Below are 57,671 nucleotides of genomic sequence, written 5' to 3' on the forward strand. Positions count from 1 at the left end.
GAGGTTTCTTTTCATAATTTTTTCTCCGAAGTCCTGAAAAGAGAGACCACACATGAAGAAGCTGTAATTCTGTTACTGGCTTTGGTTCCCCATGTTTTGCCTCATTTTTTCGATGACATTATAAAAGAGCTTCATCCTGAAGGAGGAGAATTCCCCGAACTGGGCGGAGTACGGCTGGAAAATCACAGAGGTATGCTGCCTACCGGGGAAACGACACAGTATGTCCTTGCCCGGGAAAATATTGAAGCCCGTTTGAAAATTCAGCAATTATTTGAAGCCTCACACTGGTTTTTCAAAGAACAGATCATTACAATAGACTCTGTAAAAGAAGGAGAGCCTTTGATGAGCGGGCGGCTTATCCTGAAGCCGGAAACCATCCATCTGCTGCTCTATGGCGAAAAATTAAAACCGAAATTCAGTCCTGATTTCCCTGCCAAAGAAGTTTTTACCCAGTTGGAGTGGGAAGACCTGGTGGTAAGTTTTGTTGTTCAGGATCAGATCAGCCAGATAAAACTTTGGGTAAAGCATCACGAGGCCTTACGGGAAAATTGGGGGATGGGAAAACATATTCTCCCCGGATACAGGGCGTTATTTTATGGGCCCTCAGGTACAGGAAAAACCCTTACGGCCACCTTACTGGGCAAAGAATTCAAACGGGAGGTTTACCGTATAGATTTGTCGCAGGTGGTGTCCAAATACATTGGGGAGACAGAAAAAAACCTGGAAAAAATATTTACCCAGGCAGAAAACAAAAACTGGATCCTGATCTTTGACGAGGCCGATGCCTTATTCGGAAAAAGAACCCAAACCAAGTCATCCAACGACCGGTATGCCAATCAGGAAGTAAGCTATTTATTGCAGAGGGTAGAAAATTTTAACGGATTGATTATTCTCACCACCAACTTTAAAAATAATATTGATGATGCCTTTCTGCGGCGTTTCAATTGCCTGATCGGGTATAGTAAACCCAATTCCGGAGAAAGGCTGCTGCTGTGGCAAAAAATAGTTCCGGCAAATATTACCCTGGAAGATCCTGATATCCTACATAAACTGGCATTGCATTATGAGCTGACCGGAGCCCAGATTGTTTCTGCAATGGCTTATGCCTGTCTGCAGGCCATAGAGGAAGATGTGAGAGTACTTAGAAATGCATTTCTGCTGAAAGGAGTAGAGGCTGAATACATGAAAGAAGAAAAAGCGTATAATTCTTTAATGTAAACTATCCGATTTTACCAATATTTATATAAGGATCAGGACATCTCTTTTTCTATATATTCCTGGGGGGCTCCTTCCCACGAAATAGATGTTGCGATAAAAAACCTCCACAAATTGGGAAGGCCTTTATTAATAAGCTTTGATAATATAAGTTATTACCATCAGTCTGTACGAATTTATGTACATAATGGTAATAAAAAATAGAGTTTCAGGATTGAATAAAAGTTGAAATTTTGTATTTTTATTCAATTCAAAAAGAAAAAAGCTCTTTGACTTTGACACTTCGGCAAGCTCAGTACAGACTAAAAATGGAAATTTAGAAAAGAGAAATATAAACCATCCCTGAACCGGTATTTTTCTCATGAAAGTCCTATGCTGTTTTACAACAAGAGTTACGATTATTTTGTAATCGTTGTTTGTTTATTCGTTCTAATTTTGGTTTAATGTGGAATCAAATGAATTTCATCAGGAGTGTAAGTCCAGTGCCAGTAATGAGGTCTTATGGAGTTATAATCTTTCACAAAGAACTCAATGATTTTGTGAAAGTCCCGTGAATGTATTTCACCCTGATATCGAAGAAATTTCTTGAGGATTTGGAAATGTCCTTCAATGACAGAATTAGAGAAATGAACATCTTTGAGAGCAATTTTCTTATGAATAGTTACTTGACAATGTTGGATAAAATTTCTGATTCGAAAGTTATTATTTTCCGGACCCCCTCTACAATGAGATCGAGTTCAGCAGGAGAAGGAATTTTACCGAATTGAAAAAGGATTGCTTGTTTCAAACTTATGAGTCTTGTTTTAGCAGTTTTATCACGAGAAGTAGTATAAAGTTGATAGTTGTACGCAAGCTTAATTTAGGACATCAGTCCTGCTATTGCAAAACCGATGTTAGCAGAAGTTTTTTAATACGGAATTGTAATTACTTCTCCTTGCTTATTCAATAATTTTAGTTGAGGATTATTGTCATTAATCGTGATTTTATCTTTTTGTCCAATATGATAAATTGCAAACATTTTACTGATTTTTGTCAAATCCGTTCCCTTAGCTTTTGCGTCTGTTAAAATCCAAACGGGAACAAAAGCCCAATCAATATCTTTTTGAGAAGCAATTGTGTCAGAGTTTTCTGTGTCGCCGGAAATGTAAATGTTTTTCCCGTGCCAAGTAATTAAATAGGAGAAATGTTTAAAAGAAATTCCAAATACTTTATGTTGTGTTTCAAAGGATTTAATTTGGAAATTCGGAACAACTTTTTCTATCGTTCCTAATTCAGTAACATTGAAAGGATCAAATTTTTGCCCACTCATTTTCTTCAACAACTTTTCAGAATAATGGTCAGCGTGTCGATGTGTGAAAATGAAAATTGAATTATCTTTCACAGCATCAATTTCAGATTTATCGTATTCCATATAATTATGTGCACCAGATTTATATGGAAAGTCAATATAAAAATTGGTTGCTCCATCAGTCATATAAAGTCCGCAATTTCCGATAAATTTTATTTTAATTTCGTTTGCCTGGCTGTATACTACATTATTGAAGCTGATTATTGTAATGACCAATAAAACTCTGAGAAAGATTTTTTTCATTCTGTAATTTATTAAAGTGCTTTGTTTTAAAATTTCTGCTAACTTAATTATATACGATACAAACTTTCGTATATACAGTAAATTTTGGGTAGATTAGCGAAGGTTTGTTTCGAATTTTTAATTAATTCAAATATATTATTTTTTTCCTACAAATTATCAAATAGACTTTTAATCTGTTGGATACTTTTGTGTGTAAATTTCAGTTGTTTTGCTAATGACTCCCTCTCAGGAAATAGCTGTTGTAGATAAAAAAACATTTATAAATGATTAAAGTCTTTATTAATAGGCTTTGATAATATAATTTACTTACCATCAATCTGTACGAATTTATATACATGATGGTAATAAAAAATGGAGTTTCAGGATTGAATGAAAGTTGAAATTTTGTATTTTTATTCAATTCAAAAAGAAAAACGTTCTTTGATTTTGACACTTCGGCAAGCTCAGTACAGACTAAACATGGAAATTTAGAAAAGAGAAATAGAAACCATCCCTGAACCGGCATTTTTCTCATGAAAGTCCTATGCTGTTTTACAACAAGAGTTACGATTATTTTGTAATCGTTGTTTATTGATTCGTTCTAATGTTGGTTTTATGTTCGCCAATTCCGGACTCAAATGAATTTCATCAGGAGTGTAAGTCCATTGTTAATAATGAGGTCTTGAGGTTATAATCTTTCACAAAGAACTCAATTATTTTGTGAAAGTCCCGTGAATGTATTTCACCCTGATATCGAAGAAATTTTTTCAAGATTTGAAAATGCCCTTCAATTATGGAATTAGAAAAGTGAACATCTTTGAGTGCAATTTTCTTGTGAATGGTTACCTGGCAATGTTGGATAAAATTTCGTATTCTGAAATTATTATTTTCAGAACTACCATCTACAATAAGATTCAAATCAGTAGGAGAAAGAATTTTTCCGAATTGAAAAAGTATTGCTTCTTTCAAACTGATGAGTCTTGTTTTGGCAGTTTTATCACGAGAGATCGTATAAGCAATAACTTTCCTTGAAAAATTATCCAACACTGTGTGAATATAAAATTTAACATTGTCAGAAGTTACAAACTCTGTAACATCTGCATGCCAGATTTCATTGTGATGTGATGCTTTTACAGAACCCCGTTTCTTTGGTTTTTTACCGGTTTTTCTCGTTTGAGAAATATCTAGCCTAAGACAATACCTGTACCATGAAGTCCTAGACACCTTTCTTAATGGCATATCCCCAAATGGAAGCAATACCCCAGAAGGAAAACCCTTTTCTTGACATTAGACTCTTCAACGTATTAATTTCTTTTTGAGAGATTTGATTAGGAAATCGTTTTTTACAATACTCAATGATAGAAAATGGACATTTATACAAACGATTGTTTTTCCAGATATTGAATTGATGGGGAGTAATTTGCAAAAACTTGCAAACGAGATTTTGATGAACTCCATGGGAAGATTAGAAACAAGATCAATGACTAATTCTTTGTTTTGTAGAATAATTTTCTCGAAATTCTTTTTGCCGGTGAATTCAATAATAGTTATATATAAACGGCAGAAAGCATAAATGGCTACTCTAATTTTACAAAGACGTTCATCAAGAATGAGTTTGACTTGTTCCAAGTCAGTTTCCACTCCGGAAGCAAATTCATTACCCACAAATTTTTCAGGATCAGGTTCTTTCCAGTTTTGTGAAATAGAACGAGGAATAGAAGAAGTAAAAGAGTGGGGAAGTACTTGCTCATGAATCCCTAAGGCATAAGAAGTTTTAATAGTAGAATGGTATCGGCTATATCTTTTTCATCAGGTACAAAATTATTAAAAAACAAGTTCCATTTTAAAAGTCAAAACATCAAACAAAGTCAAATAGAAATTAAAAATACTTGTGACGAATTTTCGTCAGTCAATTATACAAAATAGGTTCGGGTCTCGTAAGGTTGTGTAAATTAGAATAATGTGTTGATTTTCAATGCTAAGTGGTTCGGGATTATGTCAGTAGGGTTGCCTTAGCAAAATCAAAGAAGATTTGAATTAATCCATAAGAATTAATGAATTCAACTATATTTTGAATATTATTAACCTCTCAACAATCTTTTTCAGTTTGAAGAGTTTTGATAAAATATGAAGGAGTTACTTCATTTATTTTTTTAAAAGCAATTACGAATACTTGAGGTGAAGCAAATCCGCATTCTTCAGCCAGATAGCTTACTTTATATTCTCTGTATATGGGTTCATTATATAGCTTATGAACAATATAGTTTATCCGCAATTCGTTGATGTAATTTGAGAAGTTTTTATCTCTATAGATTTTAATAAGTTCTGATAGATATTTAGTGTTTGTATTGAGTTTATTTGCTAACCAGGTCAGAGTAATCTCTTTCGAGAGGTATTTTTCTGACTTTTCAAATTTTTCCAATTTCTGGAACAAAATTTTTAGGGTTTCATCCGGTATACTAGGAGATGATATGCCTTTAAAGTTTTCCAGACTGTCCGAGGATTTTACCGAAGTGTTATTTTCTTGCTCTTTCTTTAATTTAGTAATTAGTTCCTTGCTTTTTTCGTAAAGTATTTTGTTTTTCATTCTCCAGTAAAGCATCAGACATGATAAAAGTATAAGAAATATTATTGATATTATAATAATTTTTATCAATGATTTTTTTTCTGTTTTTTTTCTGAATCGGAGAGTAACACGTTAAAAGATTGATCAGCATTATTTTTTTCTGTAATTCTGATACTGTCTTTAAGGTAAGAGTATTTATCCATATATAACTTTGAATTCTCAGTATCACCTAATGCAGAATATGCACTGGCAAGAAATTCAAAAGATTCAACTCTATTAAACGGATCGGGATATTTTTTTTCAAGATCCCGAGCCTGATTGGCATATTCTATTACCTTTCTATACTCTTTTTTTTCTAAATACAGCCAACTAAGCTGATTCATCAACACTACTTTATCCTCATTATCTAAATTATATTTTTTGTAAATGTCTAAACCTTCTACAAGATATTTCTCAGCTAATTTAATATTTCCTGGCTTATCAGCCTCTTCCAGATAAAGAATTGCTAAACGGACATAATTAAAGGAAATTAAACCGTATTTTATCTCAGCTGTGATTTCTTGATGCTCGTCCTTAATAAGTTTGGCTGCTTCAATACTTTTATTTTGATAATTAAAAACTGAATCTTTATAGCTCTTATTCTCAAGTCTTTTGTTGAAAAAGTAAAGGGTGAGTTGTCCGTAAGAAAGTGCCAAAGTATAATTTCTGATGTCAGGGTCATCAATTTTCTTTGCATATATGATTGCCGTTTTGAAATCTTTTAAACTGGCTTCATCAAAACCCAAATATCCCAAAGCCAAAGCATTAGACCGGTAAAGATTTGCCATGATTCTATCTGCTTGCGGTCCAGCATTAATTTTTTTTAATTCGGTGGCTAGTTTAATAATTTCATTATTTTTATTTTGTTTTTCATATATTTCTATTATACGACGTCCACTTTTTAAAATCCCCCATTTATATCCTATTTTTTCAGATTCAGATTTCAGATTGAATAAAGCTTTTTCTGTATCAGAAATTTCAGAATTAAAACTTACATCTATATCTTCTAATTTTTTATCAATGGCTTTCGTTTGCATTGTAGAAGCAGAATTCTTTAAGCTCTGGGCAAAAGCACAATAAAAAGAAAATAAAATAAGATATAAGAAATATATTTTTTGATACATAATAAATTTATATTGTTTTTAAATTCATCATTGTGGATTATTTTATTAGTAACAAAATAATGATAAAATTATTTTGTTGTAAATTTACTAAATATTAACTTAAACAATGTTTACAAATACAAATGTTGTCAATCATAAAAAAATATGAATGTCATAATTTTGATAGAAGTGCGTAGAAGAAAGTAACGGTGTCGAGTACCATTTATGTGTCTGATGTTTCTCTTACAATATCATTCTTATGATCAGGATATAATTATTCTGATTCTGGATCAGAGTATTTTTATTGACAATATTTCCGGATGAGGTATTTAAAAAAACACTCATGCATTCAAAGTATAATTTAGCTGCTTTCATATCCCCATTCAGCAGCAAACCTGAATAGAGGTAACATGGATCTTGGGTTATATATAAATGTTAGCAGCTCCTAAAACTCTGAATTGAAAGAATTGTTTTTATAGTCTTTCAGATAATAGATCATTATGATCAATAATTGAGTTTTGTAGCATAGATAAACTCCCAAACAACTTTATGATAAACAAGCCGGTTAATAAAAATATTTTTTCCATTTTGCTATGGTATTGCGGCTCAATTTAAAATGTTTGGCCAATTGGGAATTGTTTAATTTGTATTTTCTTTGATAATCTAAGATGTATAAAATAGTAGACTTATTATAAGAACGGAGTTTTTGATTTTCTTTGGCCTGTAGACCGAAAATTTTTGTATTAAGATTTATTATATCCAGATTTGAGAGTTGTTTTTTCTCAAGAATAGAGGAACAAAGCTCTTTTTTATGAGGATATTTCTTATTGATAATATCCGTGTATATAACTCTATAATCTGGACTTTTAGACTTTTCCATAAATAGGCATTAATATGTTTGTTAATATTTTGTTACCATTGTTAACCATTATATAATATTTTAGTTTTCTTACAAATTCTGCCGGCCTTATTAGATAAAGCAGCATATTTACTATATACCGGTTAATTTATTCACTGTTAAATTATTGTATTTTGATATCGCAGGTAACTTCCCGTGTCTCTTTAATCTTCTCCCGATAATCTGAATTTCCTCTTGATCTCATTTCATTTTGCAATATTATTTAGTATCATCTTATATGCTTATTATTAATGATTTCTGAAATCATTAAATATTACAAATCTTCAATCTGCGGATATAGATGAAATAATGTTTACAAATAAATATTTTGATTTGACGCTATCAATAAAATTACTGAAAGATCCAGCCAGACTGCACTATGGTCTGGTTGCTTATCCCTGAGACAGTATCTGCAAATCGGTAATCGGAAGGATTATTAATGACTAAAATACCATTCAGAGTTCCTATTTGTTCCGACAGAGAAAGGCCTGTAGAGGCTAATTTTGGGGCTATTGCATCAGCGGAAAATGTATTAGTTATAGGATTAAGATCTCTTGTGTTGTCTCCAAGTCTAAGTCTCACAAAATCACTTCCTACTGTAGAAATCGGATTAGCTGTTAAATTCATTTCTATTACAAGATTAATGACCCATTTTTCCAGAGGCAGATCAATATACTGACCGGCATATTTTGCTACAGTGGTATTGGTGGGCAGAATATAAGAACCTGAAAAGGCCAGTCTTGTAAATAGTAGTCTTACAGTATTCCAGCTTCCTGTATCATTTGTATCGGAGGTTAATACTTTTCCTGAGGCCTGTGTTTCATCTGCCAATTCGAAGCCCGATACGAGTGATGCAGGGGTCCCACCGGTCTGTATTTCCGGTTTCTGGTCAGGTGCTGTAGTTCCTATCCCGATATTTCCGATTGAGGTAACTATAAAATCATTTGCTTGCTGTGCTACTGCAGGCACTCCTGTTGTGGCATTGTCTTTTCCTCCATCAGCATGGAAAATACCTTGCGGGCTGGAAGTGTTTATGCCTACTTGTACTAAAGATAGCACTGAAATAAATAACGTACTATGTGTAATAAGATTTTTTTTCATCTGTTAATGTTAAATTTATTTGAAACATTAATTTTGACCTTATATTCAGAACCTTTAATAATAGTGTTGAATAAAAATTAAAGTCATCTTCTTAAAAAGAAAAGGGGTTAGGACTAGGCTGCCTAATCTGTTTTTTATTTTTTCAGTTTCCATTAGTGTTTTTAGAAATGCCTGTTTATTTATAATGTATTACTTGGAAGGAATTGAAGGATCAAAATTTTTCGAATTTTATATTTAAATGTAAAATCAATAAATTACGGTACAAATATGAAACTTTGCATATTAAAAAATAAGTATATGAAAGAACGAATTATGAATTAATTCATATGTTTTTTCGGTGATATATCATTGTAATTCATAACTTAACTACTGTGTGCTATTTATTAACTAAAGTGCTTTGAATTACGTCTGTGAAGATAAAAAATACTTCTTCTGCTATTTTTTTTGATTTAAACTTCAAGCAAAAGCCTGGGCAAATATTGTAAGGAAATTTATCTTCTATGAAAGGAAAGTGATCGTTGAAATCTTAGAAAAAGAAATATAAAATCGTTATTTTCATCATTTTCAATGCTGTTTTCTATCAATATCTATTTCAGGAGAGGGGGTGTCCCTTACAGATCAGTCTGGACAAAAATGAATCTTAGTTACCGATCTGTTTCTTTATATTTTTTAATCCATTTATACAAGGTAGTTTTAGGGATTCCATATTCATCAATAATCTGATATATGGTTTTTTCTCCGGATCCGACTAATTCCAGAATAAAATCTATGACCTCTTTTGTATAAATATTTTTTCTGAATCGGGGAAGTATTGATGTTTTTGTATCCTTGTTATAAGCTGCGGGCGGAGCATATAATATTAAATGTTGAGAATATAACCTGAAGAAATCATAGTGCAAAAGCTTGCACCATCGTAAGAGAAGATATGTGCAAAGGCTCTTCTGTGAATACATTTCGTTGACCTCTTTCTCTGTACATTTCATAAAGTTACAGATGCGGGATATGTCTATCCCGCTTTCTGTAACTCTCTGGTTGATCAAAAATCCGATATGAATATCTTTAAAGTTCATGGAGTATAATTTTTGAAACTTTTACCTCTGACCACAGATCATAAATTATTGTAATAATTCCATGAATAAAGTGATGGAAGAAGTTTCTGCGGTTATATAGAGAAGTTAAACTGTCATTGTTTTTTATCTTCCCGTTACCATGAACGTGAAGGATCTGTTAGCAAGCTCTCCTGCGCTGTTCCCTGTCTTTACTCTTATTACCGTATTAGAGATAAATGCTACCTGGGTGTTATCATTTGTGAAAAGCGGATTACCCGGGTTCGAAGGGTCAGGGTTGGTGATGGTGCCACTACCTGTGCCATATGCATCTACGATATTGGTGGATATACCGTATATTTGGGTCAGAGGGGTATCGAACCTTATATCAAATATCCCGGGAGAAGGATTGGAGATTGTATAACCATTCCCGATCACTGAATTAATTCCTCCTTTAGAAGAGGTAGCAGAAACACCTCCTACTGCGTAGCTTGTTCCTGGTGTACCACCAATCACTTTTGCATTGGCCAATGTGCCGCCGGATGTAGTATCGAATCTCACATATGCTGTTCCTCCCAAAAATCGTGTTGCATCTGTGCTATTTGATACGGGTACTCCCGGTATATATCCCAATACTCCGTTAGCATCAGCCACTACCGTTCTTGTTGCTGTAAAAGTTTGATCTTGGGTAGCGGATTCTGTTCCCGCCCCTGTTGTGTAAATAGCATTTGTAGAACCGTTCAATGGTAAACTGTTAAACCTGACATTACCCGTTACCTGAAGTTTTTCAGTAGGAGAGCTGGTGTTAATACCCATATTCCCTATTGGAGTAATGCGCGCTTTTTCGGTCCCAAGTGTATTGCTTCCTGCACTTGTATGGAACACTAGCGGTGCGGCCTGTGTAGTGGCTGATGTACCTATAATCAAGCCACGGGAATCATTAGCGGCTTTTATCTGTCCGAAATTCTCCGGATCCTGGTATAAGAATATAGTCGAAATGATACCATTGCTATCATTGTCATCTGATTGCAAGGTCACACTTGCCCTTTTACTTGATGCCAGACCTCTCTGGGTGAAATCTCCCCCGGATGAAAAAGTTGAGGATTGTGTCATTCCCCGGAAGGTAAGGCCAAAACCGTTATTGGTCAATGTACGATCACTAGTAAGAGATCCGTTGGTATTGTAGATGTTGCTGCTGGCAGCAGGAGCAGTTGGAACCCAAGATGTTCCATTCCATGCCATTACTTGCCCACTTGCAGTCCCGCTTATCAGTCCTAATGAGTAAGGGGCTGCACTGGTCCCTGATCCTGTTCTTATTAATCCGCCATTTGCAGTTGCATTCAGTATTTCATTACCAATAACCCCGTCTGTTTCTGTAAATGTACCCCCTGAAGAATTCTTTATCCAGACATTTCCATCAAAATAATATATCCCTTCGCCTGTTACATTAACCACCTGCCCTGACGGCGCGACAGCTGCTGCGGTCGCATAGACAATAGCTCCTTTCTGATCTGCTGTATACATTTTTGCAGCCAGTTCATCCCCTGTCAGCCGGGGTGGAATGATACCATCCAATGATGATACGTTTGATGGTTCCCCTACAATATCCAATGTAGCTTTAGGAGAGGAAGTATTAATCCCCACTTGTCCATAAACTGCTACACTTGTGAAGAGAACAGTGATTAAAACTGTACATTTTTTCATCTTAATTACATTTTTTTTCATCTTAATTTTATATTTAATTATATTAGAATATTCTATCAGATATGACAACCACATATAATCCAGATATATTATTTTTTGATGCAAAGCTAGCAGGACCGTACAACTTTGCCAATGATTCCTAACCATAATTTCGGAAATCATTCTATATGCCAATCTGATTTTTATAAAAATATAATATTGATAATTAGATAATTACTCACATTTCTTAAAACTAATAAAACCGAAAATCATGCTTCCAAAATGTTTGCCGCTATTGTAGATGAATATTGTATTTTTAAGTCAAGTTTTGATCAAATGCCAAGGTGAGCATGATAAGGATTCATTCTTTCTTTATGTTCTTCGCTGATCTTATATTATTGCTTATTCCAAAAATAGATTGCCAATACTACCACGCCCGGCTCCGTCCCAAGAAATAGGTGTTGAGAGAAAAAAAATCTCTGAAAAATGATGAAAGCATTTATTAGCAGGCATTAAGAATATAATTTATTCATCAGTATGTACGAATATTCATACATGCTGATGGTAATAAAAAATACAATTCCGGGATTATAAAAAATCAGAAAAGGTATATTTTTGTACCATCAAAAAAGAAAATCGTTCTTTGACTTTTAAATAAAATGGAGATATGGAAAAAGTTGTTGGAACGGTAGTTTCTTGTAAAATACTATGTGACTTTACAACAAGGAGTAATAGCATAATAATGATACCTTTTGTATTTGTTTATAGGACAGAAATGGTGAAACCAAAACCTATTTTAAAGTCCTATAAAAATATCTGAGACGGATTTTCGTCAAACAAGCATAGAAAAGGAAACGGTTCGGGTCCCGTAAGGTTCTGTGAATTAGTGTGATTAAGTGGTTCGAGATTATGTAAGTAGGGGTCGCCAAGCTGTCTCATATAAGGCAGCTTATTTTTATATTTGTTTCTAACCAGGCTCTCTCATGAATAAGAACGCGGAGAGAAAGGTTTGAAAAGTATAACAAACTTGTATATCTCGGAAAATTATAAACAATGGGAAATCAGCCTGTACGCATATTCTTGCAGACCGATAGTAATATAAAACGAAGTTTTAGGAGTGAAGAATTAAGAGCGGGTAATGTTTTAATGTTTTTTGCTGCTTGCTGCATTTAAGTACAACACAATCTTATTTATTTCATTAATGATTATTCTTTTCCAATTGCTGAATGTAATATAATGGTGTCATTTTTACCCTGCTCTTAAAGGCATTGGTAAATGTAGTGGGACTTTTATAACCCAGCTCTTCAGACATTGCCTGAATAGTATATTTTCGAAATTTAGCATTGCTATTTAATTCTTTTAATACATAATTTATTCTCAGATTATTTACATATTCTGAAAATGTCATGCCTTTATGCTGATTTATGATTTGGGATAGGTAGGTTGTATTGGTGTTAAGCTGTTTTGCAATTTGTGCAAGTTTGAAATTATTGGATAAGAATTTCTTATCCGACTCCATTAAGTCTATTTTTTTGAGGATCTGATTAACTAATTCATCTTCTATTATTATAGGATTTTCGATCTTTTCGGTAGTTACAGGATAAATATTGAAATTATGAATTTCATCAATCTTTTTTTGAAATTCCAGGAATGTCTTCTTTTTTCTTTTATTATTCCTATAAACAATGAAAAAAATAATTACGGAAAATGTTAGTACAAGCAAAACTATTAACAAGAAAGTAAATCTTCTATTTTTCTTTATCATTTCTTTAGACACAGATTTTATTTCCTGCTGCTCATACATTCCTAAAAAAGCATTTCCCGAAGTATCCCGGACTCTTTTCTTTTCCATTTCAGACAGGCTGAGTTTCGCATATCTATATGCACTTTTACTTTCTCCCGTGTTTTCATAATTAATGCTTAACAGGTGATATATTTTCAGCTTAGTGTCATAGGCACATTTTGCCTCAGTCTTTTTGTTATATACTTTATTAATATAATAAAAAGCGGAATCAGTTTTTTTGAGAAATGTATATATTTCGGCTTTTCCCAGCCAGACTGTCTCACGGGAAAAGTTTTTTTCCATGAGTACAGAATTTTTTTCACACTTGTTGTAAAGTGATAACGAATAATTATACTGTTTTTTCAGTAAAGCGATATGGGCCAGCCTGTGGGTGAGTAGTGTTTTAGAATGTTGAGCATGGATAGAAGAGTGTTTCATTATCTGATAAGCTCTTTCATAATTAAGTTTAGAAGAATCCAGAAATTGCTTTTGACCGGTATCTTTATACCACTTAATAAATGCATCTCCTTTTGTGTTATAAGTTGTGGCAATTTCTTCTGATTTCAGGAAGCTATTGTAAAGAACATTTTCTTTATCCTGATAAATATCATTTATTCGGAGATCCAATACCTGAATACCTTTTTTATAATTCCCTAATTCTATATACGCAACGGCAAAAAATATTCTTTGCTTTTTCTGATATATCGGGCTTAATCCCTGAGAGAAAAACTTCAAATATTTTAATCCCTGTGAAACATTTCCCATCCTTTTTTCAATATAGAATAATCTTGATATCCCAATATGCTTTAGACTTTCATAATATGCCAGTGTGAGTTTATCTTTATTATTTTCAACCTCCCTTAATGTAGATAAAACAGCTTTTTCTGCATTCAGGTATTCTCTATTTCTATATAATGTGGTAGCGGAATCAAACTTAATATATAAATGATCACTCAGGTCATATTTAGAGAGTCTTTTAAATTTTATATTTTCCTGATTCAATTTAAAATACGCTAATTCTTTTTGGCCTTTTTTTAATAAGCTGTCTATTTCTAATGAAGCTTTTTGATCCGATGTATTTTGAGAAAATACTTTTATACAGATAAAAAAAATATATAAGACCTTTACCTTTTTCATTAAAATTATTATATGTGGTTATGTTTTTTCAAAAGTATTCAAAATTTAAAATACAAACCAAGTTGTAGTATCATTAAAACAATTCTTAGTTAGAAACAAGAAAATTATCTGTTTGATTTCTATAAAAAATTAGGTAACAATATTGTTACCTAATTTAATTTCTAATCCGGAGATCAAAGAGAGAGAATTTTATTCTCAAAATGGATTAAGAAAAGTGGGTTTTTCTAAGAAAGGAAAAAATTAAACCTATACTGGGAATATAGCTTAATTTGATATATTGATTTACTTTTTTTAACATTATAAAAAAGTAACTTTTTCTTATCTTTAGATTTCTTCCAATATTGTATAATAATGTCTGGAAACTGGGAGGAATTGTAGAGACAAATAATTACTATCCTTTTGGCTCGTTACATGGTTATACGAAGAATACCCAGAATGCTTATCAGTACAAGTACAACGGGAAAGAACTCCAACAGATGGGGATGTATGATTATGGAGCGCGAATGTATATGTCTGATTTAGGTAGATGGGGTGTTCAAGACCCCAACCAAGAATCGTATACTAATGATTCTTCATATAATTATGTTGGGAATAACCCAATTATGAGAATTGATCCAGATGGAAGAGACTGGTATTATACGGGTATCTTTACAATAAGGATTTAAACAGCAATAATGTTGCTCAATTCTTTATAGATAATAATATAGAAGGTGTCCAATATGCTTTTGCAAGTAATACAATGGGAACTATGAACTATGCAGCAGATGGGTATATATATGATGACTCTGAAGATGGAGGAGGAAAACCTGTTGAAAATGGGAGAATAAATAATATTGAGGGAGTTACGATTACTAAAATCAATTGGTGGAACAGCCCTTTAGCAAAGTTTTTTAGTGCCTGGCAGATTTGGAGTTACTACTAGTACATCCGCAGGAGGGGGGAGAAGTTGGGACTAGTATGGGACTTGAAGTAATTACAAGAGGAAAAGATACAGGAATTTATTTTGACCCAGGAAACACTTTAAGTCTTGGTTTAGCTTTCGGAGCGGGAGGTGAAGGTGATTTATCTTTCTTTAGTAGTACTTTTACGGGTAAAGTTTCTGATATGAACTTAAATACGGTTGTAGGAACAGAAGCATATGTAAGTGGATCTCTTGTTGATATAGTGGGGGTTGTTGGTAAAGTTGCAGTTTCTTTTGATCCAAATCCTAACAATGGTCCAGTATCAGGAAGATGGGTTACACGCTCTGTTGGAGTTGCCGCAGGAGCTAAAGGCTATGTCGGAGTTGGTGTAACTCTTACTAATACAAGAGTTGGTGTTGGTTTTGATGGAAAAATAAGAGTAGCTGATTATACAGGTGCCGTAACTGGAAAAGGATCATATTAATATGGAGCTAAACAAAAGAAATATTATTATCGTTATAATAATTATTTGTACAGGTGTATTATTTGTATTTTTTTGGAATTTAAATAAATACAATAAATTTTATAGTTCAGAACTAACAGGTGTAATTCAAGAGATAAAATCTAATAGAAAATTTGAAAACTCTAAAGTAGCTAAATTTGTTAGAGATAGTAATTTTAATTATACTTTTTGGATTTATGCTCCTGATAAGAACGATTTAAAAATAAGCGATTCCATTTATAAATCGAAAAATTCCGAGGATTATCAGATTTACCGAAAAGACAGTTCAGGAAACTACCAATTTTACAAAACATTAAAAAGTAAACCATAATAGAAACCGCTACTCTTTCGAGTGGCGGCTTTATTAATTAGGATTTATATAATATCCCCCAATTTTAATAGAATCATTTTCTTTATGTAGGGTGAATTTTTCTTGAGTATTTTTAATTATAAATTTGTAAACACAAAATAAAACTATGAATTCAAAAATAATTTTTTTCTCAATAATTTTAGCTTGCTGTTCGGGTAAAAAAACGGATGAAAACGTTAATACAAAAAACAATTCAAAAGCTGAAATAAAACAGAAAAGCAATGTAACAACTGAAATCTCAACGGATATAAATCAACTTGAAAAATTGATCAACTTATCCGAGGTTAGACCTGAAAAAGTAAAGTTTAAGTATACATTTATAGACAATTCAAAAGGAAGAGTCCCGGGACCTTCTGATTCTTTTTTGGAAGCGGTTTTATATTTTGACGATGCAACGATGGAAAAGATAAAAAGTTTTGATAAAAATGCAGACTTTCCAAATACGGGTTTTCAAAAAAAAGATTTTAAATTCAATTGGCTGGATAAAGAGATACTTACCGAGTTGGAAAATTCCGGCCCTGAAAAAACTGCCCGTCCTGATTTTGTTTTTGGAACTGAAAATGGAATGTGCTGGTATTTAAAAAATAAAATTCTATTCATAAAACGGACAACATAAAAATATGATCCTGTTATCACTTAGAATAAATGAAGTTGCAAAAACAAAGCGCTGCCCTTAATAAGGACAGCACTTCCCGTTCAAAAACCAAAATTATTACTGCTTATTACTTTACCTTAACCTTTCCACCCTTTAAGATCATATTTTGTAATTGGATACTACAAATTTATTCTCTGGGAAGAGAAATAACAATCCCCGGAAAACAGTATTTATTTCTACCGGAAATCAGGTATTGGATCCGGGAATAATAAGCATTATATTATCTGTGAGTATATTGATGGATCAGAAAAAAAATAATTTATTATAATGAAAATACAGATCATCAGTGATTTGCATCAGGAATTTGGTTATACCGATTTATGTTTTGATCATTCGGATGTAGTGGTATTGGCAGGAGACGTAAATCTGGGAACAAAAGGAATAGAATGGATAAAGGGTGCAATACCGAACAAACCTGTGATCTATGTCCTGGGCAATCATGAATATTATAAAGGTTCCTATCCGAAAACACTGAATAAAATAAAAGATGCGGCCAGAAACTCTGATGTTTTTGTGCTTGAAGATTCCTTCGTGGATGTAGGAGACGTAAGATTTCACGGAGCAACTCTATGGACGGATTTCTCCATATTTGGAGACCCGAAATATCATGGAATGATCTGCCAGCCGGTAATGAACGATTACAGGAAGATAAGACGCGATCCGTCCTATTCCAAAATGAGGACGATCGATACATTCAAAATCCATCAGTTTTCTAAATTATGGCTGCAGGAAAGCCTTCAAAACTCAAAGGGGCTCAAAAATATTGTGGTCACACATCATGCACCCAGTATAAGATCCGTCCCGGAGCAGTATAAAAATGATCCGGTGACTTCTGCTTATGCATCCGATCTTGAGGACTTCATCCGGGAACATCAGCCATTATACTGGATCCACGGGCATATTCATACTCCCTGCAGATATGAAATAGGCAATACGGAAGTCATCTGCAACCCTCACGGCTACATTATCGAAAAATATAACGGTTACGAAAAAGAACTGATCATCGAAGTTTAGAACACAAAAGCTGCCTCGAAAGTCAGAAAAATGACCATTGTTATTCTGAGCCTGTCGAAGAATCTATGAAAATCAATCGTTCAAGATTCTTCACTGTATGTATGAATTTTGTTTGCAGACCTTCAGTCTGTATTCAGAATGATACTTTTGAGATCACTTCTTTCCGGATAATTAAACTAATACCATTTTTGCATTGAAAATACCATAAAGGATTTCGGCGCGGCGGCAAAGCCGCCGCGCCGAAATCCTCAACAAGCAAATTTTTCATAAAAGTAATTTCAAAGGTAAAATGGTATAATTTATTCAAAATATGCTTTTCCATTGCAATAACCAATGATCATTCATCATTCATCATTCATCATTCATCATTCATTCTCCTAAACCTCCTTATCCATAGTACGCAACTCAAAACTTATAACTTTAAACTCATAACTCCTACCATCCCTTCACCGCACCTCCTTTAAATATCTCTTCCGCCTTCCTGACCACCTCATCAGACTGGTAAGCTTTCACAAAATTTTTCACTTTTTTCAGTATTCTTATTATCTTCCCTTGATACCACAACATTCACATAAGGAGAATCTTTGTCTTCCTTCAAAATTCCGTATTGAGCAGTATCCAGGCCTGCCTGTGCAGCAAAATTATTGTTGATCACAGCAACGATCACTTCTTTATCATCTAAAACCCGGGGAAGCTGTGGGGCTTCAATTTCCAGGATCTTCAGCTGTTTCGGATTAGAGGCAATATCTGTGACTTTCGGTAATAACCCGACACCGTCTTTTAATTTGAGTAAACCGTTTTTCTGAAGCAGTAATAATGAACGCCCACCGTTGGTAGGATCATTGGGAATAGCCACCGTGCTTCCGTTTTGCAGCTGGCTGATGCTCTTGATCTTTTTCGAATATGCGATAATAGGATAAACGAAAGTATTACCTGCAACAGCCAGTTTATATCCTCTCTGTTTAGATTGTTCGTTCAGGTATGGGACGTGCTGAAAAGCATTGGCGTCGATATCTCCGTTATTTAAAGCTTCATTGGGAACTACATAATCATTAAAGGTAACCAGCTCTACATCAAGATTATATTTTTCCTTAGCAACTTTTTTTGCAGTCTCGGCGATCTGCTGTTCAGGCCCTGAAGTAATTCCTACTTTAATATAATGGGGATCATCCTTCTTTGAAGAATTACATGCATTGGACAAGAATAAACCCACGGTCAATAAACCTAAAATCTTTATTTTTTTCATTGTAAATTGTTTAATTATTTTTTGTTGAATGGCGAAAAAGTAAAAGGGTAAAAGGGCGGAATTGCAAAATCGTAAAATTGCAGAATTGTGCTAATTCTTCTTTCAAACTCTCACACCCTCAAAATCATTATACTTAAATTTTTAGAAGATATTATTGAAGAGAAAAGGCTAAAAAACGATTTTACAGTTTCGCGATTTTGCGATTCCACCCTTTTACAATTTCACCTATCTATGATCAAATCTCTTTGCCAATCGGTCACCCGTAAACTGGATCATAAACACCAAAACCACCAATAATCCCAGTACAAGATTCATGATCACAACATCATATCCGATATACCCGTATTGGTACCCAATTTGCCCCAGCCCGCCCGCACCTACGGCACCGCCCATTGCAGAATATCCTACCAATGTGATCAGTGTTATTGTGGCATTATTGATCAGTGACGGAAGTGCTTCCGGAAGCAGGACTTTCTTGATGATCTGAAATGGAGAAGCTCCCAAAGCTCTTGCCGTTTCAATTAATCCGTGAGGAACTTCCAGCAGGCTGTTTTCAACCAGTCTTGCGATAAAAGGTGCAGCTCCGATGCTTAATGGAACCAGTGCAGCATTCACGCCAATGGAAGTACCCACCAATGCCCGGGTGAATGGGATCATCCATACGATGAGAATGATGAAGGGGATAGAGCGGAAGATACTTACCAGAACCGATAAGACCCTATTATAAAAAATATTTTCCAAAAGCTGGCCTTTTCTTGTGAGGAATAGTAGAATTCCTATAGGCAGTCCCAGAACAAAACCAAAAAATCCCGAAACAAAAGTCATAAAAACCGTTTCCCAAACCCCTTTCGACAAAAGCGAAATCACAGTATCGTTAAGCATAGCCTCTTACCGTATTTTGAATATTGTTCTGGTTGAAAAAATAAATTGCTTTCTGATTCTCATCAGCTTCACCCTGCAGCTGAAGCAGCAGTTTTCCGAAACTGGAGCTGCCGAGATATTCCACATCTGCTTTCAGAAGCTTGTAGGGAATCTTATATTCATCGTAGATCTTTGAAAGCAGCTTTTCAACGGAGATATTTTCATTAAGCTCTATTTCAACAAGTGGAAACAGGCCTTCCCGCGGCTCTTTCTCTATTTTTTTATTCAATTCCTGAGGTATAGTCATGATGTCTGTATTTATAAATTGTCGGATGACCGGATTTTCCTTATCCGAAATGATCTCGCTCAACGTTCCTTTGGTTAATAGTTTTCCCTTATCAATCACTGCAACATGATGGCAGATGGCTTTAATGACCTCCATTTCATGAGTAATTAAGAGAATAGTGATTCCTAAACGCTGGTTGATGTCTCTCAATAATTGCAGAATAGATTGCGTGGTTGCAGGATCCAGCGCGCTTGTTGCCTCATCACAGAGCAGGAGATAAGGGTCGTTGGCCAGTGCCCTTGCAATGGCAACCCTTTGCTTCTGGCCACCTGAAAGGCTTTTAGGATAATCATGGGCTTTATCTTCCAGCCCTACGATCTTCAGCAGTTCATTCACTTTTTCCCTGATCTTATCCTTATTCACATGATCCAGTTCCAAAGGAAGCGCCACATTTTCAAAAACCGTTCTGGAAGAAAGTAAGTTAAAATGCTGGAAGATCATCCCGATCTTTTTACGTTCTTTAGCCAGTTGTTTTGAGTTCAGGGCCGTAAAATCCTTCCCATTGATCACAATTTTTCCCTGGTCAGGCCTTTCCAATAAGTTTACAGTCCGGATCAGGGTACTTTTCCCTGCGCCGGAAAACCCGATGATCCCTACAATGTCACCCTGCATTACCTCTAAGCTTATATTGTCAAGAGCCTTAAAAGACTGCTTTTTCTGATGAAATGTTTTTGAAATATTCCTGATATCTATCATTTTAATCTTTTATTACAATTATATAGGTTGATAAGGCCTGTTGATACGGTTAAAATATCTGATCACCCGTCTTACCTTTACTTTTGACCGTTTGGAAAGTTTGAAATACTTCGTAATATTGGTAAGAAGCACCCCGATCAGGATGATCGATAATCCGTATAGCTGATTCCCGTTAATAGCCTGATTGGTAATCATCCATCCTGCAATAACTGTTACGATAGGATTGATATAGGTATGGGTACTTACCAAAGCGGCAGGTTTTACCGATAAAAGCCATATATAGGACAAATAGGCTATAATAGATCCGAATAGAACCAGGAACAATAATCCGAGCCATGCCGATAAAGGAACCCTAATGATGGAAAAAGAGCTCCATTCATTTCTGAAGAACGCAATAACGAAAGATATTATTCCTGCAATAATAAGCTGCTGGGCGATATTCATAAAAGTAGAGTGGCTGGCAGGATTTTTCTTGGAATATAAAGAACCTAAGACCCATGCCACGGAACTTAATGCCAATACAATAAAAGCCGTTATTCTAAGGGAACCGTTGGCTACAGCATGGTTTGACTCTGAGCTGATGCTCCCGTTAAGGAACAGGATGAGCCCGATAAAACCCATGACAATCCCTATGGGGATAAACTTATCTGAAAAATAATATTTCCAGTTCTTTTTATCGATGGCAATGAACCAGAATGGCCCTGTGGCAATGGCAATAGCCGCTTCGGAAGCCGTTACATACTGCTCACCCCAGGCTACAAGCCCGGTTCCGCCGGTAAGGATCAGGATTCCTGTAATACCGTTTTTCTTCCAATTAGCTATAGAATCTGCTTTTTCTCCTTTGATCAGTAAATAAACCAGGATCAGTATTCCCGCAATAAAAAACCTGAACCCGGAAAGAATAAAAGGAGGGAAGCCCTGTAATCCGAACGAAATTGCCAGAAATGTAATTCCCCATATCACATAAATATTGGTGAATGCTATCGGGATCAGCCATTTGTTTTTAGAAGTGTTCATTTTTGTATTCTTTAATGTTGTTAAAAAAAAGGCCCTACAACGTGGTAGGGCCTTGAAATATGTCATAAAAAAATAAGGTCAACCACAATAATGTCTAAGTACAGGCATGCAGCAATGCATCATCATTTTGATGATATATTCTCTAACAGAATTGTTTGTAGATACTGCTTTCATTGTTTTCTTTCCTGAATACGGTTGCAAATATAGGACATATATTTTTATTAGTCTACTAAAAATGTAGACTTTTTGAAAATTAATGTAAAATTAATATCTAAATATTTGATTTATAGCAGATAAAAAATACTAAGTCTGTTTAAACTTCAAACTAAATCACGAAAGTCACAAAAGTTTCGATGCCTTAGTTTCCCCGGATCTTTGATTTCCGCTTATGTGAACTTTAAAACGGTATCATCGTAAACTTAATTAACTAAAGTGTTTATAAAATCTATATATTCTAAAAAACTTTTGTGACTTTTATGGTGATAGATAAAAATTTAAACTTCCTTGTCCTGTTTCCCTATATCAAATTCTTTTAAAAATTCCTTCTGGAAAAAGTCAAAAAAAATCCTGAAATTTGCATCCCTTTCCATAATTGAGGATATTCATGAAACTTTGTATTGCCGAAAAACCCAGTGTTGCCAGAGATATAGCCAAAGTGTTGGGTGCTACCACGCCGAAGCAGGGCTATATGGAAGGAAACGGATATTGTGTGACCTGGACCTTCGGGCATCTTTGTACCCTGAAAGAACCTCACGATTATGGTCCGGAACTCAAATCGTGGAACCTTATTTTTCTTCCTATCATCCCTAAAAACTTCGGAATAAAACTGATCCCGAACAAAGGTGTGGAAAACCAGTTTAAAGTGATCGAAAGATTGATAGAAGAATGTGATGAGGTCATCAATTGCGGGGATGCCGGGCAGGAAGGGGAGCTCATACAAAGATGGGTATTGCAGAAGGCAAAGTGTAATAAACCGGTTCATCGTTTATGGATCTCATCCCTTACTGAAGAAGCCATCAAAGAAGGCTTTGCAAGCTTAAAGCCGGCTGAAGATTACAAAAACCTTTATCTGGCAGGAAATGCAAGAGCAATCGGGGACTGGCTGTTGGGAATCAATGCGACCAGGCTGTTTACCAAGAAATTTGGAGGAAATAAAGCCGTCCTTTCCATCGGAAGGGTACAGACGCCTACTTTGGCTATGCTGGTTCAGCGCCAGAAAGAAATTGACGTCTTTACCGTAGAAGAATATTGGGAGCTCAAAACCAAATACCGTGAAGTGATCTTCAATGCAGCTATTGACAGACTGAAAACCTTAGATCGTGCAGAAAAAGGCTTGGAATACCTTAAGCAGAATCCTTTTGAAATTGTTTCCTTTGAAATTAAGGAAGGAAAAGAAAGAAATCCGAGGCTGTTCGATCTTACCGGGCTTCAGGTGGAAGCCAATAAAAAGTATGGCTATTCTGCAGAAAGCACGTTGAATTACATCCAGAGTCTTTATGAAAAGAAACATGTAACCTATCCGCGTGTAGATACCACTTATTTATCAGAAAGCTTATATCCGAAAGTAGGAGGGATCCTCCAAAGCATGGCCTTTTATCAGGAACTTGTTGCTCCCTTACTGGAACAGCCGGTCCCGAAATCCAAAGCTGTCTTTGATGATACCAAAGTAACGGACCATCACGCGATTATTCCCACGGAAGTTCCGCCGTCAAGAAATCTGAGCAAAGAAGAAAAACTGATCTATGACCTTGTGGCCAAACGTTTCATTTCCGTTTTCTATCCGGAATGTAAGATTTCAAATACACTCGTAGAAGCCAAAGTAGGAACTATCCCTTTCAAAACGAGCGGAAAGCAGATTCTGGAGCCCGGTTGGAGGATCGTTTATGATAAAGAAGCAAAAGAACCCTCCGAAAAAGACAAAGAAGAAGAGCAAAGCATTCCCGAATTTACGGTAGGCGAAACGGGGCCTCACGAACCAATGATCCATCAGGGAAAAACGTCCCCGCCAAAGCCCTATACCGAAGCAACCCTTCTGAGGGCGATGGAAACCGCCGGAAAGCAAGTAGAGGATGAGGAACTCCGTGAACTACTGAAAAATAACGGTATCGGAAGGCCTTCCACGCGTGCCAATATCATAGAAACACTTTTCAAACGAAAATATATCGAGAAGAAAAGAAAGAATCTGTATGCTACCCAGACAGGAATTCAATTGATAGATACCATTGAAGATGAACTTCTGAAAAGCCCCGAATTAACAGGAGAATGGGAATTAAAACTCCGTAAGATAGAAAAAGGGGAGTATGAAGCCAACCAGTTTAAAGAAGAGCTGATCCGGATGGTTACAGAACTGACCCGGAAAGTGGTTGACGGAAAAGGAAAAATGATCATACTGCAGGAAGAAAGCGAAGTAAAAGAGAAGAAAAAAAGGGAACCCGCTCCGAAAAAAGAGCTTCAGTCCTGGGAAGAGACAAAATGCCCAAAATGTAAAGGACATCATTTGATCAAAGGAAAAACGGCTGTAGGATGTTCCGACTTTAAAAACTGCAGTTTTAAAATTCCGTTTGAGATATTCGGGAAGAAACTATCAGATAAACAGCTTTTGGATCTTATATTAAAGGGAAAATCATCAAAGCTTAAAGGCTTCAGCACGCATCCGGATGCCTTAACGGAAGGAGTTTTGCTATTGTCTGATGACTTTATCGTTCAGCTTAATTAATTTATTGTCAACCACAAAAGTCACAAAAGTTTTTTTTAATACTTTAGTTGCTTAAGTTTAAGAAAAGGCTGTTTTAAAGTAGACATAAGCTGAATATTTCATGGGCTGCATTCACAGACCTTCAACTTGTGCTCAATATCAGGTTTCCGGAAAAACTTATGTGTTCTTATTTATGCAGTAATATTTAACTTTAAAATAAACTAAAGTGTTAAAAAAAACTTTTGTGACTTTTGTGGTTCATGATAATTCTTCAGCATGACTATGTTCTAAAAAATTAAAAAAATTAGTATTAGTCATGTCATGCTAGGCATAGTCGAAGCATCTCATCATAACTACATTCATTATCTTTGCTTAAAATAACAGCCCAATGACCCCGGAAAAAAAGAAACTCATTACCGACAGCTTTAATCGCTCGGAAACCTTACAGTTCTATAAAGCGGAACTTCTTGAAGCAGAAACGGACTTCATTTCCATGAAGATCCCGAAAATGGAGCTGATGACCAGGAGAGCGGGAATGTTTAACGGTGCTATGATCGCTTCTTTGGTAGACGTCTCTTCAGGATATGCAGCCGTAAGCCATTATGAAGAAGACTGCTATGTAGTAACCGTAGAGCTGAAGGTGAATTATCTGCGGCCCGCGATAGGAGATGCGCTGGTTTCCAAATCGTATGTTTTGAAAGGCGGGGCAAAGATCAGCGTAGTCAGAACAGAGATTTATACGGTGAATGAAGGCCAGACTTCGGAAAGTCATGTTGCTACTTCACTGGTTACTATGATGAAAATAAAATAATAATCCTGATAATGAAAACTGAGTAAAATATTGCGTAAATTAGATATTCGTTAAAAACCGGTTTCATGTGAATGGAACAGGTTTTGTAACATAGTTCACATCAACATTAAAAATCAATATCATGAACTTAATTATTCGATTACTAATAACTTCAATCGTTGCTTATCTTTTAACTAAAATATTACCGGGAGTACATTTTGAAGGATTTACCTCGGCCATTATTTTTGCTATTGTATTAGGGGTCTTAAATCTGATCGTTAGACCGATACTGAGTATTTTAGGGCTTCCGCTGACGATTATTACATTGGGGCTGTTTGCTTTGGTGATTAATGCTATCATTATCCTTATTGCAGATTACTTCATTGACAGTATGGTGGTAGATGGCTTCTGGTGGGCACTGATCTTTAGTATCGCACTTTCGATCATTACCTCTTTGGCAAATTCCTTTATTTCGGATGAAGATTAAAATAAAATCAATGATAACTTTAAAGATCGTCACTTAAAAACTGGCGATTTTTTTTGCGAATTTTAATAACCATAAAAGTCACAAAAGTTTCTAAACACTTTAGTTTATTCTAAAGTTAAATATTACTGCATAAATTAAGAACACATTAGATTTTCAGCTTATGTGAACTTTAAAAAGCATTATTAAAAAAACTTAAGTAGCTAAAGTGTTTACAAAATCTGTATGCTTCAAAAACTTTTGTGACTTTTATGGTTAAATTAATCCAAAGAAACTTATAATGTTAATTTTTTCAATCATTGTATTTTAAATATTAACTTTGGAAATCTTTGAATTGAACGGGAATTTATGAAATCATAATTGATTGCATAGATCCATAAAAAATGAACATCAATATATGAAACTTAAGTACAGCCTGCTTGCTTTGGCAGCTCCACTTTTAATGAATGCACAACAGCTAATGACACCCGAAATTCTCTGGACTTTGAAAAAAGTAGGAGTACAGGCAGTTTCACCGGATCAGTCTTCACTGATCTATAAAGTGGGACAGGTAGACCTGAAAACAGAAAAAACAAAAAACGAGAACTATTTTCTTAATATCCTTAATAACCAGTCTTCTAAAATAGATCTTGGAAAAAAAGCTCTCATTCAGTGGGATAAAAACGGGATCTATGCTCAGGAAGGAGATAAAATTTATCAGTCTAAGGACAATGGAAAAACCTGGACAGAATTCTATACCATAGCAGAGGCTGATAACATCGTGATCTCACCGGACGGAAAAAAGATCGCCTTTAGTAAACAGGTTTTAGTAGAAAAACTGATGGGAAAGGATAAATATGCAGATACCCCAAAAACCACAGCCCAGATCTATACAGACCTTAATCACAGGCACTGGGACTATTTCAACGAAGGGAAGTATAACCATGTTTTTGTGGTTAATGTTTCGGATAAAGTAGAGTCTGCAAAAGATCTGCTGGAAGGAAAAACATGGGATTCTCCCCAAAGGCCTTTCGGTGGGGCGGAAGACTTTGTCTGGAGTCCGGATTCTTCCCAGCTCTTATATGTCACAAAACCCAAAAGCGGTAAAGAATATGCAGCAAGTACCAATACGGATATCTTCGCCTATGATACAGCTTCCGGCTCTGTTAAAAATTTAACGGAATCCAATCAGGGGTATGATGTAAACCCTAAATTCAGTCCGGACGGGAAATCCCTTGTTTGGCAAAGTATGGAAAGAGATGGGTACGAAGCGGATAAAAATGATGTAAAGCTGATGGACTGGAAATCAGGAAAAACAACCAACCTTACCAAAGGATGGGATGAAAGCGTTACCGGAGATGTCTTCTGGAGTGGCGACTCTAAGATCATCTATTTTACAGCTGCTTTCAGAGGAACAAAACAGCTTTTCTCCGTGGATCCGAAGAACTCAAAAGTTCAGCAGATCACCAAAGGAGATTTTGACGTGAATGAAATTTTTGCAGATAACAAAAACTCCCTTATAGTAGGCAGAACAGACATTAACCACGCAACAGATCTGTTCTCGGTAAATCTTAAAAACGGAGAAATGAGTCAGGTTACGGAAGCTAATAAAGATACCTATGGAAAGCTGAGTCAGGGAAAAACCGAACTTAAATTGGTAAAAACTACGGATGGAAAAGAAATGGGTGTATGGTTCCATTATCCACCGAATTTTGACCCGAATAAAAAATACCCAACTTTATTATATTGCCAGGGAGGTCCTCAATCCGGATTGACACAGTATTTCAGCACAAGATGGAACTTTGCCTTAATGGCAGCCAACGGTTACATCGTAGTAGCTCCGAATCGTAGAGGAATGCCGGGCTGGGGAACAAAATGGAATGAAGACATTTCCAAAGACTGGGGCGGGCAATCCATGAAAGATTATCTGGCTGCCGCAGACTACGCAAAAACTTTATCCTATGTTGACGGAGACAGAATGGCGGCGGTTGGCGCAAGTTATGGAGGATACAGTGTATTTATGCTCGCAGGGATGCATAATAATAGATTTAAAACTTTTATTGCACACGACGGGTTATTTGATATGAAATCATGGTATCTGACCACAGAGGAGCTCTGGTTTGCCAACTGGGATCTGGGTTCCCCTTGGGATAAACCATTACCAAAAGCATATACGGATTTCAATCCAAGTAATTTCGTAGATCAATGGAATAAGCCCATTATGATCATCCAGGGTGGAATAGACTTCAGGGTTCCTTATGAGCAGGGGCAGGAAGCTTTCCAGGCAGCAAAACTGAAGGGGTTGAAAACAAAATTCCTGTACTTCCCGAACGAAAACCATTGGGTGCTTCATCCGCAGAACGGGTTGGTATGGCAGAGAGAATTTTTCGAATGGTTAAAGGAAACACTATAAAAATTCCCCTCCTTTGGAGGGGTGTCAAAAATTTAAAAATTTTTGACGGGGTGGTTTTATAATTTACAGAAAAACAAAATAATAACGGGCTTTAGCCCGTTTTTCATACCTCATTTTCAAGACTTCAGCCAAATTCTTACATTTGAACAATGCAAAACAGGATTTATTCTTTTCCTCCAATTATAGACCATCATTCCAGGATCTTGATCTTAGGCTCAATTCCCGGTGTGAGGTCTTTAGAAAAACAACAGTATTATGCCCATCCGCAGAATGCATTCTGGAAAATCATCTTTACCTTATTGAATGAAGAATTTACAGAAGATTATGCCGGAAGAGTTAGCATTTTAAAGAAGTATCATATCGCACTTTGGGATGTTATTGACTCCTGTGAAAGAAAAGGAAGCCTGGATACTGAAATCAGGAATGAAGAAGCCAACCAGATCGCAGAACTTCTGGAAGAACATCCGAACATTGGAGCTATCTTCTGTAACGGAGGGAAATCCTATAAAAACCTGCAGAAAATTTTAGGAAAGAACTTCAGAATTCCCATATTTCTATTACCCTCTACAAGTCCGCTGCATACTGTTTCATTAGAAAAGAAATTAGAAGAATGGAAAAAGCTCCTGGAGTTCTTTGAATATTAAAAAGCAAAGACAGAATAGAATGTCTTTGCTTTTTATTTTATATCAATTATTTTTCCACTACATACACCTCCTCATAAGGCTGAATAAGCACCCATCCGCTTCCCGAGAATTTCATCTGGAATTCCTCTCCGCTTCCTCTTCCGATAAGGCTTTTTAGAGATACATTGGTTTTCAGTTCAGGGCTTAAATTTCCTGACCAGGCAACCGTGGCATTAGGGTCTGTAAAAACAGGGTTGTCCGGGGTTACCATTAATGTCAGAGGATCACCGTGGGTGGTAATGGCAATATGCCCTGTCCCGGAAAGTCTTACCTGGAATAATCCGCCCGACATCATCCCCGCAATACTTTTCAGCATGGTGATATCACTTTTTATGCTTTGTTCATGGGCCAGAACATCATTTCCATTGACGCATACCGCTTCATTGTTCAGATACAGGATACGCACCTTCTTTCCGGAATCTGCTACATATAATCTTCCCGTTCCTTCGGCTTTCATCAGTTTGGAACCTTCTCCGCTGACTACTTTTTTTAATAAATTCCCTAAACCTCCTGAAAGCATTCCCTGCCTTTCGAAATTAATGCTTCCTACATATCCCACCATACTTCCGGCTTTGGTCCATACTGCCTGGTTATTAAGGTTGATCTCTAAAAGCTGGGGTTTCTCAAGCTCGAAATAATCTCTCTCCTGCGGGTTTTCTTTTGTTTCATTAACGAATGCTTCTAATGAATATTTGCTCATATATATCAATTTTAGTTTCAAAAATAGTTCTTTTTTCGTTTTAGAACTACTACGATATTATGTTTTTGAAGCTATATAAAATAAAACTTGACAAAGGGGTATCGAATGTCGTATATTTGCACCTCGAAAATTACACCATGTAACTTTCATAATTTTTAAACCGTAATTTAAAAAATGAAAACATCCGATTTTAATTTTGATCTTCCTGCGGAATTATTGGCAGAACATCCATCAGAGCACAGAGACGAAGCAAGACTAATGGTTTTGAACAGAAAAACAGAAACCATTGAGCACAAATTGTTTAAAGATGTGGTAGATTATTTTGATGAGAAAGATCTGTTTATTTTCAACAATACTAAAGTTTTTCCTGCACGTCTTTACGGAAATAAGGAAAAAACAGGAGCTAAAATTGAAGTATTCCTTTTAAGGGAGCTTGATAAGGAAACCCGTGTTTGGGACGTATTAGTAGATCCTGCCAGAAAAATAAGAATTGGTAACAAGTTATTTTTCACTGAAGATGAATCTTTAGTGGCCGAAGTAATTGATAATACAACTTCCAGAGGAAGAACATTGAGATTCTTATTTGATGGTTCTTATGAAGAATTCAGAGCCAAATTAAAAGAGCTGGGAGAAACCCCGCTTCCAAAATACATCAAAAGAGCAGTAGAGCCGGAAGATGCGGAAAGATATCAGACCATCTATGCAAAAATAGAAGGAGCAGTAGCAGCTCCTACAGCCGGTCTGCATTTCTCTAAACACCTTATGAAAAGGCTGGAGATCAAAGGAATTGATTTTGCAGAGATCACCCTTCATGTGGGATTAGGGACCTTTAATCCTATTGAAGTAGAAGACCTTTCCAAGCACAAAATGGAGTCCGAAGAAGTTTTTATCGATGATAAAAATGCCGAGATCATTAATAAAGCAGTAGATGCAAACAGAAGAGTTTGTGCAGTAGGGACAACAACAATGAGAGCATTGGAAACTTCAGTTTCTTCAAACAAGAAAATCTCTGCTTTCCATGGATGGACCAACAAGTTCATTTATCCGCCTCATGATTTTGGAGTAGCCAACACAATGATCACTAACTTCCACACGCCGAAATCTACCCTTATTATGATGATCGCTGCGTTTGCCGGGAGGGATTTTGTAATGCATGCCTATGAAGAAGCCGTAAAAGAGAAATATAAATTCTACTCTTATGGAGATGCCATGTTAATTTTATAGAAAAGATATAAGGTAAAAGGTTGCAGGTAAGCTATTACCTGTACCTTTATCCTGACATCTGCCACCTTATAATGAAAGATATCAGAACTTTATCACTGGACCAGCTTAAAGATTACTTTGTGTCTTTGGGAGAAAAACCGTTTCGGGCGAAACAGGTCTATGATTGGTTGTGGAGTAAAAACCTCCATTCGATTGATGAAATGACGAATCTTTCAAAACCGCTTCGGGAAAAAATTTCCGAAGAATATACCATCAATCCTGTTTCTGTAGACCAGCTTCAAAAAAGTACGGATGGCACCATAAAAAATGGGGTGAAGCTTCATGACGGCTTGCTGGTAGAATCTGTTCTTATTCCTACGGAGACCAGGACGACAGCCTGTGTTTCTTCTCAGGTAGGATGTTCATTGAACTGCGAATTCTGCGCTACCGCCAGACTGAAAAGGATGAGAAATCTGGAAGTTGCGGAAATTGTGGATCAGGTTGCCCTGATTGATAAACAAAGCAGACTGTATTTTGACAGACCCCTTTCCAATATCGTTTTTATGGGAATGGGAGAACCCATGATGAATTATAAGAATGTAGTCGAATCCATCCGGAAAATTACTCAGCCCGAAGGTTTGGGAATGTCTCCAAGAAGGATCACCGTTTCTACATCAGGAATTCCGAAAATGATCAAAATGCTTGCGGATGAAGATCTGCGTGTTAAACTGGCATTATCGCTTCATTCAGCTATAGAGTCCAAGCGTAATGAGATCATGCCGTTTTCCGATAAGTTTCCGTTAACCGAAATTATGGAAGCTTTACAGTACTGGTATCAGAAAACAGGCTCGGTCATTACCTTTGAATATTGTGTATGGAAGAATATCAATGATAAGGATGAAGACATCAAAGCATTGATCAGGTATTGCAAACAGGTTCCTTCCAAAGTTAATCTCATTCAGTATAATCCGATCGGTGACGGGAAATATGACCAATGTAACAAGCAGGCCGAAGAAAACTATGTCCGTCAGCTTGAAAATGCTGGTGTTACCGTAATGATCCGGAGAAGCCGTGGCGGGGATATTGATGCAGCATGCGGCCAGCTGGCTAATAAAACTACAGACTAAATTTCTTATACAACTGATCGGTTCCTTTTAACTTAACGTGAATATAATCTGAAGGTTTACGAATGTAGTTCAGCCTTTGCGAACTTAAAAATAATACAGTATAAAGGAAAAAAAGAATCTTTGTTTACCTTGGCGTTTAAAAAGCACATCAGAGGTTACCTTAACGTAAGCACTTAAAAAACTCTTGCAACTCTTGCGCTGGAAAGGAAATTATTGATAATAAAATTTTATTTTTATCAGATGAAAAAACTTCTGTTTTTTGCCGTCATTATCTCCCAGTCTGTATTTTCCCAGGAGACAGATTTTCTGAAAATAAAAAAATATAAGGTCAGTTACCTTGATGATAAGATCCGGGAAACCTCAGGACTGAATCTTTTCAAAAACAGGCTCTACACGTTCAATGACAGTGGAAATACACCGGAACTTTTTGAAATTGACAAAGGTTCCGGAAATATTATCTCGGTGATGAAAATTAATGCTTCTAACACAGACTGGGAAGCATTGGCCAATGACGGGGAGCATTTCTATATCGGGGATTTTGGGAATAATTTGGGAACCAGGAAAGACCTGAAAATATTTAAAATTCCCTTTCAAAAAGAAAACCTGACGATTGATCCTGCTGCTACTATTTCTTTTTATTATCCTGAGCAGACAGATTTTACACCTAAAAATACAGATACGGATTTCGATGTTGAAGCCATGATCTGGCTGAACGGGAAACTGCACCTGTTTACAAAAGAGTGGGCTTCAAAGGCAACCACTCATTATATCATTGATCCTGAGATTTCAGAAAATCAGAAAGCACAAAAAGCGGAAACGTATAAAACCGGTTTTGTGGTGACGGACGCTGCTTATTTTGCTCAAAAGCTTTATCTGATAGGATATACAAAAAAAACAGAGGTCTTTTTAGATATTTTTGATGAAACCGAACCCGGAATATTCTTTAATAGCTCTCCAAAGCACTATTATTTGGGAAGCTCATTGTCAATAGGACAAATCGAGGGGATTGCGGTAAATGAAGATGGGATTTATATTTCTGGGGAAAAATTCAATTCTCCGCTGGGTAGTACAAAACAGGGGTTATACTTTATTCCCTCAGATAAAAATAAACCCGGCAAATGAATACCGGGCTTGAGAAAATCTATTGATTAATTATTTTAAAACTTTTTTTAAGTTGTCCGTTGGTGATCGTGACAATATAATTTCCTTTTTCATAGGTAAAGGGGAATGTATTTACCCCTTCCTTAAGTTTTACCTTTGATTTTTTGAGAAGTTTTCCATCCATGCTGATGATCTCAAGAACAAAATCATCTTCTGCTTTTGAACTTTTGTAAAGAATATCCATTGTTTGATTCATTACCGGATTTGAGATCTCTAAAGCTTCCTTTTGGATAATGTCCAGAGTACTTAGGGTGCCGAAGGTGAAATTATGAGTCACTGTTTGCCCGTTTATCGTCACGGAAGCTTTCCAGTTGCCGTTTTGGTTAAAAGTAGATGAAGGGATTGACCAATACCAATAAGAGGCTGCATAAAATGTGTTGATATTAAAATTACTGTTATAGGCAATCGTATTATCCGGCCTGGTCAGTTTCATATTAGCGGGAGTCCCTACCGGAATATCGGCCAGGTAGATATATACATAAAGACCCTCACCCATATTGAAGGCGTTTTTAAAATTTGTAGTCTCCTGAACTCCACAGCCATTATTGAAGATTACAGAGCTGCTGTGGGTAAATATTCCATTGATCTTAGGATCCAGATAAGGTTTTTGGGATTGCCACCATGTATCTGTAGAAGAGGGCCATGTATTGCAGGCTCCCTGATAAGGATCCACCAATTCATTGCTGCTGTTGTAAACCTCAAAATGGAGATGAGGTCCGGTGGAATTTCCCGAACTTCCTATGATACCCAGGTATTCACCGGCAGAAACACTTTCTCCAATACCTTTTGCGGTCAGGGAATTGTTTTTCATATGTCCGTACCAGGCCGTACTCCCGTCACTATGCTGTACATATATGGCATTCCAGTTATCACTGTTAAAAGCACAGTTCCGGTCATAATTGCCATTACTCTTTCCAACGATTATTCCGGGAGCTGCAGCGACTACCTGTGCCTGGTTATTATCCATCTGGTACCATCCGAAAGGCCACGTAAAAATATCGATACCCCTATGATTTCCGGAGCTGGTATCATAGGTTCGGGTTCCGCAGTTCCAGTCCTGCAATTGGTTGGGATAGTTCAGGTTATGATCTACATGATTTGAAATGCTCCATACTTCGTTATACGGGGAGCCTGGGCTTTTCTGTACCGGCCAGATGAATAAAGGATGAGCCAGAGCCTTGTGAGTAGATAATTTTTTCTCTTGAGTAAGACGTGCTTTATTAGCAGTAAGCATGCTGTTGATCTGTACTCTGTCACTTTCGGAAAGGCATTCCGTTCGTTTGGGAGAAAATTCTCCGCCACCATGCTGGGCATTAATGAAAGAGGAAGCCAATACAGATAAAAAAACGAACTTTAAATTCATGATGATTTGTGTTTACAGGTTAATTTAGAAAGATAAAAATAAAAAATAAAGAGATATTTTACGAAAAAAATTATCTTTGTGAGAATTAATAATTAATTATCTTTCATTCACAGACTGTGGCGAATATCGTAGAAGAAATCAAGCAACCGATCAATGAGGAAATGAAGCTTTTCGAGCAGAAGTTTTATGAATCAATGCAGAGCAAAGTCCCTTTATTGGATAAAGTAACCCGTTTTATTGTTACTACAAAGGGAAAGCAGATGCGTCCTATGTTTGTATTTCTCTGTGCAAGACTTATCGGGAATGTTAACGAAAAGACCTATCGTGGAGCATCCATGATCGAACTGATCCATACGGCTACTCTGGTGCACGACGATGTGGTGGATGAAAGCTTCAAGAGACGGAATTTCTTCTCGATCAACGCCTTATGGAAAAATAAAATTGCAGTTTTGGTAGGAGATTATCTTTTGTCCAAATCCGTTTTGCTGTCTACAGATCATAAAGATTACGATCTTCTCAGCGTGATTTCCAGAACCATCCGGGAAATGTCTGAAGGAGAGCTTCTTCAGTTGGAAAAAGCCAGAAAACTGGATATTACTGAGGATGTTTATTATGAAATTATCCGTCAGAAAACAGCAACCTTAATTGCTGCCTGTTGTGAGATCGGTGTTTTATCGAATGATGCAGATGAAGTTCTGGCTAAAAAGATGCAGGATTTCGGGACCTTTACCGGAATGGCATTCCAGATCAAAGATGATCTGTTTGACTATTTAAGCTCTAATGTTATCGGTAAACCCGTTGGAATTGATATCAAAGAGCAGAAAATGACCCTGCCTCTCATCCATACTTTAAAAACTGCCGGTGAAAAAGACAGGAAGTATTATTTCAATACGATAAAACGTTATAATAATGACCAAAAGCGCGTGAAAGAGCTTATTGCTTTCGTGAAAAGTTCCGGTGGCCTGGATTATGCTATTGGTATAATGAAAGATTTCCAGCAGAAAGCAAAAGATATCCTTAATGAGTTCCCGGAATCTGATGCGAAAAGATCCTTACACAGCATGCTGGATTATGTAATTGAAAGAAAGTTTTAGATAATAAAGTACATAAATAAAAAAGCGGAACAATTTATTTGTTCCGCTTTTTTATCATATTATATTTTTTGTACCGTTACGTTAGTCACATTTCCACTACCCGTAGAGCCGGTTTCTGTAGATAAGATTGTACAGTTTGCATTGGGAGCAGCTGTAAAACGGATCCGATAACCTATTGAGGGTACTATGATCATGGTTGTATAATTCATTAGTTCGCCAATAGTACTGCTGGTAGATACAGCATTGTAATGGCTTCCCCTTCCTAAATAATCAGCATCGGGAACAGGTCTTATGCCGATAAGCAACTGGGTTCCTGCAGGAGCACTGGCAAAACCTGCTTGTAACGTTACAAGATAATTTCCCGGCTGAGTAAAAGTTAATGTACCCGTGCTTGTATTATAATTATAATATGGGGAAGTCGCCAAAGGAGCAGCAAACAGCAGAGTGGTAATATTACCTGTGCCGCTTCCGGCTATATGACTCTGGCTATTGGCTAAACGTGCATGGAATAACGAATAATCGGCAAAATTCACTGTTTTTAAAATTCCGGTAGCATCAGCGACCACCACTCTGTCTGTTCCCCCAACACCTATATTGGTAGTAATATCACGGATCCGCACGTTTCCGGTAGCTACATCAATCTTTTGAGTGGGGGCATTGGTCCCTATACCTGTATTACCAGTCGCGGTGACAACAAAATCATTGGTTTGTTGTGCAACGGAAGGCACACCTGTAGCAGAGTTATCTTTAGCTCCGTCCACATGAAGGATTGTTTGAGGGTTATTTGTATTTATTCCTACCTGTGCATACGTAAATAATGATGTTGCAACAACACCAAGGGTTGATAATAATTTTTTTCTCATTGTATTTATTTTTTATTAAAGTTAAAGAACTTTACGCTCTTTGTTCGCAACTTTTGTGCCATTATAGAAATAGTGATTAACTATTTGATAACTTGATGTATAAATGCCTTTATTTTAGTTTGTGTTTTGTGAAATATTTTTCGTTTATATAAGTAAGCAATAGTGAATTATTGATGATAAACAGCATGTTTTTGAAGAACAGCAGCGTGAGTTATTTTGAGTGCGGTAAACTTTTACAGGAAAATATAAATTTAAAGTAATAGACCTAATCAATTATTTTTACTGTTACAATAACAACCGCCAGAACTATGCAAAATAAAGCGATTAAAAATAAATAATCTGCAATAGTCTCAAATTTGTTTTCCCGCTTTTCATTCCTGGATCTTATTGCAAGAAACGAGAAAAAACAGCTGCAGGCAAAAAGCAGGCATGCTGCGCCGGCAAATTCATCCAAATGAGTATTATTACTTATTTTAGTGATCTTCAATGAAGTGATGATAAGTAACGAAAATCCTAAAAGATTACTGGATGCATTAAGGATATGAGGTGATTTTTTTTCCATTATTATAAATTTATTTCAAATTAAAACACAATTTTTTTTATTATCAAATTTTTAAAAAAGATTATTAAAAATTAAAATTAATTTAAAAAGTGTATATTAGCGAAATACTTCGAGAACATAAAAATTTTATATTGGGCTATGCAGACAACCTATATTGAAACACAGCAGATTTCTTTTCAGGATTTTAAAAACCAGATACTTGGAGACTATACATTAGGCAGGGTATCTCGTGAGATGTCTTATTTAGGAAGAAGAGAAGTCCTTACGGGAAAAGCTAAATTCGGAATTTTCGGGGATGGTAAAGAACTTCCCCAGCTTGCCATGGCAAAAGTTTTCAAAAACGGGGACTTCCGTTCAGGTTATTACAGGGATCAGACCTTTGCGTTGGCTGTAGATGCTCTTACGGTGGAAAGCTTTTTTGCCCAGCTGTATGCAGATACCAGTGTGGAAAGAGAGCCTGCATCCGCCGGAAGACAGATGAACGGGCATTTTGCAACCAGAAGTTTGAATGAAGATGGAAGCTGGAAAGACCTTACTGCCCAGAAAAATATTTCTTCGGATATTTCCCCTACGGCAGGTCAGATGCCCAGATTATTAGGATTGGCCCAGGCGTCCAAAATATATAAAAGTGTAAAATTCGAAGGCTCAGAAAAATTCTCAAAAAATGGAAATGAAATTGCTTTCGGAACAATTGGAGATGCCTCTACTGCGGAAGGCCATTTCTGGGAAACCTTAAACGCTGCCTGTGCCCTTCAGGTTCCTATGGTGGTTTCCATCTGGGATGACGGTTATGGGATTTCGGTTCCTACAACCAACCAGAGAGCAAAGGCGGATATTGCTGAAATGCTTAGCGGTTTCCAGAGAAAAGAAGGCGAGAATCAGGGTTGTGAGATCATCCAGGTGAAAGCTTGGGATTACCCGGCATTATTGGACGCTTATGCCAAAGCAGAACACTTTGCCAGAACAGAAAGTGTTCCCGTGGTTGTTCATGTTATAGAAGTTACCCAGCCTCAGGGGCATTCTACATCGGGTTCTCATGAAAGATACAAAAATGAAGAGCGTCTTTCCTGGGAAGCAGAATTTGACGGATTGGTAAAATTCAGAGAGTGGATCCTGAACTATTCGATCGAAATTGATGGTAAAGAAGAAATTATAGCCACAGCAGAGGAATTGGATGCTATCGATAGTGAAGCTAAGAAAACGGTAAAGGCAGGGCAGAAAACCGCTTGGGAAAACTATCAGACTACAATTACGCATCTGATTCAGGCTGTTTTACCTTTCGTTGAAAACCTTAAAGGGCAGGATGCCGAGATCGGGACTTATATCGAACAGTTCAACAAACTGGTTTCCAAAGCCAAAAAAGATGTCTTCCATCTGGCAAGAAAAACTTTATTGGCAACCAGAGGGATCAGTTCTGTCGAAAGAACCCAATTGATGCAGAAGTACAATGAAGTTTTCGAAATAGAAAAAGATAACTATTCTTCCCATTTATACTCCCAGTCACAATGGAAAGCTGAAAATGTAAAAGAGATCAAACCTGTTTATTCTGACAGTTCTGAAGATGTGGACGGAAGAGTAGTGGTAAGAAATAATTTTGATAAAATATTTGAAAAATATCCTGAAACCTTAGTATTCGGTGAAGATGCCGGAAATATCGGTGACGTAAACCAGGGCTTGGAAGGAATGCAGGAAAAATACGGTGAAGTTCGTGTTGCAGATACCGGAATCCGTGAAGCTACCATTCTTGGGCAGGGTATCGGGATGGCGATGAGAGGGCTAAGGCCTATTGCCGAAATCCAGTATCTGGATTACATCTTATACTGTTTGCAGGGAATGAGCGATGATCTGGCTACGGTGCAGTACAGAACAAAAGGAGGTCAGAAAGCTCCTGTGACCATCAGAACCAGAGGGCACAGGTTAGAGGGGATCTGGCATTCAGGTTCTCCGATGGCTGGGATCCTTAACCTTTCAAAAGGTATTCTGGTTCTGGTTCCGAGAAACCTTACCAAAGCAGCAGGATTCTATAATACGATGCTTCAGGCTGATGAGCCTGCCGTGATCGTGGAATGCCTGAACGGATACAGGTTAAAAGAAAAGCAGCCGGATAACCTGGGTGAATTCACGGTTCCTGTAGGTAAAATTGAAGTGACAAAAGAAGGTAAAGATGTTACCCTTGTAACTTATGGATCTACATGGAGAATTGTAATGGAAGCAGCCGGAGAATTGGAAAAACTCGGAATTTCTGCAGAAGTGATCGATATCCAGTCTTTAATTCCTTTCGATTTATCTCATGAAATTGCGGACAGCGTTAAGAAAACAAACAGGCTGGTTGTCATTGACGAAGATGTGGAAGGAGGAACTTCAGCATTTATCCTTCAGCAGATCTTAGAAAAGCAGAAAGCATTCAGATATCTGGATTCTGATCCGTTAACGATTGCAGCCAATGATCACAGACCTGCCTATGCAAGTGACGGGGATTATTTCAGTAAACCGTCTGCAGATGATATGGTAGAAAGAATTTATGCAATGTTTAATGAAGCAAATCCTCAGAAATACCCTGCGATATTTTAATTGAGGATAAAAGATACAGAATCGGGTTTCAACGAAGTTGAAACCCGATTCTTATTTGGTGCACTTTGCATATTCTGCAAATTCTTCCTTATTCTGATATTTTGCTTCCCATTCCTCTAATAAATAAAGAATAGGCAAAAGTGCCAATCCCTTTTCCGTAAGTGAGTATTCCACCCTTGGAGGGATCTCTTTGAATTCTTCACGGATGATCAGCCCGTCGGTTTCCATTTCTCTCAGCTGATCCGTAAGCACCTTCCTGGAAATTACATTAATACGGACAGCAAGCTCTCCAAAACGAAGCTTCCGGTCCTTGATGACCAGGGCAATGATGGGTTTCCATTTACTTCCTAAAGCAGACATGGCCTTGCCTAAAGGGCAATTATGCTTCATCAGTTCGTTTTTTTTCATCTGTTACAAATAGGTTACTAATGTTGGTTACGGCAAAGTTACCAGTTTTTTCTCTTTTACAGATACAAATATAAACTATTATTAGTTACTTTGTGTAACAATTTGAAAACAATCAATATAAATTAATTTCAAAAATGAGTATAGACGCATTATTCAACCCATTCAGATACAAAAATCTAGAACTTAAGAACAGAGTGGTAATGGCTCCGATGACGAGGGCAAAATCAGACAATGGAGTACCTACTCCGGAAATAGTAGACTATTATGCAAGAAGGGCTGCCTCAGAAGTAGGCCTGATCCTTTCGGAAGGTACGGTGATTAACAGGCCTGCTTCAAAAAATATGCAGAATATCCCGGATTTCTATGGAGATAAGGCATTGCAGGGATGGAAAGAAGTCATTGATGCAGTTCATCATAACGGCGGGAAAATGGGGCCGCAGATCTGGCATGTAGGAGATACGAGGATGTCTGAAGAATATCCGTTATTTCCAATGGAAAAAGTATCGGAAATGACCCTGGAAGATATTCAGGATACCATTGCCCAGTTTGCAGCTTCCGCAAAAGTTGCCAAAGACCTTGGATTTGATTGTTTTGAGATCCACGGGGCGCACGGCTATCTTATCGATCAGTTCTTTTGGAATGTAACCAATACACGGACTGATGAATATGGGGGTAAAACACTGAAAGAAAGGACCCGTTTTGCCGTTGATGTGATTAAAGCAATGAGAGCAGCAGTAGGAGAAGATTTTACCATTATTATCCGCCTTTCGCAATGGAAACAGCAGGATTACAATAGCAGGCTGGCTGCCACTCCTTCCGAAATGGAAGACTGGCTTTTACCTATGAAAGAAGCCGGAGCAGATATCTTCCATTGCTCCCAGCGCCGTTTCTGGGAACCTGAATTTGAAGGTTCTGATCTTAATTTTGCAGGCTGGGCAAAGAAAATAACCGGACAGCCTACAATTACGGTAGGATCAGTAGGGCTTAAAGGAGACTTTATGGGATCTTTTGCCGGTGAAGGCTCTGAAAAAACAGACCTGTCTGAATTATTAAGAAGGCTTGAAAGACAGGATTTTGACTTGGTTGCTGTTGGGCGTGCCCTTTTACAGGATCATGAGTGGGTGAAGAAAATAAAAGACGGAAAGACAGAAGAACTCTTAAACTTCTCAGCATCCAGTATGGGAGTTTTGTACTGAAAACGTGAATGGTGAATTTGTTGCGCTGTCAATTTATTAACAATTGCAAAATTCACTATTCGTCATTCACATATAAATTGCCTATTTAAATTTTCTTAAACAAATCCGCTTTCAGAACTTCTGGAAGCGGATTTTTTAACAGATTTAAATATCTAAAATTGCCATTGATGGCAAAAGTGATTTTACAGGCCAATATTTTTAGTAGGCTTTAGCTGCTTTAAAATATTTTTTGGGATCGCATTTTTATGAACCAGGATTGCTGTTGATTTATATTCAACATAGGGCCTTGTGACATAAATATAGCCTTGGAAATCATTGGTAACTCCCCAGGAATTTTTAACCATATAATATTCCTTTCCGGTCTGATCCTTGGCGAGTCCTACGATATGCATTCCGTGATCATCAGTCGTAGAAAGGTTGTTGAGAGCTTTCTGACGCATGTCTTCAGTGATCGTTTTGTCCTTTTTAGGCTCTGTGAACAGGTTTTGCTTGGTTTCCGCAGCCATCGTTTGGTCCAGATCCAGTTCCGGAACATAGGCCACCCCGTTTTTGTAGGAGAAATAAGGCTCGGAAACATCTGTTGCCCAGCCAATAGAATACCCTTTATTAATAGCATGGTCAATGATTGCGGTCATATCTTTCATAGGTACATTCCAGTCCGAATCATGACTCCAGTTATCAGGAATAGGCACTACAAATTTCTGATAATACGGATAATCCTTATAGGAAGATAATTCTACATAATCTTCAGGGTTAATGCCTACCACATCTTTGGCAAAAGTTTTCGGGGTATAGGATTTTCCCTCATAGGTGAAATTAGAAGGAACTTTTCCAAGATATTCATCTAAAATAGCATCTACGGCATCCATCCAGTTATCAGAAAGTTTCCCTTTTTGAGAGGCCTGAACCAGACTGTCCAGTACAGGCTTCAGTTTATCCTGCATTTCCTTGAAATTATTGATGGTCTGTCCGGATTTTAATCCAGTGTAAGCATCCTGAGGAACCGCACCATATTTTCTGTACATATTGATCACATCATGAAGCTCTCCACCGTCTCCCCAGTTGATCGCGCCATTATTTAATACATATAACTTTGCTTTGTCATGATAAGAGTTTCTTGCAGTGAAGATTTCTGCCAGATCCACAGGTTTTTTACCCATACGCTGCATTTCGGACTCAAGGAAGGAATTTCCGGAATAGCTCCAGCATGTTCCTGATGAACCCTGGTTTTTTACAGAAGTAACACCTATATCTTTTAAAGTTGTGAACTGAAAATTAGCATTTTGGGACTGATTGTTTTTCAATTTATTGATCAGGTCATCCTGAGCAAATACCATACTTCCCGCAGACAAAACCAAAAGTAGTGATGCAATTTTTTTATTTTTCATTACTGATAAAGATTATATTAGGAATAGTCGAAAGCATTACGAAATTGTTACAGATATGATGTGGGAATTTAAATATGCTTTTTGAAAAGGCAGAAAGGTAAAAAAGCAAATTGACCATTTTACCCTTTTGCGATTTTGCTTTTTTCATGTATTTTTAAAAAAAGTTTTTTATGTTTCCAACCTTTTCTAAAGTTTCTGCATCTATAATAATGTAAAGCAGTTTGATTATGGAAAGAGAACTATTATTAGAATGTCAACGTAATGACCGCAAGGCACAGCGGAAAGTCTACGAAAAGATGGCCGGTAAGCTTTACCTGGTCTGTAAACGCTATTTGAAGAGCGATGAAGATATTGAAGAAGTAATGGCAGATACTTTTTATAAGATATTTACAAAGATCAGTCAGTTGGAAAATCCGGATATTTTCGAGGCATGGGCTAAAAAGATTACGGTGAATGAATGCCTGCAGAAATTAAGAAGTAATAAAACACTATCTGTTTCGCTGGAAGATTATCATGTGCCTTCTTTCCATGAAGCAGAAGAAAGTCTTTCTTTTGAAAAGGACATTTTGAGCTTACTGAACTTTCTTCCCGAAGGCTGCAGAGCCATTTTCAATCTCTTTGCCATTGAAGGCTACCCGCATAAAGAGATTGCAACAATGCTTTCCATAAGTGAAGGAACCTCCAAATCCCAATTGAATTTTGCAAGAAAAAAATTGCAGGAACTACTGATCAACCAAAACATTTAAACTTTTTTAGAAATGGAAAACAATCACGACATCGATCAAAAATTCAGTGAAGCCTCAAAGTCTTCAGATGAGCCTGAAACCTTTCCTAGGTTTGAAAAAGTTTGGGACAGAATAGAAGACCGGTTAGAGAGAAAGGAAGAGAAAAAAAGAATCTTTTTTCTTAAGATCCCCTACGGAATTGCTGCAAGCCTTATTATAGGATCCGGAATATTTTATTTTCTTGACAAAAAAGAAAGTTTACCGGAACCCATACATCCTGTTATTGCAGAAAGCCCTGTCTCTCCTAAAGTCCAGACCGATAATATAAAGACGGAGAGTACAGTAACACCTGATCTGGAGAAAGCACCTGAAGCTCCCGCAACTTTGCCACCACAGCCTGTGATCGCTTATAGTGGGAAAATACCTGTTGTTGAGAAAAACATAGAATTAGCGTATGTTCCTGTGAGTCCATCTGCAGATGGATACCTTGCGGCAAAAGTTGATCCTGAAAATTCCGGAACAGTAATTCCGGAAAATAAGCATACTAGGACAGAAAAAGGAATGGAGGAAGTGGTTATTGCCTCGCTTGGAACTAAGAGAGCAAAACAGTCTGCATCGTATTCTACCCAAGCTATCTCTTCGGCACAGCCTCAGGGCAAACCAAATAATTCTTTAGCAAACATACTGAGAGAAACTCCCGAAGCAGAACAGATCGCGCCTGATGATATCCCGGATCTTATTATTTCTGCGTACGGTAAAGAAAAATATAAAACAAGAAGAAGCATCATTAACACTACCTCATTAATAGCGAAAAGAGAAGGAAACAGCCGGGATGTCGAACTAAAAAGCATTATTCAGGAACAGTTGAAAGAGCTTAACATTGGAGTAGGGAATAAAGAGAATAAACAACAGGAAAAAACTAATTATGGGGCAGTTATCATTACCGGAACGTCCGTAAAAGAAGAGCAGTCCGAACCTTTGTATATTATCAATGGAGAAATTTCTGATGCGGTTCGGTTTAAAAACCTGGAACCCACCCGTATTAAGAGCATTACGATCTTTAAAAATCCTAAGGTGATATCTATCTATGGAAGCAAGGCCGAAAACGGAGTTGTGGTTATCGAAACCAAAAATATTTCAAATACACAAAAGGAAAAACTGGAAGAATTGTTGGAAGAAGCCTCCTCGGAGGATGAATCAAATTAGAAATAATCAATCTGCTATTGAATTAGTTTTTTTGTGGACAGATTTTAAGTTTGCAACTTTTGTTACATAGTTCAGTAATGATAATGATGGAGTCTGGCTAATTAAAAAGAAAAATGTTTTTGGGTATTAAAGAAAACAAAAGAAAAATGAGGAAAGCTATAGGTCAGAATTTATAAAGTTAATAGAAAGCTATAAAACAATTCAAAAGTAATTGATCAACAGGTGTTTAATTTAAATGGCTGTTTTCTTTGAAATTAATTTTCAAAAATTATTGAAAATTCAAAAAATATAATTACATTTGTGTCATAGAATAAAAGTTGACAAAAATGAAACTTACAGAAGCCAAAGAAAAATATATTCAGACCTGGGGAACATTTGCTACCAATTGGGGGATCAACCGTACTATGGCACAGGTGCATGCTTTGCTTCTGGCTAATGGTAAGCCGCTTTCCACTGATGATGTGATGGAGCAGCTTGAGATCTCAAGAGGAAATGCCAATATGAATCTCCGCAGTCTGATGGATTGGGGTATCATAAGAAAGGAACTGGTAAAAGGAGATCGTAAGGAGTATTTTGTAGCAGAAAAAGATGTCTGGTTCCTGTTCAAGCAGATCACAAAAGAGCGCAGGAAAAGAGAAATTGAACCTGTGATCGCTTTCCTTGATGATTTAAAAAATATTGAAGACAAAGACTCCCAGGAAGCAAAAGAGTTTATTAAATTAATGGAAGACTTCAGTTCTGTAACCGGAAAGATCAATAACATTATGGATCTGGCTATTAAAAGTGATGATCACTGGCTGGTAGGGAAGATCACTAATTTATTAAAGTAAAAAAGGATAATAGTCCTTTTTTATTTCAATTTATCTTTCAAAAATTATTGAAAATATAAAAACTATTAAATGATGAAAAAGAAATACAAATTCATGACCTGTAACTGGGAAAACTTAATCTATCTGAACTTTCATATGGATCCTGAACTGCTTGCACCATTTTTACCTAAAGACACAGAACCGGATCTTCTGAATGGAAAGGCAGTGATCAGTATTGTCTGTTTTGAATTTTCCAATGCAAGATTATTCGGGTTTAAAATTCCTTTTCATCAGTATTTTCCTGAAATTAATATAAGGACTTATGTGAAAAAGAAGGATAACGGAAATATAAAAGGAATTTATTTTCTTTCCGAAATGGTACCGAAATTCATGACCTATTTTACCGGTAAATTTATTTATGGAGAACCCTTTTCACTGCGAAAACTGAAAATCTCAAAAACAGAAAAAGATCTGAAATATTTCATTAAAGACTCTGGGTGTGAAATGGAAATTGAAGCAGGGAAAAAGAATATGCATAGTGATCGGGAACTTACGGAAGAAGAAGAATTTGTCATTGAAAGAAGTCTGGCATTCTGTGGTAAAGCAAGCCAAAATGCCAGAATGTATGAAGTAAAACATCAAAAATGGAATCTGGTGGAAAGCAGTAATTTTAATTTTACCATCAAAAAAATAAGACACATCAGCAGTGATATTCAGAATGTATTACTTGACAAGAAGCCTGAAAGTATTTTCATGACCGATGGTTCAGGAGTGGAGGTATACAAAGATCTTTTTATTTGACCTTTAATTTCAAAAATTATTGAAAATATAATATTTATAAAATGTTTAATATTATTTCCTATATACTATTCCTTTCCATCAGTTTTTACATTACTATTGATGTTGGAAGAAGATGCTATAATGCAGGAGAATCTTACCTGGAATACCTTCTCAATGACAAGCACCTTTGTTTGACAATCAACAGGATTCTTTTAGGATGCTATTATCTGGTTAACCTCGGATATATTGCTATTAACATTGCCTTCTGGGAAAAAGTGGACAGTATGGAAGAAATAGTAGCTGTAGCAGCTGTTCGTACAGGCAGCATTATTCTGATTCTTTGCGTACTGCACTATATCAATATTTTCACCCTTTATTTCTTAAGAAAAAAACTAACATTAAAATAAAACCTTATGACAACAACAGTTTTAACCACCACGTACAACTTTTCAGCGTATATGATTTATTTACCCATTGTAATTGCACTTACAGTTTTGGTTTCACAATTTCTCTTCAAAAATTCAAAAACCTTCATGATCGATATCTTTCATCAGAAAAAAGATATTGCAATGGCAACCAATTCACTCTTCAAAATAGGTTTTTACCTTTTAAATCTTGGTTTTGCCCTGTGTATTATAGAATTTTTCCAGATAGAAACAGTAGAAAGGCTTGTAGTAGCTTTAAGCAAAAAGATTGGTGGTTTTTCCATTTATCTTGGGGTAATGATGCTTTTGAATTTACTACTCTTCTTAAAAGGCCGTAAACACGCATTGAATAAAGAAAACCAAATCAAAAATGAAAACATTCATCTTTAAGATCTGGATGTATTTTACCTTCAGATTGCAGAAAAAAAGAACCAGAGGAGACTTTCTTAACCTTTAATCTGGTATTACTTTGGAATTGTGGCATTTTCCTCCTATTTTTGAAAATCCTGAGAAAATTTAAGATTGAAAAACAGGTTGTTTGCCTGTTTTAGGTTAGATTACTTTCAGTATTACAGTATTATGGCTAAGATTTATTTACAGACTGCCATCAAAGCAGATATCCATACCGTTTTCGATCTGGCACGCGATATAGACCTGCATCAGCAGTCCACTTCGAAGACAAAAGAAAAAGCCATTGCAGGGCGTACAAGCGGTTTGATAGAAAATAATGAGACTGTTACCTGGCGGGCAAAGCATCTGGGAATATATCAGACGCACACTTCTAAAATTATGGATATGGAAAAGCCTTATCGGTTTACAGATATTATGCTGGAGGGAACTTTTAAATCCTTACGCCATCAGCATATATTCGAAGAAAAAGACGGAAATACCATCATGACGGATATTTTTGAGTTTGAATCCCCTTACGGAGTTCTGGGAAGGTTCTTTAACTCGGTTTTCCTTACTGCCTATCTCAGAAACTTCCTGCTGGAAAGAAACGCAGCGATCAAAGAAGCCGCAGAAAGAAATCAATAGTATCTACATAATATATAGCATTACGGATTTCGGGAGCCACGAAGTGGCGGCGTAACGAAAGATAGAATACAGCCCTATCAGAAAAAAGTTTCAGAAAATCAAAATATTGCAGATTTATCAGATGATGATTAAATTAGCAGAAAGCTTCCTTTATGTTCATCAGACAGAAAACCAAAACCGCACTTCTGGTATCATTTCTTATCCCTGCAACAATGTTTACGCAGGCTCATAATGTATCCAAGGGCTATGAAAAACCTACAGATCCTCTGGTCGTTCAGAATCTGGAAGAATGGCAGGACCTGAAATTCGGGCTTTTTATGCATTGGGGCACTTACAGCCAATGGGGAATTGTGGAAAGCTGGAGCTTATGCCCCGAGGACGAATCATGGACGAAGCGTAAGCCTGAACACGGAAGATCCTATGATGAATATGTGAAAAATTATGAAAATCTACAGGCTACTTTCAATCCTACTCATTTTGATCCTCAAAAATGGGCAGATGCCGCGAGGAAAGCAGGAATGAAATACGTGGTCTTTACCACCAAGCATCATGACGGGTTTGCCATGTTCGATACAAAACAATCCGATTATAAGATTACTTCTCCCAAAACCCTTTTTTCGAAAAATCCGAAGGCAGATGTAACCAAAGAAATTTTCAGTACATTCAGGAAAGAAGGTTTTAAGATCGGGGCATATTTCTCGAAACCCGACTGGCATTCCGATGATTACTGGTGGCCGTATTTCCCGCCCAAAGACCGGAATGTGAACTATGACCCTAAAAAATACCCTGAAAGATGGGAAAGTTTTAAAAAGTTCACCTACAACCAGCTTAATGAGATCACCTCCAATTATGGTAAGATTGATATTCTGTGGCTGGATGGGGGATGGGTCCGTCCGTTTCATACCATCGACCCGAATATAGAATGGCAGAGAACCATTAAAGTGGAGCAGGATATCGATATGGATAAGATCGGGGCGATGGCTCGGAAAAATCAGCCCGGGATCATTATAGTAGATCGCACAGTTCCCGGAAAATGGGAGAATTATGTAACCCCGGAACAGGCTGTTCCTGAGCATCCGTTATCCATTCCGTGGGAGAGCTGTATAACAATGGGGAACTCATTTTCTTATGTCCCGAATGATAACTATAAATCGTCTCAGAAGATTATAGAGACTTTAATTAAAATTATTTCAAGAGGCGGGAACTACCTGATGAATATTGCCCCGGGACCAAACGGGGATTATGACGAGGTAGTGTATGAAAGGCTAAAAGAGATCTCCGGCTGGATGGATAAAAACCAATCGGCAGTTTTTGCAACCAGAAGTATGGCTCCCTATCATGAAGGTAACTTCTATTACACCCAAAGTAAAGACGGGAAAATAGTTAATGTTTTCCATACGGATGAAAAATTAAACTATCAGTCTCCGGAAACTTTAACCTTCTCAATTCCTGAAAATGTTAAACCGAAATCGGTAAAAGTTTTGGGGATTTCTTCGAAAATTCAATGGAAAAAATCAGGGAATACCATTGAGGTCAGGCTTCCGGATGAAAGAAAAAAACTGAATTATTCAACAGTGATACAAGTGGTTCAGTAATAGCTTATTATCTGGAACTATTTTAGCAGAAATATCTTCAAACTTTGTGAGGCACTCTGAATATATAAACCTCATCAACAATTGATGAGGTTTTTATAAATATGATTGTATATAACCAGCTTAATATTAGGTGCTCTTATTGGTCTTTATCTAACTTTTTTTTCAAATAACGGATTTTTAAATCCAGATAAGTTTTAAATAATCTATAAAATTTGAATAGTAAAAAAGAGATTGATAGTACAAATAGGACTAATAAAATTTGCCATAAATTAATCCAATACCTACATTACTAATTTCATTTGCTTCCATAATTTAAATTTTTCCATGTATTTTTTTCTTTCTCTATCTATCAGGAATTACCATTGCACTTTAAATATAATCATTTAATAAATTATGTTTGTTACTTTTTACAAACTAAAAATCTACATATATCGTTGTCCTTTTGTATAAACTTTAATTGTGACTTTAGTTGTTCCTTAGTATATGGAGGAAGGTTATTTACACTTCGGTATTTTATAATATTCTCTACAAAATCATCTATGATTTTACTGTCTATATCAGAAATATGGTCCTTATCAAAATTTTTTATTCCCAATAAATTGATGTCAGTATATTCTTGTTTTGTTGAAAATAAGTTTGGAACTTTCAAGTGGATTTTAGTAAAAACTTTCTCATCTGCAATTACAATTAGTAGGGGTCTGGAATAGCTGTAGCTTGCATTTATATACTGATATGTTGAATATTCTTTATTGTCTGTCTTCTTTAAATAATCAACAGATTCACACTTTATATTTTGTGCGAAAAAGCCTGTATAAGCTATACTGAATATTAAGATGATTATATTTTTCATATTCTAATTTAAATTCCATTAATATGTTGGAATTTCTTTATGTACTTCATCAAGAATATTAGGAATTTTCTTCCAATTTTCCCTTTCTTTCTTTGCAAGTTTATCTAACTCTTTACTGTTATAAAATTTTAGACAATGATTAAATACCTGTTTCTTTTGGTATATGCCTTTTAAATCTTCAGGATATGTAGAATTAATTGAGTCTAATCTTATTTTTTCAATTTCATTATCAATAACTGGTTTTAATGATTTGTCAAATATTGCTCTTCCTAAAGGGTTATAGAATGAACGGTCTTTTTCCCATAAGATTTTTTCAATCTCTTTATTTTCATATCCTTTCAAGACACATAAACAAAAAGCTCTGTCTTTATACTCTTTTTCCCAACGGTTAAAATTCCAGCTCTTTCTTTCATCTCTCAATTCTTTAGAAATTGAGCATGAAGATAGAATAAATACGCATAATAAAAATTTAACTTTAATCATAATGTTTAATGTAGCACCCATATTCTTATAGATTTCACTCCACCTTTAGGCTGTGTATATGATCCGGAAATACAAATTCCATTTACAATAGCATCTACATGGCCGGAATAACCAGCTCCCCCTTGATTTGAAGGTCTGGGATCTGCATTTTCTATAACATATATTCCATTTTTACCATTCAGAAAATTCATCACTTTTTGAGGATTATTTGCTTCTGCACCTTCCAATTTATGAGGTGTATCACCAAATTTATCTTTCATAAATTTCAAAAAACTTGTAGCTGCTAATATATAATTTTTCCCGTCTCCTCCTTTTTGAGTTAACTGTAGATTTCCTTTTTTTATGACAGGAATTATTATACCTGAATATAATAATGCTCTTGATCCTCTTATTGCACATGCATTTTGATATGCACCTGTCGTATCATTTGAATGACTTGTATATAATGAACCTCCTGCCAATTGATATACTTGTGGTGCTTTCATTTCTTTCCAATAACCGTTTTCTTCTTTTTTGGGAAAATTTGCATACCATTGAGAAAGTGTCGGCAAAGACTGTTGAATAATTGGGGTTTCATACTCGATTAAATCCGGATTTACATATTCTCCATCTTGCCCTTCTGAAGTTCCCATAAACCAATTTTCAAACTCTTCCCAAGAAATATTCGGGTTTTGAGAAAGAAAATTAAGAGCCCACGTGATAAAATTCTTTGCTTCTAGACTTGCGTTATTAGTATCATAGAAATGTTGCAAACCATTGTAAAATTCAATATTTGCAGGGGTCATCAAAAGGTTTTTTAAATCTGGCGGGAGATTGCTGACAAATAAGCTAAATGAGCTTAAATTAGGCAATGTAGGTACTCCTGTATTACATCCTTCCTGGGTTCCCAATGTAGAATTTGGATCTTGTGGTTGGGTAGGTACACCATTACCTCCACAAGGATTGTTTGGATTATTGATACCATTATTGGTATTCTCTCCACCACCTGTCTGTGGATGGCTCACTCCCGGCTCTGTACCACTTCCTGTTTCTGTTCCCACCATGTCACATACACGGGTTACGGTGATCACCAGTACAGATTGTACATCAGCCTGACAAGGTCCACCGTCTTCATCAGAAGCTTCCCCGTGATGATGAGCGTTTTCACTACAAGAAGTATAATAGGAGCTTGTTTTATAGTAGCATACTAAATCCTGCTTCATGGCAGAGGAATAGGTTCCGCTTTCCAGTGGGGTGTATTCTACCTTTCCGGTAAGGTCTACAATTCCTCCGGCATTCATGGTTTGTTTTTCCTGATCGGTAAGATGATAAGTGATGAGCATTTCTCTCCAGCTTCCATCCGAAAGAGGGCTTAGTACCAAATTCTCTACAGGTGCATTTTCAGGAGCATTTTCTCTTTCTATTTTGAAGGTATAGGTATAAAAATCCGGTCCGTTCTCAATATAGATCACATCATCGGTATTGATAGAAATGCCATTCCCATAGTTAACTACTTTCCCAAAAACATTGGTTTTTGTCTTAGCTTTAAACTCAGCCTCTGCCTTTTCTAGTTCAGGGAGAAGTCTGGCTTTGTGTTTGCTTTCGTTAAGGGAAATCCTTTTAGAGGTAAGTTGAAATTGGCTGCTGTTATTGTACGTTTCCTGTTCGGGAAACTGGTCATTCCGGCAGGAACCAATAATCGTTAATAAGGCTGCTGCTATAAGCAGCCTCGAGATTATATTTCTTTTCATCTTTTTGATTTGGTTTTTCGTTATAAAATTAATTCTTTTTTTTAAAGAGTAAAACTTTATTGAAATTTTAACTCTTTCAATGGTGATTATTTTTTTGATCAGGGAGGTTTATCACCTCCTGAACCGTTTCTGTAAGGTCTTTTCATAGGCTTCCATTATTTGGTTTTTATATTATTTATTCAGGTAAAATTACCTTCTCACTACGACAAAACACGTCGCATTATTATCTTATACTATTATAGATGCATTTTTTATCCTTTGGGTTGGAAACAGATTGTAAAAAATAAGAAAGGCACGGAGCAGAAATCAATCCGTATTAGAGGTACTGCGAAGAACCCTTATCCCAGAAAGACCCCGCCCGTGCCCATATAGGAATACACGGGCGTAAGTCTATCATTTTAAGGGGATATTAAGAAGATTCGCAGTTTTCTAATACCTAAATGATAGCTTACGCTTTTTTATTTCGTTAAAATCAGGATGCTAATATATAAATATTTTCAATACAACATATGCCTGAAATATTTCAAACGGGGGTATTTTAATATATTTTTATCATTTGCTTTAATTTTTATGGGTGTATTTTATATATGCATGATTTTATCATTTAATTAGTGCAAAATGATTAGTGATAATTGGTAAATATTGTGTGTTGTTGATTTTTAAGGCAGGTATTTGTTATATTTGATATAATAACTAAATAAGATATATTATGGCATTTGACAATTTAATAAGTGTGAGTTTTTCAAACGAAGATCTGGCTGCCTTAGATCAGTCTATACAGAGCATTGAAAATATACTGTCAGGCAAGACCATTAATCTTACCCCTGACCAAAGGCAGCAGTATGGCAGAATTGCCGAACAGAATAAGCTGTTTGTGAATAAAGCGAAAAGCTATATGGAGCAGTACCCCCAGCATGTACCGGGCTTTCTGGATAAGGCAGAATTTGACAGGGATTATACGGCAAGAGAACAGGTAGAAGGAAGGCTGCAGAGGCTTGCCTCCATAGTAGAGCAGTTATCCGATACGAAGGTTCTGCTGGATCATGATAATTATCATAACTCCATTACCTTTTACCGGAATGTGAAGTTCCTTTCAGGAGAAAATGTTCCGGGAACCAATGTCGTATATGATGAGATGAAACAGTTTTTTGTGAGTGCAGCCGGTCCGTCTACAGCCATACCCCCTTCCGGAACGGTGCCGGAGGACCAGGAGAAGGACTGATAGCGTGTTGTATAACGGTAAAACCTCCGTTCATAAAGCATCGGCAGGCAGTAATGAAGCGTCAGCACCCCCTTGTGCAAGGGGGTGCTGACGCTTATGAAAGCCTCCGTAACCCATGATATAAATATCCTTTAGGGCTTCGCAGGCCAATTCAGTGATATAGCATACCGTCTACAGGTATTTATACATCGAAACATGACCTTATGGAGCATGATACATCCAATATTTTTCCTTAAATTCGCATAAAAATTTTTAAGCTAATGAACTACGATATTATTGTCATTGGAAGCGGTCCCGGAGGATATGTTACCGCGATCAGAGCATCACAGTTAGGTTTCAAAACGGCCATTATCGAAAAAGAAAATTTAGGAGGAATTTGTCTTAACTGGGGATGTATCCCGACCAAGGCATTATTGAAGTCCGCTCAGGTTTTTCATTACATCAACCATGCGGAAGATTATGGACTGAATAAAGTAGAGGCAAGCTTTGAATTTCCGAACGTGATTCAGAGAAGCCGCGGTGTTGCCGGTAAAATGAGCAAAGGGATCGAATTCCTGATGAAAAAGAACAAGATCGACGTTATTCTGGGTACGGCAAAAGTTCAGAAAGATAAAAAAGTTTCCGTTACGGATACAGACGGTAAAACAACCGAATATTCGGCCAGCCATATTATCATTGCAACAGGAGCCCGCTCAAGAGAATTGCCGAACCTTCCACAGGATGGTAAAAAAGTAATAGGGTACAGGCAGGCATTATCACTTCCTGAGCAGCCAAAATCTATGATCGTTGTTGGTTCCGGAGCGATAGGAGTGGAATTCGCAGATTTCTATAACACGATGGGAACCAAAGTAACCATTGTAGAATTCATGCCGAACATTGTTCCTGTAGAAGATGAAGAAATCTCCAAGCACTTAGAAAAATCCCTGAAAAAATCAGGAATCGATATCATGACCAATGCTTCCGTAGAAAGCGTGGATACAAGCGTAGAAGGCGTAAAAGCCAGCGTGAAGACAGCGAACGGAAACATTACCCTTGAAGCTGATATCTTATTGTCTGCGGTAGGTATTGCTGCCAATATTGAGAATATCGGTTTAGAAGAAGTGGGGATCCAGACAGATAAAGGAAGAGTTTTGGTCAATGAGTGGTATGAAACCTCTGTTCCGGGATATTATGCGATCGGGGATATCATTCCTACCCAGGCTTTGGCTCACGTGGCTTCAGCAGAAGGGATCACCTGTGTGGAGAAGATCAAAGGAATGCATGTGGAGAAGATCGACTACGGCAACATCCCGGGATGTACCTATTGTCATCCTGAAGTAGCATCGGTTGGTCTTACCGAAAAGCAGGCTAAAGAAAAAGGTTACGAGATCAAGGTAGGTAAATTCCCGCTTTCTGCAAGTGGTAAAGCAACGGCCAACGGAAATACGGATGGTTTCATCAAAGTTATTTTCGATGCCAAATATGGCGAATGGCTGGGATGCCACATGATTGGGGAAGGCGTTACCGATATGGTAGCTGAAGCTGTAGTAGCCAGAAAGCTGGAGACTACAGGGCATGAGATCATCAAGTCCATCCATCCGCACCCGACGGTTTCCGAAGCCATTATGGAAGCCGCAGCAGCAGCTTACGGAGAAGTGATCCATATCTAAGATAAAGATCTATTGATACAATATTAAACCACAGATTCTGTCTGTGGTTTTTTTATGAAAATCACTAAGCATTGTCATTCTGGATATAAGTTGAAGACTTACGAACGTAGTTCAGAAGTGAAATCAGGAATCTGAGAGCCTTTTAAGTTTTGAATATCTTTTTACCGAACTTGTTTAAACTTTTATTTTTAACCATAAAAGAAGCAAAAGTTTTAGATGAATGTAAAAAATAAGGCCTTAAAAAGCCCATTAAAGAAGAAAATCAAAGATTTTCAAAAACTTATGTGCTCTTCAATATACTTTGTAAGGAGTTTTTCATTAAACTTAAGTGTTTATAATAGCTTTTGTGGTTAAAAATAAAAGTTTAAACGGGTCTACCATTAAGAAATTAAGGATATCTCTCTTAATTTAAAATCAATGTATTGATTTCTTATTTTTTTTAACTCAATTAACTTAATGCCTTAATGTTAAAGTTAAGCATAAGCAAAGTTTATCTGAATAAAGCAAATTAAATAAAAAACTATTGAATAAAATTTGAAAAGACCTCAAATCTTTGAATACCATTTGCTAATTTCCATTCTGTATTCGGAATGACAGCAAGTGTAAAACTGTATAATCACCAAAATAAAAAACGAAGTAATTGTTAAAATAAGTTTAAAATTGGCATATTTAGAAAAATTAACCTGATTTTTCCGCTCTGTTTTCTTAATTTTATTCTATGAATTTTGAGAAAGTAGGGCTTGTTTTATCAGGAGGTGGTACCAAAGGCATTGCACATGCAGGAGTTTTAAAGTTTCTGAATGAAAAAAATATAAACATTGATGTTCTCTCATGCTGTAGTGCAGGATCAATAGTAGGCTGCCTTTATGCCGTGGGCAAAACACCCGAAGAGATCCTGGAGTTCTTCAATTCCATATACTTTTTTAACTGGAAACACTTTACATTCAATCAGCCGGGATTGGTCTCTTCCATTATTTTCAGGAATTACCTGAAGCCTATTTTTCAGGATATGAAACTGGGAGATCTGGATAAAAAAGTGAAAATAGTGGCTACGGAACTTGTTTCGGGAACCGAGAAGATATTTGATGATGATTTCAAAGTGATGGATGCCATTATAGCTTCCTGTTCCATTCCCGGTATCACGACACCGTATATTCTGGATGAGGAAATGTATTGTGATGGCGGCGTTCTGAATAATTTTCCTGCCGATATCATCAGGGATGACTGTGACCAGCTTATAGGGGTTTTTGTTTCCCCACCTAACGAGATCAGTATCAATGAACTGAAGTCTATCAAAGCCATTGTTTCCCGTTCTTATGATCTGCTGTCCTACAGGATCGAAAAAATAAAGTTTGATTATTGTGACTGGTTTATTTCTTCACAGGAACTTTCCAATTACGGTACTTTTGAAAGAAGGAAAGACCGCATGGAGGAGATTTTTAATATCGGATATAAAGCCGCTCAGGAAAGTTTTCCGGAAAGTAATTTCTTTACAAAGCTCAAACGCTCGGGGACTTAATTTTAAGATAAAACGGCCGTTTTCAAAAATGTTATTCTAAACACAGACAGAAGTTTTGCGAACAAAGTTCATCAATGCAGTGAAGCATCTCAAACAATTAATTTCCAGGACTTCTTTGGCAAGCACAGAAAGATGATGGTCAATTTTTCGACTTTTGAAACAGTCTCCTTTTAGTTATACTTTTCTATGGATATATCTTCCGTCTGGATGTAACTCGCAAAAGCTTCTTCCAGGCTTCCGAATTTTCCTTTAAACTCTTCAATCGGGCAGTCCTGCAGAATATTTCCTTTGTGAATAAGGATGACCCGCGAACAAAGGGCTTCCACTTCCTGCATGATATGGGTGGAAAGTAATACGGTTTTCTCTTTTCCTATTTCCTTTACCACATTCCGGATCTCAATGATCTGGTTAGGGTCAAGGCCATTGGTGGGCTCATCCAGGATCAATAAATCCGGCTGATGAATGATCGCCTGGGCAAGGCCTACCCTTTGTTTATACCCTTTGGAAAGCTGGCTGATCTTTTTGGACTTTTCGGGAGTGATTCCCACCAGCTCTATCACTTCATCTATCCTTGATGCAGGGATCTTGTGGATATTAGCTACAAACTGCAGATATTCCTTTACATACATTTCCAGATAAAGCGGATTGTTTTCCGGTAAGAAACCTATATTTTTTTTGCTTTCGATCGGATATTCAGAAATGTTTTTCCCATTAAAGATGATCTCTCCTTCATCTATCTTCAATGCTCCTACAATAGATTTCATTAATGTGGATTTCCCAGCCCCGTTGGGACCAAGAAGACCGATGATCTCATTTTTGTCAATGGAGATATTGATGGCATTGAGGGCGGTTTGTTCACCAAATCTTTTGGTTAGATTATTTATTTGAAGAGGCATAATAGGTTGATGATCTTTTTGCAAAAATAAAATAAAAAACTCATCCGGGTAGAATGAGTTAGGTTATCTTAAAAAAATATTGTTATTTCTTTGATTTCTTTGTTTTAGTACCTGAAGCGGGAGCCGGAGCTGCGGCTGCAGTGGTAGTAGCGGTACTCGTGGTAGCCGGTTTTACGGTATGAACGTTATTTACGGTTGCCGGCCTATCATACAGGCTGGATTTCCCGGTGGATTTTCCGAAGATCTTATCGATCTGCTTCTTGTTCAGAAACTGTGATTTTCCCACGTATTTTCTGTTTTTATTGATGAATTGGATA

The 57,671-nt window shown here is 36.6% G+C and carries 52 protein-coding genes and 1 pseudogene (2 of these 53 cut by a window edge); 29 read left to right on the top strand and 24 right to left on the bottom strand.

What is annotated here, in order from left to right; genetic code table 11:
* On the top strand, positions 1-1,218 hold the 3' portion of the coding sequence (locus tag HNP38_RS00530; RefSeq protein WP_184182823.1) for an ATP-binding protein. 66 nt of this gene lie to the left of the window's left edge; 1,218 of the gene's 1,284 nt are visible here — the last part of the coding sequence; its start codon lies beyond the left edge, outside the window; it ends in the stop codon at positions 1,216-1,218.
* A gap of 904 nt (positions 1,219-2,122) precedes the next feature.
* Here HNP38_RS00530 and HNP38_RS00535 read toward each other — a convergent pair.
* The 9 genes from HNP38_RS00535 to HNP38_RS00575 form a co-directional block, all read right to left on the bottom strand.
* On the bottom strand, positions 2,123-2,806 hold the full coding sequence (locus tag HNP38_RS00535; RefSeq protein WP_184182825.1) for an MBL fold metallo-hydrolase: 684 nt from the start codon (positions 2,804-2,806) through the stop codon (positions 2,123-2,125).
* Between the two features lie 627 nt (positions 2,807-3,433).
* Complete coding sequence (locus HNP38_RS18160) at positions 3,434-4,024, bottom strand: integrase catalytic domain-containing protein (RefSeq protein WP_184182828.1); 591 nt, start codon at positions 4,022-4,024, stop codon at positions 3,434-3,436.
* 850 nt (positions 4,025-4,874) lie between these two features.
* Positions 4,875-5,387, bottom strand: a complete 513-nt coding sequence (locus HNP38_RS00545) for a helix-turn-helix domain-containing protein (RefSeq protein ID WP_184182831.1) — start codon at positions 5,385-5,387, stop codon at positions 4,875-4,877.
* A gap of 50 nt (positions 5,388-5,437) precedes the next feature.
* Entirely contained in the window at positions 5,438-6,514 is a 1,077-nt protein-coding gene (locus HNP38_RS00550; RefSeq protein ID WP_184182834.1) for a tetratricopeptide repeat protein, read from the bottom strand.
* Positions 6,515-7,058: 544 nt separating this feature from the next.
* Positions 7,059-7,373 (bottom strand): helix-turn-helix domain-containing protein, encoded by a 315-nt coding sequence (locus tag HNP38_RS00555; RefSeq protein WP_184182837.1) that lies wholly within the window; start codon positions 7,371-7,373, stop codon positions 7,059-7,061.
* A 369-nt stretch (positions 7,374-7,742) separates the two neighbouring features.
* Complete coding sequence (locus HNP38_RS00560) at positions 7,743-8,492, bottom strand: hypothetical protein (protein ID WP_184182840.1); 750 nt, start codon at positions 8,490-8,492, stop codon at positions 7,743-7,745.
* 644 nt (positions 8,493-9,136) lie between these two features.
* Positions 9,137-9,562, bottom strand: a complete 426-nt coding sequence (locus HNP38_RS00565) for a helix-turn-helix domain-containing protein (RefSeq protein ID WP_184182843.1) — start codon at positions 9,560-9,562, stop codon at positions 9,137-9,139.
* A 123-nt stretch (positions 9,563-9,685) separates the two neighbouring features.
* Positions 9,686-11,242, bottom strand: coding sequence for a hypothetical protein (locus HNP38_RS00570; protein ID WP_184182846.1), 1,557 nt, complete (start codon positions 11,240-11,242; stop codon positions 9,686-9,688).
* 1,177 nt (positions 11,243-12,419) lie between these two features.
* Complete coding sequence (locus HNP38_RS00575) at positions 12,420-14,141, bottom strand: helix-turn-helix domain-containing protein (RefSeq protein ID WP_184182850.1); 1,722 nt, start codon at positions 14,139-14,141, stop codon at positions 12,420-12,422.
* A gap of 341 nt (positions 14,142-14,482) precedes the next feature.
* Between HNP38_RS00575 and HNP38_RS00580 the strand changes: the two genes are divergently transcribed.
* From HNP38_RS00580 to HNP38_RS00605, 6 genes are all read left to right on the top strand, one after another.
* Positions 14,483-14,806 carry an RHS repeat-associated core domain-containing protein gene (locus tag HNP38_RS00580; protein ID WP_194299319.1) on the top strand — a complete coding sequence of 108 codons (324 nt, stop codon included), beginning with the start codon at positions 14,483-14,485 and terminating at the stop codon, positions 14,804-14,806.
* A gap of 83 nt (positions 14,807-14,889) precedes the next feature.
* Positions 14,890-15,063 (top strand): hypothetical protein, encoded by a 174-nt coding sequence (locus HNP38_RS00585; RefSeq protein ID WP_184182854.1) that lies wholly within the window; start codon positions 14,890-14,892, stop codon positions 15,061-15,063.
* Between the two features lie 35 nt (positions 15,064-15,098).
* Entirely contained in the window at positions 15,099-15,527 is a 429-nt protein-coding gene (locus HNP38_RS00590; RefSeq protein WP_184182857.1) for a hypothetical protein, read from the top strand.
* Position 15,528: 1 nt separating this feature from the next.
* The gene (locus HNP38_RS00595) at positions 15,529-15,876 is read left to right on the top strand and encodes a hypothetical protein (RefSeq protein ID WP_184182860.1); all 348 of its coding nucleotides are present in this window, start codon (positions 15,529-15,531) and stop codon (positions 15,874-15,876) included.
* A gap of 145 nt (positions 15,877-16,021) precedes the next feature.
* Complete coding sequence (locus HNP38_RS00600) at positions 16,022-16,531, top strand: hypothetical protein (RefSeq protein ID WP_184182864.1); 510 nt, start codon at positions 16,022-16,024, stop codon at positions 16,529-16,531.
* A gap of 306 nt (positions 16,532-16,837) precedes the next feature.
* The gene (locus HNP38_RS00605; protein WP_184182866.1) at positions 16,838-17,584 is read left to right on the top strand and encodes a metallophosphoesterase; all 747 of its coding nucleotides are present in this window, start codon (positions 16,838-16,840) and stop codon (positions 17,582-17,584) included.
* Positions 17,585-18,019: 435 nt separating this feature from the next.
* Here the strand turns inward: HNP38_RS00605 and metQ are convergent.
* The 4 genes and pseudogenes from metQ to HNP38_RS00625 all read right to left on the bottom strand — a co-directional run bounded on the left by metQ (position 18,020) and on the right by HNP38_RS00625 (position 21,750).
* Positions 18,020-18,830 (bottom strand): annotated as a pseudogene (gene metQ / locus HNP38_RS00610) (methionine ABC transporter substrate-binding lipoprotein MetQ).
* A gap of 225 nt (positions 18,831-19,055) precedes the next feature.
* The gene (metI, locus tag HNP38_RS00615; protein WP_184182869.1) at positions 19,056-19,712 is read right to left on the bottom strand and encodes a methionine ABC transporter permease MetI; all 657 of its coding nucleotides are present in this window, start codon (positions 19,710-19,712) and stop codon (positions 19,056-19,058) included.
* A complete protein-coding gene (locus HNP38_RS00620; protein ID WP_184182872.1) occupies positions 19,705-20,733 on the bottom strand; it encodes a methionine ABC transporter ATP-binding protein in 1,029 nt (342 codons plus the stop codon). Before HNP38_RS00620 ends, metI begins: the two co-directional genes overlap by 8 nt.
* An 18-nt stretch (positions 20,734-20,751) precedes the next feature.
* A complete protein-coding gene (locus tag HNP38_RS00625; RefSeq protein WP_184182875.1) occupies positions 20,752-21,750 on the bottom strand; it encodes an EamA family transporter in 999 nt (332 codons plus the stop codon).
* A 604-nt stretch (positions 21,751-22,354) separates the two neighbouring features.
* On the opposite strand from HNP38_RS00625, the gene HNP38_RS00630 reads away from it, so the two are divergent.
* The 5 genes from HNP38_RS00630 (at position 22,355) to HNP38_RS00650 (ending at position 28,755) form a co-directional block, all read left to right on the top strand.
* Positions 22,355-24,466 carry a type IA DNA topoisomerase gene (locus HNP38_RS00630; RefSeq protein ID WP_184182878.1) on the top strand — a complete coding sequence of 704 codons (2,112 nt, stop codon included), beginning with the start codon at positions 22,355-22,357 and terminating at the stop codon, positions 24,464-24,466.
* A gap of 367 nt (positions 24,467-24,833) precedes the next feature.
* Positions 24,834-25,256: a PaaI family thioesterase gene (locus HNP38_RS00635; RefSeq protein WP_184182882.1), complete on the top strand. Its 423-nt coding sequence runs from the start codon at positions 24,834-24,836 to the stop codon at positions 25,254-25,256.
* Between the two features lie 121 nt (positions 25,257-25,377).
* A complete protein-coding gene (locus HNP38_RS00640) occupies positions 25,378-25,722 on the top strand; it encodes a phage holin family protein (protein WP_184182886.1) in 345 nt (114 codons plus the stop codon).
* A 394-nt stretch (positions 25,723-26,116) separates the two neighbouring features.
* The gene (locus HNP38_RS00645; RefSeq protein ID WP_184182889.1) at positions 26,117-28,111 is read left to right on the top strand and encodes a S9 family peptidase; all 1,995 of its coding nucleotides are present in this window, start codon (positions 26,117-26,119) and stop codon (positions 28,109-28,111) included.
* Between the two features lie 149 nt (positions 28,112-28,260).
* Entirely contained in the window at positions 28,261-28,755 is a 495-nt protein-coding gene (locus tag HNP38_RS00650; RefSeq protein WP_184182892.1) for a DNA-deoxyinosine glycosylase, read from the top strand.
* A gap of 46 nt (positions 28,756-28,801) precedes the next feature.
* Here HNP38_RS00650 and HNP38_RS00655 read toward each other — a convergent pair whose 3' ends face one another.
* Positions 28,802-29,494: an AIM24 family protein gene (locus HNP38_RS00655; RefSeq protein ID WP_184182895.1), complete on the bottom strand. Its 693-nt coding sequence runs from the start codon at positions 29,492-29,494 to the stop codon at positions 28,802-28,804.
* Between the two features lie 174 nt (positions 29,495-29,668).
* Between HNP38_RS00655 and queA the strand changes: the two genes are divergently transcribed.
* From queA to HNP38_RS00670, 3 genes are all read left to right on the top strand, one after another.
* Positions 29,669-30,718 (top strand): tRNA preQ1(34) S-adenosylmethionine ribosyltransferase-isomerase QueA, encoded by a 1,050-nt coding sequence (gene queA / locus HNP38_RS00660; protein WP_184182898.1) that lies wholly within the window; start codon positions 29,669-29,671, stop codon positions 30,716-30,718.
* 71 nt (positions 30,719-30,789) lie between these two features.
* On the top strand, positions 30,790-31,824 hold the full coding sequence (rlmN, locus tag HNP38_RS00665) for a 23S rRNA (adenine(2503)-C(2))-methyltransferase RlmN (RefSeq protein ID WP_184182903.1): 1,035 nt from the start codon (positions 30,790-30,792) through the stop codon (positions 31,822-31,824).
* A 240-nt stretch (positions 31,825-32,064) separates the two neighbouring features.
* Positions 32,065-32,946: a hypothetical protein gene (locus HNP38_RS00670; RefSeq protein WP_184182906.1), complete on the top strand. Its 882-nt coding sequence runs from the start codon at positions 32,065-32,067 to the stop codon at positions 32,944-32,946.
* 19 nt (positions 32,947-32,965) lie between these two features.
* Here HNP38_RS00670 and HNP38_RS00675 read toward each other — a convergent pair whose 3' ends face one another.
* Positions 32,966-34,348: a peptidoglycan DD-metalloendopeptidase family protein gene (locus HNP38_RS00675; protein ID WP_184182909.1), complete on the bottom strand. Its 1,383-nt coding sequence runs from the start codon at positions 34,346-34,348 to the stop codon at positions 32,966-32,968.
* Positions 34,349-34,464: 116 nt separating this feature from the next.
* Here HNP38_RS00675 and HNP38_RS00680 point away from each other — a divergent pair, with 116 nt between their 5' ends.
* Positions 34,465-35,442, top strand: coding sequence for a polyprenyl synthetase family protein (locus tag HNP38_RS00680; protein ID WP_184182912.1), 978 nt, complete (start codon positions 34,465-34,467; stop codon positions 35,440-35,442).
* Between the two features lie 59 nt (positions 35,443-35,501).
* Here the strand turns inward: HNP38_RS00680 and HNP38_RS00685 are convergent, their stop codons facing one another.
* On the bottom strand, positions 35,502-36,305 hold the full coding sequence (locus HNP38_RS00685) for a hypothetical protein (protein WP_184182915.1): 804 nt from the start codon (positions 36,303-36,305) through the stop codon (positions 35,502-35,504).
* Positions 36,306-36,570: 265 nt separating this feature from the next.
* Positions 36,571-36,867 (bottom strand): hypothetical protein, encoded by a 297-nt coding sequence (locus tag HNP38_RS00690; protein ID WP_184182918.1) that lies wholly within the window; start codon positions 36,865-36,867, stop codon positions 36,571-36,573.
* Positions 36,868-37,005: 138 nt separating this feature from the next.
* Here HNP38_RS00690 and HNP38_RS00695 point away from each other — a divergent pair, with 138 nt between their 5' ends.
* Positions 37,006-39,438: a thiamine pyrophosphate-dependent enzyme gene (locus HNP38_RS00695; RefSeq protein WP_184182921.1), complete on the top strand. Its 2,433-nt coding sequence runs from the start codon at positions 37,006-37,008 to the stop codon at positions 39,436-39,438.
* 51 nt (positions 39,439-39,489) lie between these two features.
* Here HNP38_RS00695 and HNP38_RS00700 read toward each other — a convergent pair whose 3' ends face one another.
* Positions 39,490-39,846 carry a winged helix-turn-helix transcriptional regulator gene (locus HNP38_RS00700; protein WP_184182924.1) on the bottom strand — a complete coding sequence of 119 codons (357 nt, stop codon included), beginning with the start codon at positions 39,844-39,846 and terminating at the stop codon, positions 39,490-39,492.
* 134 nt (positions 39,847-39,980) lie between these two features.
* On the opposite strand from HNP38_RS00700, the gene HNP38_RS00705 reads away from it, so the two are divergent.
* Positions 39,981-41,042: an NADH:flavin oxidoreductase gene (locus tag HNP38_RS00705; RefSeq protein ID WP_184182927.1), complete on the top strand. Its 1,062-nt coding sequence runs from the start codon at positions 39,981-39,983 to the stop codon at positions 41,040-41,042.
* Between the two features lie 182 nt (positions 41,043-41,224).
* Here HNP38_RS00705 and HNP38_RS00710 read toward each other — a convergent pair whose 3' ends face one another.
* Positions 41,225-42,430 carry an aminopeptidase C gene (locus HNP38_RS00710; RefSeq protein WP_184182931.1) on the bottom strand — a complete coding sequence of 402 codons (1,206 nt, stop codon included), beginning with the start codon at positions 42,428-42,430 and terminating at the stop codon, positions 41,225-41,227.
* A gap of 227 nt (positions 42,431-42,657) precedes the next feature.
* On the opposite strand from HNP38_RS00710, the gene HNP38_RS00715 reads away from it, so the two are divergent.
* From HNP38_RS00715 to HNP38_RS00750, 8 genes are all read left to right on the top strand, one after another.
* Positions 42,658-43,176, top strand: coding sequence for an RNA polymerase sigma factor (locus tag HNP38_RS00715; protein ID WP_184182934.1), 519 nt, complete (start codon positions 42,658-42,660; stop codon positions 43,174-43,176).
* Between the two features lie 12 nt (positions 43,177-43,188).
* On the top strand, positions 43,189-44,361 hold the full coding sequence (locus HNP38_RS00720) for a hypothetical protein (RefSeq protein ID WP_184182937.1): 1,173 nt from the start codon (positions 43,189-43,191) through the stop codon (positions 44,359-44,361).
* A gap of 326 nt (positions 44,362-44,687) precedes the next feature.
* Positions 44,688-45,191: a GbsR/MarR family transcriptional regulator gene (locus HNP38_RS00725; RefSeq protein ID WP_184182940.1), complete on the top strand. Its 504-nt coding sequence runs from the start codon at positions 44,688-44,690 to the stop codon at positions 45,189-45,191.
* Between the two features lie 69 nt (positions 45,192-45,260).
* A complete protein-coding gene (locus tag HNP38_RS00730; RefSeq protein WP_184182943.1) occupies positions 45,261-45,971 on the top strand; it encodes a DUF2071 domain-containing protein in 711 nt (236 codons plus the stop codon).
* A gap of 41 nt (positions 45,972-46,012) precedes the next feature.
* Positions 46,013-46,357, top strand: a complete 345-nt coding sequence (locus tag HNP38_RS00735; protein WP_184182950.1) for a hypothetical protein — start codon at positions 46,013-46,015, stop codon at positions 46,355-46,357.
* A gap of 6 nt (positions 46,358-46,363) precedes the next feature.
* The gene (locus HNP38_RS00740) at positions 46,364-46,765 is read left to right on the top strand and encodes a hypothetical protein (protein WP_184182953.1); all 402 of its coding nucleotides are present in this window, start codon (positions 46,364-46,366) and stop codon (positions 46,763-46,765) included.
* A 189-nt stretch (positions 46,766-46,954) separates the two neighbouring features.
* Positions 46,955-47,410 carry an SRPBCC family protein gene (locus tag HNP38_RS00745; RefSeq protein ID WP_184182956.1) on the top strand — a complete coding sequence of 152 codons (456 nt, stop codon included), beginning with the start codon at positions 46,955-46,957 and terminating at the stop codon, positions 47,408-47,410.
* A gap of 152 nt (positions 47,411-47,562) precedes the next feature.
* Positions 47,563-49,005, top strand: a complete 1,443-nt coding sequence (locus HNP38_RS00750) for an alpha-L-fucosidase (protein ID WP_184182959.1) — start codon at positions 47,563-47,565, stop codon at positions 49,003-49,005.
* 400 nt (positions 49,006-49,405) lie between these two features.
* Here HNP38_RS00750 and HNP38_RS00755 read toward each other — a convergent pair whose 3' ends face one another.
* Genes HNP38_RS00755 through HNP38_RS00765 form a run of 3 tightly spaced genes read right to left on the bottom strand, consistent with a single transcriptional unit; the run spans position 49,406 to position 52,068 of the window.
* Positions 49,406-49,855 carry a hypothetical protein gene (locus HNP38_RS00755; RefSeq protein ID WP_184182962.1) on the bottom strand — a complete coding sequence of 150 codons (450 nt, stop codon included), beginning with the start codon at positions 49,853-49,855 and terminating at the stop codon, positions 49,406-49,408.
* 18 nt (positions 49,856-49,873) lie between these two features.
* The gene (locus HNP38_RS00760) at positions 49,874-50,359 is read right to left on the bottom strand and encodes a hypothetical protein (protein ID WP_184182965.1); all 486 of its coding nucleotides are present in this window, start codon (positions 50,357-50,359) and stop codon (positions 49,874-49,876) included.
* Positions 50,344-52,068 (bottom strand): type VI secretion system amidase effector protein Tae4, encoded by a 1,725-nt coding sequence (locus HNP38_RS00765; RefSeq protein ID WP_184182967.1) that lies wholly within the window; start codon positions 52,066-52,068, stop codon positions 50,344-50,346. The genes HNP38_RS00760 and HNP38_RS00765 overlap by 16 nt, the downstream gene beginning before the upstream one ends.
* A 709-nt stretch (positions 52,069-52,777) precedes the next feature.
* Between HNP38_RS00765 and HNP38_RS00770 the strand changes: the two genes are divergently transcribed.
* The 3 genes from HNP38_RS00770 to HNP38_RS00780 all read left to right on the top strand — a co-directional run bounded on the left by HNP38_RS00770 (position 52,778) and on the right by HNP38_RS00780 (position 56,458).
* Positions 52,778-53,290 carry a hypothetical protein gene (locus tag HNP38_RS00770; RefSeq protein ID WP_228460891.1) on the top strand — a complete coding sequence of 171 codons (513 nt, stop codon included), beginning with the start codon at positions 52,778-52,780 and terminating at the stop codon, positions 53,288-53,290.
* Between the two features lie 260 nt (positions 53,291-53,550).
* Positions 53,551-54,939: a dihydrolipoyl dehydrogenase gene (gene lpdA / locus HNP38_RS00775; protein WP_184182969.1), complete on the top strand. Its 1,389-nt coding sequence runs from the start codon at positions 53,551-53,553 to the stop codon at positions 54,937-54,939.
* A 718-nt stretch (positions 54,940-55,657) separates the two neighbouring features.
* Positions 55,658-56,458 carry a patatin-like phospholipase family protein gene (locus HNP38_RS00780; protein ID WP_184182971.1) on the top strand — a complete coding sequence of 267 codons (801 nt, stop codon included), beginning with the start codon at positions 55,658-55,660 and terminating at the stop codon, positions 56,456-56,458.
* Between the two features lie 170 nt (positions 56,459-56,628).
* Here the strand turns inward: HNP38_RS00780 and HNP38_RS00785 are convergent, their stop codons facing one another.
* On the bottom strand, positions 56,629-57,354 hold the full coding sequence (locus tag HNP38_RS00785; protein ID WP_184182973.1) for an ABC transporter ATP-binding protein: 726 nt from the start codon (positions 57,352-57,354) through the stop codon (positions 56,629-56,631).
* A gap of 82 nt (positions 57,355-57,436) precedes the next feature.
* Positions 57,437-57,671 carry the 3' end of a hypothetical protein gene (locus tag HNP38_RS00790; protein ID WP_184182975.1) on the bottom strand. It continues 347 nt past the right edge of the window, so 235 of the gene's 582 nt are visible here — the last part of the coding sequence; the start codon falls outside the window, past its right edge; the stop codon is at positions 57,437-57,439.

Origin of the sequence: Chryseobacterium defluvii, from assembly GCF_014204415.1 — a bacterium.
Classification (GTDB): domain Bacteria; phylum Bacteroidota; class Bacteroidia; order Flavobacteriales; family Weeksellaceae; genus Chryseobacterium; species Chryseobacterium defluvii_A.

Coding starts and splice junctions, on each gene's coding strand:
- HNP38_RS00745 (WP_184182956.1), top strand. CDS start 46,955: ATGGCTAAGATTTATTTACAGACTGCCATCAAAGCAGATATCCATACC.
- metI (WP_184182869.1), bottom strand. CDS start 19,712: ATGCTTAACGATACTGTGATTTCGCTTTTGTCGAAAGGGGTTTGGGAA.
- HNP38_RS00755 (WP_184182962.1), bottom strand. CDS start 49,855: ATGAAAAATATAATCATCTTAATATTCAGTATAGCTTATACAGGCTTT.
- HNP38_RS00765 (WP_184182967.1), bottom strand. CDS start 52,068: ATGAAAAGAAATATAATCTCGAGGCTGCTTATAGCAGCAGCCTTATTA.
- HNP38_RS00655 (WP_184182895.1), bottom strand. CDS start 29,494: ATGAGCAAATATTCATTAGAAGCATTCGTTAATGAAACAAAAGAAAAC.
- HNP38_RS00650 (WP_184182892.1), top strand. CDS start 28,261: ATGCAAAACAGGATTTATTCTTTTCCTCCAATTATAGACCATCATTCC.
- HNP38_RS00585 (WP_184182854.1), top strand. CDS start 14,890: ATGAACTATGCAGCAGATGGGTATATATATGATGACTCTGAAGATGGA.
- HNP38_RS00640 (WP_184182886.1), top strand. CDS start 25,378: ATGAACTTAATTATTCGATTACTAATAACTTCAATCGTTGCTTATCTT.
- HNP38_RS00750 (WP_184182959.1), top strand. CDS start 47,563: ATGTTCATCAGACAGAAAACCAAAACCGCACTTCTGGTATCATTTCTT.
- HNP38_RS00600 (WP_184182864.1), top strand. CDS start 16,022: ATGAATTCAAAAATAATTTTTTTCTCAATAATTTTAGCTTGCTGTTCG.
- HNP38_RS00770 (WP_228460891.1), top strand. CDS start 52,778: ATGGCATTTGACAATTTAATAAGTGTGAGTTTTTCAAACGAAGATCTG.
- HNP38_RS00645 (WP_184182889.1), top strand. CDS start 26,117: ATGAAACTTAAGTACAGCCTGCTTGCTTTGGCAGCTCCACTTTTAATG.
- HNP38_RS00550 (WP_184182834.1), bottom strand. CDS start 6,514: ATGTATCAAAAAATATATTTCTTATATCTTATTTTATTTTCTTTTTAT.
- HNP38_RS00535 (WP_184182825.1), bottom strand. CDS start 2,806: ATGAAAAAAATCTTTCTCAGAGTTTTATTGGTCATTACAATAATCAGC.
- HNP38_RS18160 (WP_184182828.1), bottom strand. CDS start 4,024: ATGCCATTAAGAAAGGTGTCTAGGACTTCATGGTACAGGTATTGTCTT.
- HNP38_RS00625 (WP_184182875.1), bottom strand. CDS start 21,750: ATGAACACTTCTAAAAACAAATGGCTGATCCCGATAGCATTCACCAAT.
- HNP38_RS00565 (WP_184182843.1), bottom strand. CDS start 9,562: ATGAACTTTAAAGATATTCATATCGGATTTTTGATCAACCAGAGAGTT.
- lpdA (WP_184182969.1), top strand. CDS start 53,551: ATGAACTACGATATTATTGTCATTGGAAGCGGTCCCGGAGGATATGTT.
- HNP38_RS00735 (WP_184182950.1), top strand. CDS start 46,013: ATGTTTAATATTATTTCCTATATACTATTCCTTTCCATCAGTTTTTAC.
- HNP38_RS00560 (WP_184182840.1), bottom strand. CDS start 8,492: ATGAAAAAAAATCTTATTACACATAGTACGTTATTTATTTCAGTGCTA.
- HNP38_RS00635 (WP_184182882.1), top strand. CDS start 24,834: ATGACCCCGGAAAAAAAGAAACTCATTACCGACAGCTTTAATCGCTCG.
- HNP38_RS00570 (WP_184182846.1), bottom strand. CDS start 11,242: ATGAAAAAATGTACAGTTTTAATCACTGTTCTCTTCACAAGTGTAGCA.
- HNP38_RS00675 (WP_184182909.1), bottom strand. CDS start 34,348: ATGAATTTAAAGTTCGTTTTTTTATCTGTATTGGCTTCCTCTTTCATT.
- HNP38_RS00690 (WP_184182918.1), bottom strand. CDS start 36,867: ATGGAAAAAAAATCACCTCATATCCTTAATGCATCCAGTAATCTTTTA.
- HNP38_RS00545 (WP_184182831.1), bottom strand. CDS start 5,387: ATGCTTTACTGGAGAATGAAAAACAAAATACTTTACGAAAAAAGCAAG.
- HNP38_RS00730 (WP_184182943.1), top strand. CDS start 45,261: ATGATGAAAAAGAAATACAAATTCATGACCTGTAACTGGGAAAACTTA.
- HNP38_RS00700 (WP_184182924.1), bottom strand. CDS start 39,846: ATGAAAAAAAACGAACTGATGAAGCATAATTGCCCTTTAGGCAAGGCC.
- HNP38_RS00620 (WP_184182872.1), bottom strand. CDS start 20,733: ATGATAGATATCAGGAATATTTCAAAAACATTTCATCAGAAAAAGCAG.
- HNP38_RS00740 (WP_184182953.1), top strand. CDS start 46,364: ATGACAACAACAGTTTTAACCACCACGTACAACTTTTCAGCGTATATG.
- HNP38_RS00630 (WP_184182878.1), top strand. CDS start 22,355: ATGAAACTTTGTATTGCCGAAAAACCCAGTGTTGCCAGAGATATAGCC.
- HNP38_RS00725 (WP_184182940.1), top strand. CDS start 44,688: ATGAAACTTACAGAAGCCAAAGAAAAATATATTCAGACCTGGGGAACA.
- HNP38_RS00590 (WP_184182857.1), top strand. CDS start 15,099: ATGGGACTTGAAGTAATTACAAGAGGAAAAGATACAGGAATTTATTTT.
- HNP38_RS00710 (WP_184182931.1), bottom strand. CDS start 42,430: ATGAAAAATAAAAAAATTGCATCACTACTTTTGGTTTTGTCTGCGGGA.
- HNP38_RS00575 (WP_184182850.1), bottom strand. CDS start 14,141: ATGAAAAAGGTAAAGGTCTTATATATTTTTTTTATCTGTATAAAAGTA.
- HNP38_RS00555 (WP_184182837.1), bottom strand. CDS start 7,373: ATGGAAAAGTCTAAAAGTCCAGATTATAGAGTTATATACACGGATATT.
- HNP38_RS00705 (WP_184182927.1), top strand. CDS start 39,981: ATGAGTATAGACGCATTATTCAACCCATTCAGATACAAAAATCTAGAA.
- HNP38_RS00670 (WP_184182906.1), top strand. CDS start 32,065: ATGAAAAAACTTCTGTTTTTTGCCGTCATTATCTCCCAGTCTGTATTT.
- HNP38_RS00715 (WP_184182934.1), top strand. CDS start 42,658: ATGGAAAGAGAACTATTATTAGAATGTCAACGTAATGACCGCAAGGCA.
- HNP38_RS00695 (WP_184182921.1), top strand. CDS start 37,006: ATGCAGACAACCTATATTGAAACACAGCAGATTTCTTTTCAGGATTTT.
- HNP38_RS00780 (WP_184182971.1), top strand. CDS start 55,658: ATGAATTTTGAGAAAGTAGGGCTTGTTTTATCAGGAGGTGGTACCAAA.
- HNP38_RS00720 (WP_184182937.1), top strand. CDS start 43,189: ATGGAAAACAATCACGACATCGATCAAAAATTCAGTGAAGCCTCAAAG.
- HNP38_RS00785 (WP_184182973.1), bottom strand. CDS start 57,354: ATGCCTCTTCAAATAAATAATCTAACCAAAAGATTTGGTGAACAAACC.
- rlmN (WP_184182903.1), top strand. CDS start 30,790: ATGAAAGATATCAGAACTTTATCACTGGACCAGCTTAAAGATTACTTT.
- HNP38_RS00595 (WP_184182860.1), top strand. CDS start 15,529: ATGGAGCTAAACAAAAGAAATATTATTATCGTTATAATAATTATTTGT.
- HNP38_RS00685 (WP_184182915.1), bottom strand. CDS start 36,305: ATGAGAAAAAAATTATTATCAACCCTTGGTGTTGTTGCAACATCATTA.
- queA (WP_184182898.1), top strand. CDS start 29,669: ATGAAAACATCCGATTTTAATTTTGATCTTCCTGCGGAATTATTGGCA.
- HNP38_RS00760 (WP_184182965.1), bottom strand. CDS start 50,359: ATGGGTGCTACATTAAACATTATGATTAAAGTTAAATTTTTATTATGC.
- HNP38_RS00605 (WP_184182866.1), top strand. CDS start 16,838: ATGAAAATACAGATCATCAGTGATTTGCATCAGGAATTTGGTTATACC.